The organism is Sphingopyxis sp. C-1 (assembly GCF_001047015.1).
In the GTDB taxonomy this organism is placed as follows: domain Bacteria; phylum Pseudomonadota; class Alphaproteobacteria; order Sphingomonadales; family Sphingomonadaceae; genus Sphingopyxis.
The window spans coordinates 1,391,130-1,448,330 of sequence record NZ_BBRO01000001.1 but is presented as its reverse complement, the minus strand read 5'-3'; the positions used below and the strand labels follow the sequence as shown (position 1 = coordinate 1,448,330).

Here is a 57,201-nt window from a genome sequence, read left to right as displayed (position 1 = left end):
GACATGGCAGGTAGACCCGCGAGGCTCGCGGGCACGGCGAACACGTCGTTCAGATACATCGCCAGCGGATCGGCCATCTTTTCGCCCAACCCGAACGCCGCCGACGGCGCGGTCGGCGCCAGGATCACGTCGCACACGCCGAACGCCTGTTCGAAATCGCGTGCGATCAGCGTCCTAACCTTCTGTGCCTGCGTGTAATATGCATCGTAGAAGCCGGCCGACAGCACATAGGTGCCGATCATGATACGGCGCTTGACCTCGGGCCCGAAACCGTCGGCACGCGTCGCGGCGTACATATCCTGCAATCCCGCCCCTTCGGGCAAGTCACGCAGGCCATAACGCACGCCGTCATAGCGCGCGAGGTTCGACGACGCTTCGGCGGGCGCGATGATATAATAGGCCGGCAGCGCATATTTGGTGTGCGGCAGGCTGATCTCGACCACCTCGGCGCCCGCATCCTTCAGCATTGCGATGCCCGCGTCCCACATCGCGTCGATGTCGGGATCGATGCCTTCCAAACGATATTCCTTGGGAATACCGACCTTCTTGCCCTTGAGATCGCTCGACAAAGCCGCTTCCCAATTGGGCACAGCCAGGTTCAGGCTTGTCGCATCCTTGGGATCGAAGCCCGCCATATTCTCGAGCATGATCGCGCAATCCTTGACGTCGCGCGCCATCGGCCCTGCCTGATCGAGAGAGCTGGCGAACGCCACAATGCCCCAGCGCGAGCAGCGGCCATAGGTTGGCTTGATCCCCGAAATGCCGACAAAGGCCGCCGGCTGGCGGATCGAGCCGCCAGTGTCGGTGCCCGTCGCCGCGGGGCACAGCCGCGCCGCGATCGCGGTCGACGAACCGCCCGACGATCCGCCCGGTGCGAGCGCGGCATTGCCGCCGTCCTTGCGCCGCCACGGCGAAATCACATTGCCGAAATAGCTCGTCTCGTTCGACGACCCCATCGCGAACTGGTCGAGGTTCAGCTTGCCCAGCATCCCCGCGCCCGCGTCCCACAGCTTCGCCGACACCGTCGATTCATAACGCGGAACAAAGCCTTCGAGCATGTGGCTCGCCGCCGTCGTCTGGACGCCATTCGTCGCGAACAGGTCCTTCATCCCGATGGGAACGCCCGACAGGGGTTTCAGCGTGCCCGCGGCGCGATCGGCGTCGGCCTGTTTCGCCGCGCTCAGTGCATGTTCGGGCGTCTCGACGATGAAGGCGTTGAGCGCCTTTGCTCCAGCAACATTGGCGTTGAACGCCTCGGCAACCTCGACGGCGCTGAAATCGCCCGCGCGGTGACCGTCGCGGATCTCGGCGACGGTCAGATTGGTAAACTCGGTCATTATTCGATCACCTTGGGAACGCCGAAAAAGCCATGCTGCGGCGCAGGGGCGTTCGCGAGAATATCGTCGCGGCGGTTGCCGCCGGTCAGCGGGTCGGCGTCGATCACGTCGTCGCGCAGCCGCAGCACATTCGGGATCACCGCCGTCATCGGCTCGACCCCGGTCACATCGACCTCGCCGAGTTGCTCGACCCAGCCCAATATGCCGTTCAATTCGCCTTCCATCGCGGCGGCTTCGGCATCGCTGATGGCGATGCGCGCCAGCGACGCGATTTTCCTTACTGTTGCCTGATCGATTGCCATGATCGCCCTAACTTTAACGAAGCCGCGCCGCTAGCATCCCGCCCCGCGCGCTTCAAGGTGCGGCTAGTAGAACTGCCCCAAAAACCTTCGTCATTGCCGCGAAAGCGGGAACCCAGAGCGTGGCAAACTGGGTTCCCGCTTTCGCGGCAATGACGAGGTGAAGAATTGCTCGCGCGGGCTAACTATTCAAAAGCCCCCGATTCCGGCACCCCATCTACCAATATGCGACGTTGCGACACCGTTTCGACCTCGATGCGCGCCTTCGACAGGTCGACCGGCGACTTTTTAGCGGGCGCCGCCTTCGCCCAATCGCCCTGCACCCATTGGCCAGCGTCATTCTGCGTGACAAAATCGAAATTGAGCGACTCGCCCGGCTCATCCTGCCCCAGCACCCCGATGCGTTTGTCATCGAGCCAGATCGCGATGCAGGCCTTTGCGCGGCTGCACATATAACTTCCCGCGATCCGGTCGAGCGCCGCCGCAGGCAAGGCACGTCCCTCGGGAAGCACACGCAGCCGCTCGGCCAGCGGGCGCAACAGCAGCACGCCGCGCGGCCCGTTCAAATCCCAGCGATTCTTCGCCGCCAGCGCCGACTTGGCCGCATCGGCGCGCGCCTTTTGCGGCGAACGCTCCATTTCCTTGAGTGCCGCCCGCCCGCTCGGCCCGAAATCGAACGCCATCGCCGCCCAATCGAACTTCTCCACCGGCGTCGTCCCCGATTTCAGCCGCGCCACCTGGTCGCGCGTCGAAATCGCCCCGAAATCGAGGATCGGCAGCGCCAGCAACAGCGCGAGCAACGCCAGCCCGATCGCGAGCTTCTGTTGCAGCGGCCGCAGCCAATCGTCGAAATCGCGCCGCCCCTTCACGACGGCCCACACGCCCGCGATGCCATAGGCCAGCGCGATCATCGCCGCGATCACGCCCCAGATGCGCTCCGGCGTCCAACCGTACTGGATCACGCGCAAATGCATCGAGTAGAAAGCGATCCCCGCCAGCGGCAGCACCGCGACGACCAGCGCCGGCGCCGCCCAGCGCAGCATCGGACTCGTCGCGCGATCGTCGCTGCCGTTGCCGATCACCGCGTTGGCGAGCAGCACCGCGAACGCCGCAACCGCCATCATCACCGCCGCGGTGGAAAAGCCCGAATCCCAAAGCTTCTGCAGCCCCGTCCCCGCCAGCGACAGCAGGAACAGTATCAATGCGACCGCCAGCACGGGCGCCAGCACCGCGAGCACCATCATCACCAGCCGCTGCAGGGTCGCGACCAGCTTGTCGCGCTCACGCAGCAGGCCCACCGCGCCGCCAAATGCCGCGCCCGCGAGCATCCAGCCGAACCATTCGTCGTTCAGCAGGTCGAAGATCAGGTTGATCCCGATCAGCTTGAACATCTGCCCGATCAGCACGGTGAGCAGGAAGGTGATCCCGACAAAGGCCAGCGCCGCCGCCCCGATCACCGCATCGGTCCACGCGTGGCTGTGAAGCCGCGCGTACGGCATCTGCCACAGTTTCCAGAACCGCCAGTCGGGCGCGACATCGCGCCGCGTCTGGAACAGCGGCGTCGCGACCAGCACCGCCAGTATCCCCGACCAGAACGGCCATTCGACCGGATTGCCCTGAATATTATACGCCGCGGTTTGCCACGCGATCAGCCCGAGGATCACGCCCCAGCCGAGCGCGAACCCCAGCGCCCAATACCAGCGCCGCAATTCGACCCCCAGCACGAACACCACCGCCGACGCCGCGACGCCGGTCGCCAGCGCGCTGCGCCAATCGGCCAGGGCATCGTCATAATGATGGTCGATCAACAGGTGAAAGACGAGCCCGGCGACGGCGCAGATCGCCGCCATGATCCACGGCCGCAGCGGCCAGGGCGGATCATTGTCGTCGAGGCGCGCCGAAACATGGAGCGGACGAAGGGGCGAATCGGGGGCGGCGGGTGCGCTCGTGTCGGTCATGATCGCAATCTGGGCTTGTTTCGCGGGCGCGGGCAAGCCAAAGCTGCGCGCGATTTACTGGAACCAACCCCCGGTGCCGTTCGTGTCGAGCGAAGTCGAGACACCCATCGGGACAACCAAGGCCGGCGGGCATCTCGACTTCGCTCGATGCGAACGGGTAAAGATGCCCAAACGACCTCCCCCTCCCATGGAGCCCCCATTTGGCCCGCAAATTTCTCTACATCATCGCTGCCATCATCCTGCTGATCGTCGCCGCCGGGGTCGTGTACCAACTATTCCCGGGCTGGATCGCACGCACCGCCTTCGTCCCGAGCACCGAATTCAAGCCGCAGGCCGCCGTCGCGCCGAACGCCTATGACGATCCGAAAATGTGGTTTGCGCGCCCCGGAATGGCAAAGGACCCATCCGCCTGGCGCCCGGCCGCCGATGGCAGCGAAACGCCGGGGACGGAGAATGCCCCGACCGGCGACCAGCTCATTCCGCCCGCCAATGCCGCAACGCCCGCGACGCCAAAGGGCGACGCCGCGGTCTTCTTCGTCCACCCGACCAGCTATTACAGCCGGTCGAGCTGGAACGCCCCGCTAGAGGATCGCGATTCCGACCACCGCGCCAACCTGTTCGTTCAGGGCATGGCCAGCGCCTTTGCCGATGCGGGCGAAATCTGGGCGCCGCGCTACCGCCAGGCGACGCTCGGCGCTTTCCTGGCCGAAGATCGCGTCACCGCGGGCAAGGCGATCGATTCCGCCTATCGCGACGTCGAGGAAGCCTTTGACGCCTTCCTTGCCGCGCAGCCCAAGAACAAGCCGATCATCCTCGCGGGCCACAGCCAGGGCGCGCTCCACCTCACCACCCTGCTCAAGACCCGGATCGCGGGCACCCCGCTCGCGAAGCGCATTGTCGCGGCCTATGTGATCGGCTGGCCGATCAGCCTCGACACCGACATCGCCGGGCTCGGCCTGCCCGCGTGCCAGACGCCCGAGCAAAAGGGCTGCATCCTCGGCTGGGCGAGTTTCGCCGATCCCGCCGATCCGATCATGGTCACCGACGCCTATGACGGCACGATCGGTTTCGACGGCCGCCCGCGCGCGGGCACGCGGATGCTCTGCACGAACCCGCTGACCGGCATTCCCGACACCGAAGCCGCGCCCGCCGCCAATATCGGCACGCTGAAGCCGACCGAAGGGTTCAAATCGGGCTCGCTGATCGCCGGGAAGATCGGCGCCAAATGCGACGATACGCGCGGTTTCCTGATGATCGGCGATGCCGAGATCGCGAAAAATTACGTCGTCGCGGGCTATGTCCTGCCGGGCAACAATTATCACGTTTACGACATCACCCTCTTCTGGGCCAACGTCCGCGCCGATGCGCTCCGCCGCCTCGCGACGTACGAAGGCAAGCCCTCGCCGGTGCCGCCGCCCACGGCGCCGACGCCTCCTCCGGCCGCCCCCGCCGCCCCGCCTTCGTCACCCCGGACTTGATCCGGGGTCCCGCTCGATGATCACCACCGCCGTCCCCGACTTCGCCGCCAATTTCCCCAACGGCGGCCGCCTCGTTGGCCTCGACGTCGGGACCAAGACGATCGGCGTCGCCTTCTGCGACGTGAACTGGAGCTTCGCGACCCCCGACAAGACGATCATCCGCAAGAAATTCTCGGTCGATCTCGAAACGCTGAAGGCCCTGATCGCGCAGCATGATGTCGTCGGTCTCGTCGTCGGCTTGCCCCTCAACATGGACGGTACCGACAGCCCGCGCACGCAAAGCACCCGCGCCTTCGCGCGCAACCTCGCGCCGCTGGGACTTCCCCTGTTGCTTTGGGACGAACGCTGGTCGACAGCAGCGGTCGAACGCGCGATGATCGCCGCCGACGTCAGCCGCGCCAAACGTGCCGAGCGCGTCGACAGCGCCGCCGCGGCGTTCATCCTGCAGGGCGCGATCGACGCGATGACGCGCGGTTGAACGAATATATCCTGATCTGGCTGGGCGTTGCGAACGGCATCGCTTTCGGCCTGATGGTCGCCGACAAGCGCCGCGCCGAGGCGGGCACGCGCCGCATATCCGAAGGCACTTTGCTCGGCTGGGCGTGGCTCGGCGGCGCCATCGGCACCTATGCGGCCTCGCGCCTCGTCAGGCACAAAACGCGCAAACAGCCCTTTGCAGCAAAAATGGTCATGCTCTGCGCCGCCGAAATCGTCCTGCTCGGGCTTTGGGCGCTCGATTTGCTCGATCCGATCGTCGCCGCGGCACTTGCTTATTTACCCCCGTCTGCGTAGACGCTCGGCTTTAATGACAAGCTCCACACTCCGACCCGCCAGCGACTATCCGCCCGGCGGCGATGCCTTTCGCCATCGCCACCTGATCGGCATCGCCCAGCTCACTCCATGGGAGATCAGCTACGTTCTCGACGCGGCCGAAGAGTGGGTTGACCTCAACCGCTCGGGCGCTGCCAAGCATGACGACCGGCTCGCGGGCCTCACGATCATCAACGCCTTTTTCGAAAATTCGACGCGCACCCTGCTGTCTTTCGAAATCGCCGGAAAACGCCTTGGCGCCGATGTCGTCAACATGCACGCGGCGCAATCGAGCGTGAAGAAGGGCGAGACGCTGATCGACACCGCGATGACGCTGAACGCGATGCGCGCCGACGCGATGGTGATACGTCACGGCAGCTCGGGCGCGGTCCAACTCATCGCCGACAAGGTCGACTGCCCCGTTCTCAACGCCGGCGACGGCCGCCACGAACATCCGACGCAGGCCTTGCTCGACGCACTCACCATCCGCCGCCGCCTCGGCCGCGTCGAGGGTCTGACCATTGCGATCTGTGGCGACGTCCTCCACAGCCGCGTGGCGCGCTCGAACATTCTCGCGCTCACCCTGCTCGGCAACGAGGTCCGCATCGTCGCCCCGCCGACGCTCACCCCGCCCGCGATGGAGCGGATGCATGTGACGACCTTCACCGACATGGACGAAGGCATCAAGGACGCCGACGTCGTGATGATGCTGCGCCTCCAGAACGAGCGTATGGACGGCGCCTATCTGCCGTCGGCACGCGAATATCACGCCCTCTACGGCCTCACCCCCAAGCGCCTTGAAAAGGCGAAGCCCGACGCGATCGTCATGCACCCCGGTCCGATGAACCGCGGGGTCGAGATCGACAGCAGCGTCGCCGACGATCCGCTGCGCTCGACGATCACCGAACAGGTCGAAATGGGGGTCGCCGTGCGCATGGCGTGCCTCGACATCCTGACGCGCCGCAAGCGGGGAGTCGCCGGATGGAACTGAAGCCGCTCCATATCACGAACGCGCAGTTGATCGACGGCGACGCGCCGCGCGGGGGCAGCCTGCTCGTGGTCGATGGCCGCATCGCCGCAATCGACCCGACCGAAATCCCGGGCGGCACCGAAACGATCGACGCCAAAGGCCAGTGGCTCGCCCCCGGCATCATCGACCTCGGCGTCTTCGCGACCGACAAGCCCGCCTTTCACTTCGGCGGAATCACGCGCGCCGCACTGATGCCCGACAACGGCCCGCTCGACGGCGCCGGGCTGGTCGAACGCGCGGCGAAGGGCGGCAAACCCGACCTCTGGGTCCATCCGCTTGCCGCCGCGACAAAAGGCCTGGCGGGCGCAGAACTCGCCGAAATCGGCCTGATGAAACAGGCGGGCGCGCGCGCCATCGCGACCGGCCGCAGCCGCATCACCGACAGCGGCGTCATGCGCCGCGTTCTCGCCTACGCCGCTTCGCTCGGGCTCGTCACGATCATCCATGCCGAGGACGAGGGGCTCACCGCCGGCGCGGTCGCGACCGACGGCGAGATGGCAACGCGCCTCGGCCTCGCCTCCGCACCCGCGATTGCCGAGGCGATGGCGATCGCGCGCGACCTCGCGCTTGTCGAGGAAACCGGCGCACCCGTCCATTTCCGGCAAGTCACGACCGCGCGCGGGTTCGATCTGATCCGCGCCGCAAAGGCGAAGGGGCTGCCCGTCCTCTGCGGCATCACCCCCGCGCATCTTTTGCTCTCCGACACCGCGATCGGCGATTTCCGCACTTTCGCCCGCCTGTCGCCGCCGCTGCGCTCGGAGGATGACCGGCACGCGTGCCTGGCCGCGATCGCCGACGGCACGATCGACATCCTCGCCTCAGGCCACGACCCGCGCGGTCCCGAGGACAAACGCCTGCCCTTTGCCGAAGCGTTGCCCGGCATGGCGGGCGCCGAAACGCTGCTCGCGCTCGGGCTTAATCTCGTGCGCGACGGCCACATCTCCCCCGGCCGCCTGTTCGAACTGCTCGCAGGCACCCCCGCCTGCCTGCTCGGCGTCGACGCCGGAAAACTCGCGGTGGGCAAGGAAGCCGACCTCATCCTCGTCGATGCGGATACGCCTTGGCAGGTCGATGCAAAGAAAATGGCGGCTTGGGCGGGCAACACTCCCTTCGACGGCATGCCCGTACAGGGCCGCGCCACGGCCATGTGGAAGGGCGGCCAGCGGATTCGCTGAAACGGGCTTTATCTCGCTGATTTAATTCGATAGCCTTCATGCGGGGGTCGATAAACAGCGAGGTTGACCCGATGCGCCGTCTTGCCCTTCCCGCTTTCGTTACTGCCGCCCTGCTTGCTCCCGCGACCGCGGCGCAGATGGCGCCGGTGCAGGGCATCCCCTGCGCGCAGGGCCTCCCCTGTAACGCTCCGCCGCCGCAGGTCCTGCAACAGATGTACGGCGGCGGCGACGTCGCCCCGCCGGGACAGGTCATCCCGTTCGCCCAGGAAAAACAGGATTATGTCGGCGGCTATATGGTCAATAGCTTCGCCGCGATCGCCTTCTGGCGCTCGGCGTCGGGCCAGCCCGGCTACTCCTATGGCGCGCTGCGCGGTGATAACCGCGAACAGGCCGAAAACCATGCAATGACGGCGTGCCGCGAAGCAGGCGGGCGCGATTGCGTCGTCGGCCTGTGGGGCGCGAACGGCCATTTCGCGATCGCGCGCGACACGGAGGGGCAATATTATGCCGGCTTCGCGGGCACGCCCGGCGGAGCGAAACGATCGGTGATGGGCAGTTGCAAGAGCGCGGGCGCCAAATGCAAGATCGTCGAGACGCTCGAAAGCATGCCCTACTTCTTCCGCTTTTGATCGTCGCGCGCGCACCCCGCACAAACAAATGAAGTCCGCCGGCAAGCCGACGGACTTCAAGAGAGCAAGATGGCCTTGGTTCCACCTTCCTCGGGTCGCATCCAATTAGTGGCCGATTCGGATGATTCGTTCGCTACCCACATGGGTAGGAGACAGAATATTTTCGTTTTATCGCATTGCGCTTGCCTTCGCGCCTTTGCTCCTATCAAATGACGTTGCTGCGGGTCTTCTGGGGGGAAGTGCATGCAGAACGATCAGGGACCGACCTTTCCGTCCGACCATAATGCGCCGGCCGAATGGGAAGTGCTGAACGCGCTGATTGGCGAAATCTACGATTCGGTGCTGCATCCCGAAAGCTGGAACGAAACCCTCGCACGCATCACCGGCACGCTCTGCCCGCTCAGCTGGGAAGCCGCCTTCATCCTCTGGGAATCGACTAGCCCGCCGAGCGCTCGCTTCGTCGCCGCGACCGGCCTCGCTGCGGGGGTTCAGGAAATCTACACCGCCGTATATGCCGGCAACCATCCCTGGTCGCGCAAGCTGATGCGTTACGGCAACGGCAGCGTTGTCGACAGCAACGACATCATGACGCGCGAGGAATTTCTCGAAACCGAATTCTTCCGCAACTTCCTCGCGCCCTGGGGGATCGATCGGATGATCGCCGTCCTCCTCGACCAGCGTGGCAGCGAACGGCTCGGGCTGATGCTCCCCGGCCCCGGCGACCGCGATGTCGAGCGGTTGAAGCGCGGCCTGCGGGTTCTCGCCCCGCATATGCAGCGCGCGATGCGGATCAGCGACCGCATCGCGACGCTAGACCTCGCCGCGGGCGCCGCGCGCGCCGCGACCGACGCCGCGCCCTTCGCGATCTTCAGCCTCGACGACCAGCTCAATATCCTCGCCGCGAACAGCCGGGCCGCGCGCTACGAAAGGGCGGGTTTCATCCGCACTGCGCAGGATCGCTTTGCCTTCACGCATCCGCCCAGCCAGAAAATATTGCTCGATCTGGTCAAGAGCGAGGCGCCGACGGGCGTCGCTTTCCAGGCACTCAACCCATCGGGCACCGAATGCCCCGTGCTCGTCGCGCGCGTCACGCGTCAGTCGGCGCAGCAGCTTGGCGGGGTCCGGCTCGGCGCCTCGCTGATCGTCACTCTCGGCAGTTCGCCGGGCGAAACCCCTGTGGTCGAAATCGATCGCGTTGCGCAATGGTTCGGGCTGACCCCGGCCGAAGCCCGCCTCGCGGTCGCGCTTGCCGCAGGCGACACGCTTCAGGATTATGCCGCGCTGCGCGCCGTCAGCGTGAACGCGGTACGCTTTCTCCTGAAGGGCATCTTCCGCAAGACCGGCGCCGCCACGCAGGCGCAGCTCGTCGCGCAGCTTGCCCGGCTGCCAGCTCCCGCAAGCGAAGGCTAGGCCGCGGCGCGGATCATATTTGTCCGCGATGCCAGGCGGAACAGCGGCACCGTCAACGTCGTCGAAACCAGCGCCAGCGTCACCAGGACGGCGAATACGGTCGGCGTGATCAGTCCCGCCTGCACCAGGATCGTTGCCGCGACGATTTCCATCAACCCCTTGCACTGGAGCAGCAGCCCCAGACGCGTGCGTTCCGCGGCCGGCATGTCGGGATCGGGTGGCGCCAGATGCACGGCCGCCAGCTTCGACACGCTCGCCAGCAGCAACAGCGCCAGCGCCGCGCCCACCGCCCCCGCGGTCACCACAGCCCCGTCGATACTCAACCCGCGATGCGCAAAGAACAGCGGTGACAGGCCGAATAGCGCCACTTTTCCCAGCGTCTCGGGCCGCAGACGCTCGGCGAGCGGTTGCGGCGCCAGCACTCCGGCGAAATAGGCGCCGAGCAATTCGTGGAGGCCCAGCATGCTCGTCGCCCACGCCCCTGCCGCCAGATAGGCGATGCCAAGCAACACGCTGACGGCGATATGATCGGGAAGGCGCCGAACCAGCCCGCCCCGCGCGGCGATCATCGTCGCAAGCACGGCAATTGCACCAATTTGCGCCAGCCCACCCGCCAACAGCGCCCCGGTCTCGCCCTTGTGGAGGAACAACAGCAGCGCGAGCCCGATCCACAGGATCGCGTCGTCCAGCGCGGCGATGCGCAGCGACAAATTGCCCAGCGGCCGGTCGCTCATCGGCAACTCGCGCACGATACCGACGAGCACCGGCAATGCGCTCACCGCCAGACACAGCCCGATCGCGCCCGCCGACAGCAGCGGCGACACCCCGGCTGGCCGTGCCAGAACTACATCCAGCGCGCCCGACAGTGCGACGGCGAAACCCACTGCGAACGGCACTGCCAGTGCGATCAGCGCAGTCCGGACCACGCGTCCGCCGATCCTTGGCGCCTGCTTGGTGGTGACCCGCGTCTCAAGCCCCGCGCTGAACGCCAGCACGAGCACGCCCAGCCACCCGATCGTCTCGCCCCATTCGGAGGGACCGAGGACCGATTTGTCGAAGCCGAAGCGATCGGCTGCAATCGCAAAGGCCATCCCCGCCAATATCGGCAACACCGCCATCGGCACCGCTCCGCGCACCAGCCGCCAGCATAGGACGGGCACGATAAGGAAGCAGACAAGATCGATCAGGAACGCCACGGGACCGAAGCTATCCCGCCGGAAGGGTACGGGCAAGCGCTATTGTGAACGTTCCCTCATCCCGAAGCGGATGGGATATTGGGCGAGTTTGGGGCGGGGACCAGTCGTTGCCCTCTTTGGGCATCGCCCGCTGAATCCGGGATCGGGTCAGCGCAAGGGCCGCGCAATATTCCAAAGTTCAGTAAAGTTCAGCCCTATGAGCGCGCCGATTTGCAAGTCGCGGCGTGCTGGATGTGCGCGGCACGTCCGATCATGGTCGCACCCGCAAGCCAGGCAGCCACCGCCTTTTTGTTCACCGAGTGAAAGAGCCGGATGAAGGCTGGCATAGCCGGATAATGTAGGAAAGACCTATTTGAAGGCGATGTTTGTTTTGGGGTGGGGAGCGGACATCCCGTCCCCCACGTCCGTCATCCCGGGCTTGACCCGGGATCCCGCTTTTTGACGCACTCACTGGCTTCGACCTCAAGCGGGACCCCGGGTCAAGCCCGGGGTGACGAGGAGAGAATCTGTCTGCAATTGGTCGTCAGCGCCCCCAGCCTATTTCTTCGCCATCAGCTTCATCGTCATCGCCGTCAGCGCCTCGGTCGCCGTCGAAATCACCGCGGGCGCGTCGGGCGCCCAGAAGGGCGAATGGAGACTGGGCAGCGTTCGCCCGTCCTTTTTCGCCGCATCATATTCGGCCTGCGGCACCCCGCCGACCCAGACGATCAGGCTCTTGATGCTCTTGTCCTCGCGCCAGAAGCGGCTGAAGTCCTCGCCGCCCATGACCGGCGGCATCTGCACGACGCGGTCGTCGCCAAAGCTCGTTTTCAGATATGCCGCCATTTCCTCGGTGAATTCCGGGGTATTGAAGGTCGCGGGGGTATATTCGTCCTTTTGCACCGTCACGACGGGCATCTTGTCGTCAGGCATTCCTGCGGCGATCGCCTCGCCCTTCGCGATGCGCGCGATGCCGTCGAGCAGATGATCGCGCACTTCGTCGCTATAGCTGCGCACGGTAAGCTGCAGCTTCGCTTCATCCGAAATGATATTGTGCTTCGCCCCGGCATGGAAGCTGCCGACGGTCACCACCGCGCTGTCGAGCGGGCTGATCTCGCGCGAGACAAGCGTCTGGAGCGCCCCGACGATCCGGCTCGCGAGCACGATCGGATCCTTGGTCGTCTGCGGATAGGCGCCGTGGCCGCCGACACCCTTCACACTGATGTCGACGCTGTCGACATTGGCGAGCGCATAGCCCGGCGTATAGCCGATCTTCCCTGCCGGAAACTGCGCCGCATCATGAAAGGCGAGCGCATATTGCGGCTTGGGAAAGCGCGTGTAGAGGCCGTCGGCGAGCATCATCCGTGCGCCAGCCCCGCGTTCCTCGGCCGGCTGGCCGATCATCACCAACGTGCCCGACCACTTCGCCTTGTTGGCGGCCATCAGCCGTGCGACGCCGATCCATGCCGTCATATGCGTGTCATGGCCGCATGCATGCATCACGCCGGTTTCGACGCCTTCCTTGGTGGTCACGCGTATTTTCGATGCTCCGGGAAGCCCTGTCTGTTCGGTTACCGGCAGCCCGTCCATGTCGGCACGCACCATGACGACCGGTCCGGGCCCGTTCTCCATCACCGCAACGACGCCGGTGCCCCCGACCTTTTCGGTCACTTTGAACCCCAGCTTGCGCGCCTCCGCCGCAAGAATGCCGGCCGAGCGAACTTCCATGAAACTGAGTTCGGGATTGGCGTGCAGATCCTTGTAGATCGCCATCAGCGACGGCATCTGCTTTTCAACCTCGCCGCCCAGCGTTTGCGCTGCTGCGGGCGCAGCCAGAGCCAGCGCCGCAGCGCTCATCCACAAAATTCGCATGCTGTTATCCCCTGTTGTTCTCTTCAGCTCGCCGGGACCAGTTCGATCACGTCGAGCAAGGATTCATAAGCCGGTGCGGGCAGCACCAACCGCCAGCGATTGTCGCCGATGCGTTCGACCAGCCCCGCCATGTCACGCATCCGATCGCTGCCGTAATTGACCGCCATCTTTTCATCGCCGAGTTCTAGCGTGCCGAGGAAAATCTGGCGCTTCAGATTATCGGGAAAGATCAGGCCGACGGGGCGCTGCGACCCCGAAATCTTGGTCAGGCTCGACAGTCCCTGTTCAGGCGCGCCGCGGCACCGGAACCAGCCATAAGCGACATAGGACAGGCTGCTGCGCCCCTGCGCGCCGATCTTGATCGTCCGGCACCGGTAATCGCCAGCGGGCAAATGCGGATTGGGAAGCGCCGCCGCCGGTTGCAGGAGCAAGCCCTCGCGATCGATATCGGCGCCAAAGCCCTTCGCCCGGGCGTCGGCCAGCGCCGCCTGCCAACCGCTGTACCAGCCGCGCACTCGCTCTTTGTCGGCGTCGGTCGCCGTCGCGCGCCAGGTGCCCGTCGCATCGGTCGGAACGTCGGCCGACGAAGGCGGCACCGGCGGCACGGTACGACAAGCACTCAAGGTGACGCCGAGCGCCACCGCCAAAACCCATATGGTGCGACCCATGATTCTCCGTCTCTTCCCCGGCCCTATTCTTGGTTAACCTTAGGAGGGCAAAGGGGATTGCTCAAGAGCGCAGCGGTATCAGGCGGCCGTCCAGCCACCATCGACACTGAGATTGGCACCGGTGATGTTCGCAGCTTCGTCGCGCGTCAGGAAAGATGCGATTGCCGCAACCTGCTCGACGGTAACGAACTGCTTGGTCGGCTGGCCCGCGAGCAGGACGTCATTGATCACCTGCTCGCGCGTCATGTTCCGCGCCTTCATCGTGTCGGGGATCTGATTTTCGACGAGCGGCGTCCAGACATAGCCGGGGCTGATGCAGTTCACCGTGATCCCGGCGTCCGCGACTTCGAGCGCGACGGTCTTGGTCAGGCCGGCAAGCCCGTGTTTGGCGGTAACATAGGCCGATTTGAACGGCGAGGCGACGAGCGAGTGCGCCGATGCGGTCGCGATGATGCGTCCCCATTTCTTCTTGCGCATCACCGGTACCGCGTGGCGGATCGTGTGGAAAGCGGCGGTCAGGTTGAGCGCGATGATCATGTCCCATTTCTCGACCGGGAAATCCTCGACCGGCGAAACGAACTGCATGCCGGCGTTGTTGACGAGAATATCGACCCCGCCGAAATCCGTTTCGGCGCGCTTGAACATGTCCTCGATCTGTTCGGGCTTCGTCAGGTCCGCGCCGTCATAGGCGGCCTTCCCGCCGCTGATCGCTTCCAGTCCCTTGCGTTCGGTTTCGATCGCGTCGGCGTCGCCGAACCCGTTGATGATGATCGACGCGCCTTCGGCGGCAAACGCCTTGGCGATGCCAAGTCCGATGCCCGAGGTCGATCCGGTGACGAGGGCGGTCTTTCCTTTGAGGCGCATGGGTAATCCTTTCCGTGGGGGAGAATGTAAAGATGAAGGGCGGGGCCGGCCGCTTCAACCATCCTTTGGTCTGTGGCCGCCCGATTGCACCGCAAAACTGTCCGAGCGTCCTTCAGCGATACTCTCGGCGAGCAGATGGCCGACCTTCATCGCCGCTTCGACCGCATCGCGGCCGAGCGCCCAGTTGACTTCCATCGTCGAGCGCGAAAATTCGAAGTCGCGCGCGCCCGTCTGCCAGGCTGGCGGCTGGTGGATCAACTGCACGACGTTCAGCGCCCTGCAATCGACCATCCGGCGAACCGCTTTCACTTCGGCGAGGTCGGCAAAATCCTCGGGCAGCTTCGCCAGCATCCGGTCGATGAGCCGATGTTCCTTGCGCCGCCGAACCAGCCCGTCCGAGATCCGGCGCGTGCGGCTCGAATAGCGAATATCCTTCTCGCGCGACCAAGCTTCTTCCAGATCGTGCGGCCGTTCGCCCCGCGCGGGAAAAAGATCGACCTGAAACACCAGCATATCATCGTGCGCCGCCGCAACGACATGCTCGAGCGGCGTGTTGGAGACGAGCCCGCCGTCCCAATACCATGTGCCGTCGATCTCGACGGGCGGCAGGCCCGGCGGCAATGCTCCCGATGCGAGGATGTGGCGTGCGTCGATCGTGTCGCATTCAGTGTCGAAATAGCGGAAATTGCCGGTCTCGACGGCGACCGCGCCGACTGACAGCCGCACCTTGCCGTGGTTGACCCGGTCCCAATCGACAAGCCGGTCGAGTGTCGCAAGGAGCGGGCTCGTATCGTAAAAGCTGATCGCCTCGGGCGTTTGCCGCGCCGCGAACGCGGGCGGCGGAAAGCGCGGAATGAAAAAGCCCGGAACACCGAAAGCCATCACCTGCCCCGCCGCCGCCATATGCGTCCATTCGCGCGCCCAGTCATTGTCGACCACGGGCAGCGAAGGGAGCGCCGACGACACGCCTTCCCAGAATTCGCGCATCTTGCCGACCGCCTGATCGCGCTCGTTCCCGGCGATGATCGCCGCATTGACCGCACCGATCGAAATCCCGGCCACCCAGTCGAGCTCGATGCCGAGTTCGATCAGCGCCTCATAAACCCCCGCCTGAAACGCGCCCAGCGCGCCACCGCCCTGCAGGACGAGTACGACGAGATCGGGGAGCGGTAGGGCGGCGCGGACGGCTCTGCGGGGCATGGACTCAAAAATCCCTGATGGATTACGCGCGTTTTGTGCACCGCAACACAGCCTATTGCAATGGCTCGATTATATGCGAACCCCCTTCCAATTGCCCGAGGCTGCTGTAACTATCGGGCGAAAGAAACGCTTTACCGCTGGAGAACTCCCATGCGCCTCGACGACGATTCCGGCCTCGGAGACGATATTCGCGACCTCGGACGCGGCGGCGGCGGGTTTGGCGGCGGCGGTGGCGGCGGCCTCGGCGGTCTACTCTTTGCGTTCCTTCCGATGCTACTCGGCCGCAAGATGGGCTGCGGGACGATCCTAATTCTCGGCGCGGCCGCCTTTTTCCTTCTCGGCCCCGGCGCCAACATGCTGAGTAGCGGCGGCGGAACCGCCGATCCGGCGGTCGATAGCCGCGGCGGCCCTGCGGTCGCCTGCGACACGGATGCCGAACGCTTTGCGTGCAACGCTTTCCGTTCGACGCACAAAGTATGGGGCGAGTTAATCAGCGGCTATCAAAAACCGACACTCAATTTCTTCGAAGGCAGGAATGAATCAAAGTGCGGCCCTGCCCAGTCGGCGATGGGTCCCTTCTATTGCCCCGCTGACCAAGGCGTTTACCTCGACACCGATTTTTTCCGGGAGCTTGATCAGAAGTTCGGTGCCGCAGGCGATGCCGCGCAGGCCTATGTGATCGCTCACGAGGTCGGCCACCATATCCAGACGGTCAGCGGCATTTCGGATCAAGTCCGCCGTGCGCAGCAGCGCGCCTCGCAGGCCGAGGGCAATGCGCTGCAGGTCCGCATGGAGTTGCAGGCCGATTGCTATGCGGGCGTATGGGCCGCTCGCGCCAGGAACAGCGCGGGCCAGCCCGTGATGGAAACCGGCGACATGGAAGAGGCGATGCGCGCCGCCAACGCAATCGGCGACGACACGCTGATGCGCTCGGCCGGGCAGCGCCCCGTTCCCGAAAGCTTCACGCACGGGACGAGTGAACAACGCATGACATGGCTGCGCCGCGGCCTGCAAACGGGGGACCCGCGCCAGTGCGATACATTCGATACCGCCATCTGATCGCGACACTCGCGGCAAGTCTATTGGCGGCATCGCCGGCGTCTGCCGAAACGCTTTATATCAAGGCGGGACGGCTGATCGACGGCGTGTCGAACGAGGTCCGGACCGGCCAGTGCATTACGGTCGAGGCCGAACACATCAAGTCGGTCGGACCATGCGGCAAGGCGCCCGATGGTGCCACCCTGGTCGACTGGTCGGCGTTCAACGTGCTCCCGGGTCTGATCGACCTCCACACCCATCTCGCCGATCTCGGTCAAAGCGCCGACCTCGCCGCGCCGATAAAGGCTTCGCCCGCCGAAACGGCGCTCGTTGGCGCGCGCAACGCGCGCGTCACGCTCGACGCCGGTTTTACGAGCGTGCGCGATGTCGGCACCTATCGCGGGCTCACCGATGTGACGCTGCGCAACGCGATCGATCGCGGCGACGTGCCGGGCCCGCGCATGTGGGTCGCGGGCGCCTATCTCACGATTCCGAAAGGCGGCGGCGAACTCAACGGCGTCGTCCCGAACGAAGAGCTGCCGCCCGACATGCGCCTCGGCGTCGCCGCGACGCCCGAGGAGGCGGCCGCGAAGACGACGTACCTGCTCGATCATGGCGCTGATTTCATCAAGACGATCGCCACCGGCGCGGTCCTCGCAATGGGCACCGAACCCGGCGCTCCGGAACTGACGGTCGAACAGCTCCGTGCGATCGTGAAGGTCGCGCATGCCCGCGGCAAGAAGGTTACGGCGCACGCGCATGGCGCAATCGGCATCCAGAACGCGATCAACGCGGGTGTCGACAGCATCGAACATGCAAGCCTTGCCGACGAAGCCACGTTGCAGCTCGCAAAAAAGCACGGCACCTGGCTGGCGATGGATATCTATAACGGGACCTATATCGACGAGGTCGGCACGAAAGAGGGCTGGCCCGAGGAATATCTTCGCAAGAACCGCGAGACGACCGACGCACAGCGCGCCGCTTTCAAGCGCGCGGTCGAACTGGGGGTCAATATCGGCTATGCGACCGACGCTGGCGTCTATCCGCACGGGCTTAATGCGCGCCAGTTCCGCAACATGGTCAAATATGGAATGACGCCGATGCAGGCTATCCAGTCGGCGACCGGCCGCGCTTCGCAGGAAATGGGACGCGGTGACGTGGGTGCGATCGTTCCTGGACGCTACGCCGATTTTGTCGCGGTAAAGGCCGACCCGCTTGCCGACATCACCGTCCTCGAAAAAATCGACCATGTGATGAAGGGCGGTACGCTCATCCGCTGACCGCTTTAGCGTCAGCCCACACCCCCGCCCGTCATTGCGGGCGTAGCGAAGCAATCCAGTGCGGCTTGTCACGCTCTGGATTGCTTCGCTGCGCTCGCAATGACGAAGGTATTTTAGCGTCCGCCGCGCTCCGCCGCATGTACCTCGGCGCGTTCGAGCAACAGTGCCAGATCCTCTCGGCTGATGTCGAACGTCTCGCCAAGATCGTCGAGTGCCATGTCGATATCCCCCATCAGCAGCCCCGAAGCCGACGCAGGCGGCAGCGCCCTGCCTTCGACCGGCTTGGCCCGATGCGGATAGCTGTGCCCCGAAAAACGGTGGAACAGCCATCCGATGCCCACCATCAACGCCGAATTGACCAACACAACGACCAGGAAGTCGGCGACATGCGCCGAAAACAGTGCATATCCGCCGAGCACCGCGCTCAGCGCCGCCGCGCCGCCCGGCGGATGAAGGCAGCGGAGCAACGACATCGTCAGGATCGCGAGCGAAACCGCGAGCGCAGCAGCCATTGCCGGATCGGGAACTATCCAAGCGACGATCGCACCGACAATCGCCGAAACGACATTGCCACCGCCGATCGACCAGGGCTGTGCGAGCGGGCTCGCGGGCACGGCGAACAGCAGCACCGCCGACGCCCCCATCGGCGCGACGATCCACGGCATCGATGACGGGAACAGCACAGTGCAGGTCAGTCCGACGAAACCGATCCCGATCAGCGCGCCGATGCTGGCGATTACGCGGTCGCGCAGACTCGCGCCCGCCAGCAGCGGCACGAACAAACGGCCTGTATTCATTATGGCGCGGACCATCATCATCCTTCCGGCTTCGCGAGCGGCGCGATGCAATCTTTCGAACCGGGCGGCCAGAGAGGTTTATTTGCGCGTCCGCAAGCCAGAATATTGCCGGGCGTCCGTGCGGCGCGGTTCGTCCTTGAACGCCAGCGTCGTATCGCTAAACCGCGTCCATGCGTAACATGCTCCTCACCAGCGCGATCGCGCTCTCCGCCGCCCTTTCCTCTCCCGCCATGGCCCGTCCGATGACCGAGGTTGACCTTGCGACGCTGAAACGTGTCGCTGCACCAACCGCATCCCCCGACGGCCGCTGGGTCGTTTTCCAGATGACCGAGACCGAGAGCGAGACCTACAAGCGCTCGACAGGCCTCTGGCTGGTGGACCGCAATGCAAAGGGCGCAAAGCCGACGCCGATCGCCGATACGGCGGGCAAGAACGAAACCTCGCCGACTTTCGACAAGGACGGCATCCTCTATTTCCTCTCGAATGCGTCGGGCAAGGATCAGGTGTGGCGCATCGATCCAAAGGCTGGCGGCGCCGCGACGCAGGTCACCGATACGAAGGCCGATGTTTCGGGCTTCAAGATTTCGCCCGACGCGACGAAGCTGCTCGCCTGGGGCGACATCCCCAGGGAATGCACCGATTTCGGCTGCGATGCGAAGGACAAGGGCGCGCTGACCGGTCCCGGCAGCGGCCGGCTCTATAAGGACGGCGCGGGCTTCGTTCGCCATTGGGACCAGTGGGAGACGCCCGGCACCTATAGCCGCCCCTTCATCTTCAACCTTGCGGACGGCAAGGCGAGCGCCGCGCGCCCGGTCGACGCAGGCCTGACCGGCGACAGCCCGTCGAAACCCTTCGGCGGCGGCGAGGAACTGGCGTGGGGCGCCGACAGCCGCACCATTTTCTTCACGCTGCGCAAGGCCGACCGTAACGAGCCCACCTCGACCAACCTCGATATTTATAGCTGGCTCGTCGACAGCCGGATGATGCCGGCCAACCTGACTGAAGACAATCAGGCGACCGACACCCTTCCCACCCCCTCGCCCGACGGCAAATGGCTTGCCTATGCCGCGATGGCGCGCCCCGGCTATGAGGCCGACCGGCAGGTGCTGATGCTCCGCAACCTCGAAAGCGGCGAAACGAAGAAGCTCACCGACGCGTGGGACCGCTCGGTCGCCTCGATCGCCTGGGCTCCCGACGGCAAATCGCTTTATGTCACCGCGCAGGACACGCTCGAACATCCGGTGTTCCGCGTCGATGTGGCAACGGGCAAGGTGGAGAAGCTGAAGGCGACGACCGAAGCCTTTGAGGGCAACATCGGCGACGTCGCGCCGCTTCCCGGCGGCGCACTGCTCTATTCGCGCAACAGCGCGCTGCTACCGACCGACCTGTTCGTTCGCGATGCGAAAGGCAAGGTCAGCCAGCTCACCAATGTCAACGCGGCGACGCTCGCCCAATTCGATCCGGTCGAACTCGACCGTGTCCAATTTGCGGGCGCAAACGGCGACAAGGTGTGGGGCATGATCGTGAAGCCCGTCAGCCCCGTGCAAAAGCTGCCCGTCGCCTTCATCGTCCATGGCGGGCCGCAGGGCAGCTTTGGCAACAGCTGGTCGACGCGCTGGAACCCGCGCGTCTTCGCGCAGCAGGGTTACGGCGTCGTCACCGTCGATTTCCACGGATCGACGGGTTACGGACAGGCCTTCACGGACAGCATCAACAAGGATTGGGGCGGCAAGCCGCTCGCGGATCTGAAGCTCGGCCTCGCCGCGGCGGGCAAGCAGGATGCGCAGCTCGACCTCAGCAACGCCTGCGCGCTCGGTGCTTCCTATGGCGGCTACATGATGAACTGGATCGCGGGCCAGTGGACCGACGGCTTCAAATGCCTTGTCCAGCACGACGGCGTCTTCGACCTGCGCGCCATGGCGTTCGAGACCGAGGAATTGTGGTTCGACGAATGGGATCATGGCGGACCCTGGTGGGAGCGCACCGACCCCGAAAAGTGGAATCCGGTGAATCATGTCACCAAGTGGAAGACCCCGATGCTGGTGATCACCAGCGAAAAAGATTTCCGGATTCCCTACAGCCAGGGCCTCGCCGCCTTTACCGCGCTCCAGCGCCGCAACATCCCGTCGGAACTGCTCGTCTTTCCCGATGAGAACCATTGGGTGCTGAAGGGTGCGAACAGCGTCCAGTGGCACCAGACGGTGTTCAATTGGCTCGGTAGTCACCTCAAGAAATAACGGTGACTTCTCTCTTCTCGTCACCCCGGACTTGATCCGGGGTCCCACTTCTTTATTTCGATGTTGAACGCGGGGTGCCGGATCAAGTCCGGCATGACGAAGAGATAGCGTTGTTCGAACGATCAGCCCGTTGCCGCTTCGCCGCCCACCTTTCCATAGAATATGCGCCACAGCGCCAGATCGTCGCTGAAATCGGCGTAATGATGCTCGACCCCGGCCGCGACGAACAGCAGGTCGCCCGCAGCGAACGGCGTGCGCTCGCTGCCATGGATCAGCACGCCATCACCGCGAATTACCACGTAAAGCTCGTCCTGTTCATGCGGCGTCTGGCGGTTCGGCGGAACGGGAACCGACAGGCGGACGTCCAGCGTCCCGCGTTTGAGCGCAAGCACCGATCGTTCGCCCTCAGGCGTCGGTACTTTTGCCGCATAGTCGGCCAAGCGGATGACACCGCTGCGCATCGCATAGTCCATGGCCCTGCTCCTGCAAGTCGGCGCCATCCTAAACTCTGCCGATCCGGCTTGCCAGCCCGCACCCCGGCTGGCAAAGGCGCCCGGCTATGCCGATGGAAAAAACGTTCGATCCCGCCGCTATCGAAGCGAAATGGGCCCATGAATGGGAAAGCCGCGGGCTGTTTCGCCCCGCGCGTCCCGACGCGACACCCTTCACGATCGTCAATCCGCCGCCGAATGTCACCGGCGCGCTGCACATCGGCCATGCGCTCGACAATACGTTGCAGGACGTCCTCGTCCGCTACGAACGTCTGCGCGGCAAGGATGCCTTGTGGGTCGTCGGCATGGACCATGCCGGCATCGCGACGCAGATGGTCGTCGAGCGCCAGCTCAACGAACGTCAGCAGAAACGCACCGATTTCACGCGCGAGGAATTCGTCGACAAGGTTTGGGAATGGAAGGGCGAAAGCGGCGGTCAGATCACGCGCCAGCTCCGCCGTCTCGGCTGTTCGATGGACTGGAGCCGCGAGCAGTTCACCATGGACCCGCATTTCACCAAGGCAGTGGTCAAGGTGTTCGTCGACCTGCACAAAAAGGGCCTGATCTACCGCGACAAAAGGCTCGTGAACTGGGATCCCGCGCTCAAGACCGCGATCTCTGACCTCGAAGTCGAATCGCACGAAGTACCGGGCCATATGTGGCACTTCAAATATCCGCTCGCGGGCGGCGAGACCTACACCTATGTCGAGCGCGACGCCGACGGCAATGTCGTGCTTCAGGAAGAGCGCGACTATATTTCGATCGCGACGACGCGCCCCGAAACGATGCTGGGCGACGGAGCGGTCGCGGTGCATCCCGATGACGAGCGCTATCGGCCCATCGTCGGCAAATATTGCGAGATCCCCGTCGGCCCGAAGGAACATCGGCGCCTGATCCCGATCATCACCGACGAATATCCCGATCCCCATTTCGGATCGGGCGCGGTCAAGATCACCGGCGCGCATGACGAAAACGACTATGGCGTCGCGCAGCGCAATGGCATTCCGATGTACCGGCTGATGGACGAGGTCGCGGCGATGCGCGTCGATGGTGTGCCCTATGCCGAAGCTGCCGCGCGCGCGGTCGAGATCGCCAAGGGCGCGAGCGCGACCCCGGCCGAAATCGATGCACTCAACCTTGTGCCCGAGGAATATCGCGGTCTCGATCGCTATGAAGCGCGTAAGCGCGTCGTGGCGGACATCGATGCCGAGGGCTTGATGGTCAAGGTCGAGGACAAGCTGATCATGCAGCCGTTCGGCGACCGCGGCGGCGTGGTCATCGAACCGATGCTCACCGACCAATGGTATGTCGACGCCGCCACGCTGGCGCAGCCGCCGATGGCCGCGGTGCGCGACGGGCGCATCAACATCGTGCCCAAGACGTGGGAAAAGACCTTCTTCAACTGGATGGAGAATATCCAGCCCTGGTGCGTCTCGCGCCAGCTCTGGTGGGGCCACCGGATTCCGGCCTGGTATGCCGAAGATGGCCGCATCTTCGTCGCCGAAACCGAAGAGGAAGCACAAGCCGAAGCGGGTGCAGGCGTTGCGCTTACGCGCGACGAGGACGTGCTCGACACCTGGTTCTCTTCCGCGCTATGGCCTTTCGCTACGCTCGGCTGGCCCGAAAACACCGACCTTTTGAAGCGCCACTACCCCAATGACGTGCTCATCTCCGGCTTCGACATCCTCTTCTTCTGGGATGCGCGCATGGCGATGCAGGGCATGGAATTCATGGGCGACGTGCCGTGGAAGACGCTTTACCTGCACGGCCTCGTCCGCGCGCCAGATGGCGCGAAAATGTCGAAGTCGAAGGGCAATGTCGTAGATCCGCTCGGGTTGATCGACCAATATGGCGCGGACGCGCTGCGCTTCTTCATGTCGGCGATGGAAAGCCAGGGGCGCGACATCAAGATGGATGACGCACGCCTCGCGGGCTATCGCAATTTCGCGACCAAGCTCTGGAATGCGGCGCGCTTCTGCGAAGCCAATGGCATTTCGGCGTCGACCAGCTTCGACGCGCCCTCCGCGACCTCGCCGGTCAACCGCTGGATCATCGGCGAAGTCGCCGCGACCGTCGCCGCGATGGAAACGGCGTTCGCTGCCTATCGCTTCGACGAGGCCGCAAATGCGATCTACAGCTTTGCGTGGGATCGCTTCTGCGACTGGTATCTCGAACTGATCAAGGGCGCGATCGACGACGAGACAAAGGCCGTTGCCGGTTGGGTGCTCGACCAGATCCTTGTCATGCTCCACCCCTTCATGCCCTTCATCACCGAAGAGCTGTGGACGGGGCTCGGCGACCGCGCAGATTATCCGCTGATCACGGCAAAATGGCCTGCGCCTGCCGCAGCGCGCGACGCCGATGCCAGCGCCGATATCGACTGGCTGATCAAGCTCGTCAGCGAACTTCGCACCGCCAAAGCCGAACTCGGCCTGCCCCCAGGTGCCCGCCTGACCGCGCATTTCCCGGCGTCGCTCAAGAGCCGCTCAGAAAAGCTGGCCGCACAACTCGACCGCCTTGCGCGTCTTGAGAGCGTAAGTTTCGACCCCGCACCCGGCGGCGCGTCAGCCCAGCTCGTCGTCGAGGGCGAGACGATTACCGTTCCCCTTGAAGGCGTGATCGACATCGCCGCCGAACGCGACCGCCTGACCAAGGCGCTCGCCGCCGCCGCCAAAGAACGCGACGGCCTTGCCGGACGCCTGAACAACCCGTCGTTCGTCGAACGCGCCAAACCGGAAGCGGTCGAGAAGGCCCGCGCCGATCACGCCGCCAAGGAGGCCGAGGCCGATCGCCTGACCGCCGCACTGGCGCGACTGGGGTGATGCGCGGGTTGCAGCTTCTGGCAGTGACAGTGGGGTTGTTTCTGACCGCCCCGCTTGCTGCCGGACAGGTGACCCCGCACACACCGTCGGTCGGTAGCGCCGAACGCACCGCGATCCTGACGGCGCTGCGCACGCATCCCGACATGCGCTTCACCTTTCGCCATCTGCGCGTCTGGAACGATGGCAGCCGCGCGATCGCTTACGCCGAAGGCGACAATGGCATCATCGGCGGCTTCAAGATCATCCTGACCCGCGACGGCGCCGCAGCATGGACCGTCATCTGGGGCGAAGGCGACGGCGGCAGCAACAGCTGCATCGCCGGCGCGCGCCACTATCGCTGGGCACTCGATCTGATCGCATCCCATCACGCGCAGCCCGATGCGCTTTTCCCCGGCATCAGCGCACAGACGCGCGAACTCGAACAGATGGCAAAGGACGATCCCGACTCCGATTGTGTCGGCGATCTCGAAGGCGGCCCTGCGTGACCGAAGAAATCCCCATCACTCCCACCCCTGTCGCAGCCGCCGCGGACCCCGCTGCCAGCCCGGTCCCGCCGCGCCAGACCGCGCGCGGCGGCGGACGGATGGACCTGACCAGCGGGCCGATCACCAAGACGCTGATCCTCTTCGCGCTGCCCACGCTCGCCTCCAACATTCTCCAGACGCTGTCGGGATCGGTGAACTCGATCTGGGTCGGACAATTTCTAGGCAATAGCGCGCTCGCGGCGACCGCGAACGCGAACATCATCATGTTCCTGATGTTCGGCGCCTTTTTCGGTTTCGGCATGGCGGCGACGGTGCTGATCGGCCAATCGATGGGCCGCGGCGATATCGATGCCGCGCGCCGTGCAACCGGCGGCGTGATCGGTCTTGCCCTGATCTTTTCGGTCGTCATCGCGATCCTTGGCTGGTTCGCATCCGACCGCATCCTGCGCTGGCTCGAAACCCCGCCCGAGGCCTTTGCGATGGCGCACGACTATCTGCGCGTCACCTTCCTCGCAGTACCCGCGTCGATGCTCTCGGTCACGCTGATGATGGCATCGCGCGGCGCGGGCGATGCCGTGACGCCGCTGCGGTTCATGATCCTCGCGGTGGTGCTCGACATTCTGTTCAACCCCGTGTTGATCCTCGGCCTCGGCCCCTTCCCGCGGCTCGGGATTGCGGGCAGCGCGCTCGCGACCGCCGTCGCGGGGACGATCAGCCTAGCGGGTATGATCGGCTGGTTCTACGCGAAGAACCATGTCCTCCGCCTGCGCGGGCACGAACTCTCCTATCTCATTCCCAAATGGTCGGAGCTTCGCTTCATCATCGGTCGCGGCCTGCCGATGGGCGCGCAGATGCTCGTCATTTCGGGCGCCGGGCTCGTCATGGTCGGTCTCGTCAATCGCGAGGGACTCGTTACCGCCGCCGCCTATGGCGCGACATTGCAACTCTGGAACTATATCCAGATGCCGGCGCTCGCGGTCGGCGCGGCGGTCAGTTCGATGGCGGCGCAAAATATCGGCGCCGGGCGCTGGGACCGCGTATCGTCGGTGACGAACAGCGGCATCGCGATCAACCTGGCGATGACCGGGGTATTGATCATCCTCCTCCTGATCTTCGACCGCACCGCGCTCGCGCTCTTCCTCGGCAGCGAAAGCCCGGCGATCGACGTCGCACGCAATATTCAGCTTATCGCGACCTGGACTTTCCTGCCCTTTGGCACGACCATCGTCCTTATCAGCACGCTGCGCGCCAACGGCTCGGTCGTGCCGCCGCTCGTCATCCTGTTTCTGTCGATGTTCCCGATCCGCCTCGGCATATATTATTTCGGCTACGCGCCCGTCGGCAGCGACATTCTCTGGTGGAGCTTCCCGCTCTCGTCGCTCGCGTCGCTGGCGATGGCATGGGCGATCTATCGGCGCGGAAACTGGCGCCGGACGTTGCCCCAACCAAGCTCCTGAGGCGCGTTCCGCTTTCGACCAAGACGCGCGCAGCTTCGACTGGCGTCCCGGCGCCCGCTAGCCATCGACCGGTATTTGCCGCTAAAGCATCGTCAATGAACATGACAAACCGCAAGGACGCGCTGCGTGACCAGCGCGCGAAAATGCTGGCGACGGACCCCGACTGGCGCGCCTCGGACGCTCGCGTCAACCCGCGCGTCGCGATCGGTTCGATCATTGCGATGTGGGTGATCTATTTCCTGATCACCACTGTCCTCGCGATGCTGACAGGCGCGCCCGAGCAGTGGACGTCGGCAGGGCGGCGCGCCGTCGTGGTGATCGCGGGCATTCTGTGTACCTTCGTCCTTTACCAGCTACTCCAGCGGGCCCAGCCGCAAAGCTTCGGTGCCCGCCTTGCCGCGGCCATGGGGGCGGCCGTTCCGCTCGTCATCATCTATGCGACGATCAATCTGCTCGTCTTCTATTACTGGTTTCCCGTGGCTGACAGCGCCAAGCTGATCGAGGAGATGCAGGGCAAGTACCCGGGCGCATGGGAAATGATGCTGATCCTCGACAGCTCGATCCGCTGGTATTTCTTCTTTGCCGTTTGGGCGGCGCTCTATGTCGCGTTCGGCTATGCCAACGAAATGCGCGCGGTCGAACGGCGCGCAAACCATTTCCGGATCGAGGCGCAAACTGCGCAGCTGCGCGCGCTCCATTATCAGGTCAATCCGCATTTCCTGTTCAACACGCTCAATTCGCTGTCGACGCTCGTTCTCAAAGGATCGAAAAGCGAGGCGGAGACGATGATCATGAATCTGGCTTCCTTCCTGCGATCAAGCCTTGCCGTGGATCCCGAACAACTGGTCAGCCTCGACGAGGAAATCGCGCTCCAGCGGCTCTATCTCGATATCGAGCAGACGCGCTTCCCTGACCGCCTGCAGGTCGAGGTCGCAATGCCGAAGGAACTGGAAAACGCCTGCGTTCCCGTCCTGATCCTGCAACCGATCATCGAAAATGCGATCAAATATGGCGTGGCACCCAGCAAGGGGAAGATCGCGATCCGCCTGCAAGCCAGCGCCGAATATGGCCTGCTGATTGTGCGCGTCGAAAATGACATCGACCCAAAGGCGCCAACCCCCGCTTCAGGTACCGGCCTTGGCCTCGGCAATGTTCGCGAACGCCTGCTTACGCGCTATGGTCCCACCGCCGGATGCGAATGGGGGCCTTCGGATAACGGCGGATTTGTCGTATCGCTCTGGCTGCCATTGGCACGGGAGGCCTGCTGACTCATGATCCAAACGCTCCGGACCCTGATCGTCGATGACGAGCCGCTTGCTATCGAACGGCTGCAAATCCTTACCGGCCAACAGGACGGCATTTCGCTCGTCGGGACCGCCAGTGACGGTGCCTCGGCGCTTCGCATGGTCGACGCACTCGCGCCCGATCTGGTGCTCTGCGATATCGCGATGCCCGATCTCAACGGGCTGGAGGTTGCCGCCGCAATCGAAGGATTGAACAATCCGCCCGCTGTCGTCTTCGTCACCGCCTTTGATCGTTATGCCGTTGCCGCCTTCGATGTCGCGGCGGTCGACTATCTGCTCAAGCCGGTGTCCCCCGATCGCCTGGCGCGCGCGCTGTCGCGCGTGCGCGAATGGCGCGCGACCGAACGGTCACCAGCGCAAAAAAGCAAATGGATCAACGAGTTCTGGGTTCAGAACCGGGGCGAGATGCTGCGCATCGACGCGGGCCAGGTCGACCTGATCGAGGCGGAGCGCGATTATATGCGCCTCCACGTCGGCGGGCGAAGCTGGCTGATCCACCAGACGATCAAATCATTGGAAGCCCGCATGAACCCCGACCAATTCATGCGCATTCATCGATCAAAAATGATCCGCCGAGAAGGAATCATCGGATTGAAGCATCATGGCGATGGCGCATGGAGCGTCGATCTCGGCGAAGGCGGCGTGCATCGCATCGGCCGCACCTATCTCCACGATGTAAAGGCGATCATGCACGCCTGAAAAAAGGGCGGCCATGCCACCGGGGCATGACCGCCTTTCAGGGTCGCAAACTGGCGGGCCCTTCAGGGCGCGGCGACGACAAGAGCGCCGCGATCAGCCAAAAGTGCTTTTTGCCCGCTGAACAGCTCAGCAAGCTGGGTGTCGGCTCCGCGGCTGGCGGCGACTTCGCAACTGCGTACATCGGCGCGCTCGGCCAGCGTTCTGCGGCTGTTCGAACTGCAGACCTGACGGATCGCCATTTTGACGCGACCCGTCAGCCGGTCGCGGCCCTTTTCGCTGGACAGGTTGAGATCATCGTAACGAACGGTGACACTCTGCTGATCCTTGTCCGAAGGCGATGCCGCGGAAGGTGCGATGAGCCCGGCCGCGACCAACGGCGTCGCGAGCAGGATGAAAGAAAATTTCGCCATGGGGGAGTCCTCTCGTCAAAAGGATGCGGAATACCGGTTGGCGGACCGGGGAGACCGTTGCCCGATATCCCGCAAAGGGGTGATACTCCCTAGACGTCACGAGAATCGCGTTTGGATCGATCGGGGCGAACCACCGCTCGATTTGCAGACGAAGGACGTTAATCCGTCGACGAACGGCCGACCGGGGGACAACATCATAACGATGGGTTTGCGCCGGATGTACGATCAGGGTGATATTTCCGGATAACAACGAAACTATATTGCGCTATAAGCAGCCTTATGCAGGTTCGATTGTTCCGCTGGTCGATACTGGTGCTTGCCGGCCTCGCCGGCGGCATGGCGCTGGGCGAGATGGCAGCGGGATCGCGGGCGGGCATCGACAGCCACGAGCCAGCATCTTATTCGCACCTCAGCGCCAATCCGGATGCATTGATGCCTCAGGCTGATGGCGCTGCGCCGTGCCTTGACTGCGCGGACAGCTATGGTGTCGCAGTAAAGCTGCGCGCAAATCGCGATCGCAGGATGAGCGACGAGTTTCGTGAACTAGGAGCTGTGGACGTCGATCCGCCGGCAAGTGCGTATCCGGACGACGGCTATCGCTTTGGCGGACGCTTTCCCGACGCACCGCATGAGGTGGTCGTGGACCAGCATCCCGCTCCGGGCACCCTGGCTCCTCCCCCCTCGCCCGCCGACAGCTTGGTCCAGACGGCGGCGAAGGATTGAGGCGTCAGCGCGGCGGCGTTGCCGGCGCGGCGCAACGGGTGGTGTCGCCGGCCTTGCACGCCGCGACGTCGGCTTCCCACTTCATCCGTTCTTCGGCCGACATGGCGGCGACACGCGCCTTCTCGGCCTCATAGACCGCCGTTTCCTCGCTGAAGACCTGCTGGTCGTGCGCGACCTGCTGCTGCGCCGCCGACACTTCCTGTTGATAGGTCGTATTGTCCGACTTGGCACGCGACGCCTGTTCGGCATTGAGCCGGGCAGTGTTCGCGCGTTCTTCCGGGGTGGTGCCATCCTTGGCGGGTTTTTCCGGTGCCGCCGCGTCGGGCGTCGCCTGGAAAGCTGCGGCCTGACCGGAGGCGAGCAACGCGAACGCGGCGGTGGCCGCCCAAATCTTCATGGTCATTGACGCATCTCCTTCAATCGATAGGTCTGCCGCTCAAACGCTTTGGCCTGTGGCGCGTTCCCGCTGGCGAATTGACCTCGTCACGGGCAATCGCCATGCTGGACATTCCCTTCATGTCCGATCGGCCGATCATTTGCCAGCGTCACCGAAGCATCCCCTCAATCGCCCGGTATTTTTCACGCCGCTCGCGGTGCTTCTCGCCGCCGTCATCCTCAGCCTGTGGCAAGGTGCAGCCGTGGTTTCGGCCGAAACGGCGATCAACGATTGGATATTGCTGAATTTTTCGCCGCTTTTCGCCTGGGCGGGGATCTGCTTTCTGGCGCTCCTCGCCGGCATCGCGCTGTCCCCGCTGGGCGGACGGGTCATCGGCGGGCCGGGCGCGAAACCCATATTGACGCGCTGGCGCTGGTTCGCCGTCACGCTTTGCACGACGATCGCTACCGGCATCCTCTTCTGGGGCGCGGCCGAGCCGCTGTTCCATCTCAACGATCCGCCTGCGATGCTCGGGCTACAGCCCGGCAGCGACGCCGCCGCGACCTTCGCCATGTCGACGATGTTCCTCCATTGGACGCTGACGCCCTACGCAATCTACACGGTCGCTGGGCTTGCCTTCGCGCTCGTCTATTACAACCGCCGCGATCCGTTCAGCCTGTCATCGCTTTTCGTTCCCCTGCTCGGCCAACGCGCCCACGGCCCGGTCGGAACGGGGATCGACATCATCTGCCTCTATGCGCTGGTCGCCGGGATGGCGGCATCACTGGGCGCCGGACTGCTCGCGATTGCGGGCGGGATCGAGGGGATCGGCGGCTTTGACGGCGGAACGGCCCTCCGCTGGGGTATCGCAGCGGCGATCGTCGGCAGCTTCCTGCTCTCCGCCGCGACCGGACTGCAAAAGGGCATCGCCGGCCTTTCGGTGCTAAATACTTGGATTTTCTTCCTAATTATTGCCTTCGTCCTGCTCGCAGGTCCCACGGCCGATATGTTCGACCTCTCGCTACGCGGCACTTTCGACTACTTCCAGACCTTCGTCCCGCGTAACCTCGGCCTCGATGTCGATACCGGCTGGCACCGGCAATGGACGATCTTCAACTGGGCGAACTGGTTTGCTTGGGCGCCAGTGACCGCACTGTTCCTCGGCCGCCTTGCGGTCGGATACAGCGTGCGCGCCTTCATCCTCTATAATCTGATCCTGCCGTCGCTGTTCGGCGCAGTGTGGATGACCGCCATCGCCGGAGCGACGATCGCGTTCGACCAACAAAGCGGCGCCAGCCTATACGCCATCCTGACCGCGCAAGGCCCCGACCCGGTGCTGTTCCGGCTGTTCAGCGCGCTCGGCGGCGGTCCGGTGGTTGCCGGGATCGTGCTGTTCGCGATCTTTCTGTCCTATGTCGCCGGCGCCGACGCCAATGTGTCGGCGATGAGCGCGCTGTCGACACGCGGCATTACGCCCGACGCGCCCGAAGCGCCGCTTTGGGTTCAGGCAGTGTGGGGCATCACGGTCGGGCTCGTCGCAATCGTGCTGGTTGCCGGCGGAGGCATCGACGGCATCCGCATGATGTCGGTTCTCGGCGGCTTTCCCGCGCTGTTCGTCATTATCGGTGCCGCGATGTCGCTGGCGGTGATGGCGGTACGGGGACGGCGCGAAGCCGCCCCCGCCCAGTCCTGAGAAAGGGGTCTCAGGACTACCAGATCCGTGTGCGTTCCTCGGGCTTCAGATAATATTTGGCGCCCGCGGCGACGCTGAATGCCTTGTACCACGCATCGACGTTGCGCAACGGCCCGATAATGCGCCAGCGTGCGGGGCTGTGCGGATCGCTCGCGACCTGTTGCTTGATCGCATCCTCCCGCTGCTTCGTCCGCCATGCCTGCGCAAAGGCTAGGAAAAAGCGCTGGTCGCCGGTCAGGCCGTCAATCACGGGCGCGGGCTTGCCCCCGAGCGAACGACGATAGGCGTCATAGGAGACCTCCAGCCCCGCCAGGTCGGCGATATTCTCGCCCATCGTCAGGTCCGGATTGATGAACGAGCCCGGGGCGGCTTCATAGGTCGCATATTGCGCGCCGAACGCCTTGGCCTGCGCATCAAATCGCGCTGCGTCCTCCGGCGTCCACCAATCGCGCACCGCGCCCTCGGCGTCGATCTTGCGCCCCTGATCGTCAAAGCCGTGGGTGATCTCATGACCGATCACTGCGCCGATCGCGCCATAATTGACCGCATCGTCGACGCTTTCGCTGAAATAGGGCGCCTGCAGGATGCCGGCCGGGAACACGATCTTATTCTCGAGGCCGCCGTTATAGGCGTTCACTTCCTGGGGGTTCATCGACCATTTCTTGCGGTCCACGGGTTTGTTCAGGTCCGACAGTGCATAGGCATATTCGAATGCCGCGCTGCGCTTCACATTGCCGTAAAGATCGGCGGGATCGATCTTCAGCTCTGAATAGTCGCGCCATTTGTCGGGATAACCGACCATCACGTCCATCTTCGCGAGCTTCGCCAGCGCCGCTTCCTTCGTCGCAGGTGCCATCCAGCTATTGTTCCGGATGCGGTCGCCCATCGCGAGCTTCAGGTTGGTGACCAGCACCTCCATCTTCGCCTTGGCGCTCGCGGGGAAATATTGCTTGGAATAGGTTTCGCCGACCAGTTCTCCAAGGCTGCCGTCGACAAGCGTCAGGCCGCGCTTCCAGCGCGGACGCAGTTCGCCGACCCCGCTCAGTGCCTTGGTATATTCAAACCGGCTGTCGACGAAGGCCTTCGACAGATAAGGCGCGGCATTGTCGGCGACGTGGAATTGCTGCCACAGCTTGATCGTGTCGAGCGGCGTCTTGGCATAGAGCGCGGCAATGTCCCGGATCGCGGTGTTTTCGTTGACGATGATGCGCTTTTGCGGCGCGATGCCGGATCCTTCGAACCAGGCCTTCCAGTCGAGCCCTGGCGCATATGCGGCAAGCTCGTCCGACGACATGGGGTTGTTGATCTTGCCGATGTCGCGGCGATCGGCGATTGCCCAGCTCACCTTGGCAATCTCGGTCTCGAACGCCATGATGTTGTCGGCGGCCTTTTCGGCGTCAGCATTGCCCGCCATCTTCATCGTCCGCGCGATATAGGCGCGGTACGCATCACGCTGCGCCTTGAAGCTATCGTTCAGATAATAGTCCCGCTCGGGAAGTCCCAGGCCACCCTGCCCCAGCCAGAGCACGTTGACGGTAGGATCAGCGGTGTCGGCATAGGGACCGCCGCCGACGATCGTCGCGCCGAATGTCCCCTGAGTGCCGCCCATGAAGCGCGCCATTTCGCTCTTGTCCTTGATCGCGGCAACTGCAGCGATATCGGCCAACAATGGCTTGGCGCCGAGCGCATCAACTCGCGCCTCGTCGAGGAAGCTCTGGTACAGCCCGCCGACCTGGCTTGTCGCGGGCGCGCCCGACACGACGGCGCGCAGTTGGCGCTGGGTCAGGTTGTACACGTCATAATCGACACCGGCGGAAGCCTGGTCGGACGGGATTTCGGTACGCGCGAACCAGCCGCCGTTGGCGTAGCGATCAAAATCGTCGCCGGGCTTCACCGACGGATCGCGCGCGTCCAGGTCGACGCCCCATTTGCCAAAGGTCAGCGCCTTGAGCGAGCCTTCGCCGGCGCCTGCCCCTTCGTCGGCCATAGCGACCAGCGATACGGGACGCTTCGCATCATGCGCGACCGTTGGGGTTGCCAGGCCGGCCGCAATCGCCAGCGTGGCGCCCCCCAATAACATCTTCTTCATTCTACGTCTCCTTGCTCCCCATCTCTGAACGTCAGAGACGCCCGCAGAGCAAATGGGTCAAGCGAGTGCATGACGTTTGGTCGAACTCTTTGGCATGTTGGTGGAAAGAGTACTGGCCGCGTCCCGCATTGCAGCGCGGCGCGGCGCACCCTATTTATGGATCAACCGCGCAAAACCGCACTTGCGCCCCTAGAACAAATCTGGAACATACCTCTCCCATGAGTCTCACCCACATTAAAGTGCGCGGCGCGCGCGAGCATAATCTCAAGGGCGTCGACGTCGACCTGCCGCGCGATGCGCTGGTCGTCATCACCGGCCTGTCGGGCAGCGGAAAATCGTCGCTCGCGTTCGACACCATCTATGCCGAGGGTCAACGGCGCTACGTCGAGAGCCTGTCGGCTTACGCCCGCCAGTTTCTTGAAATGATGCAAAAGCCCGACGTCGAACATATCGACGGCTTGTCGCCGGCCATCAGCATCGAGCAGAAGACGACGAGCCGGAACCCGCGTTCGACCGTCGCGACGGTCACCGAGATATACGACTATATGCGCCTCTTGTGGGCGCGCGTCGGCATTCCCTATTCGCCCGCGACGGGCGAGCCGATTTCGGCACAAACGGTCAGCCAGATGGTCGATCGCGTGATGGAATTGCCCGAGGGGACGCGCGCCTATTTGCTCGCGCCCGTCGTGCGCGGCCGCAAGGGCGAGTATAAGAAGGAACTCGCGCAGTGGCAGAAGGACGGCTTCACGCGCGTTCGGATCGATGGCGAGTTTTACGAGATCGGCGAGGCGCCGGCGCTCGACAAGAAGTACAAGCATGACATTGAAGTCGTCGTCGACCGGGTCGCCGTGCGCGAGGGTCTTGGCACGCGGCTCGCCGACAGCTTCGAGACTGCACTGAAGCTCGCGGAAGGGCTCGCCTATGTCGACCTTGCCGACGGCCCGGTCCCGGGGCGCGAGGAAGAGGATACCGGCGGCGCTATGAAGGGCGCAGGCATCCCGGCGAACCGGCTGATCTTCTCCGAGAAATTTGCCTGCCCAGTCTCGGGCTTTACGATCGCAGAGATCGAGCCACGGCTGTTCAGCTTCAACGCGCCGCAAGGCGCCTGCCCCGCATGCGACGGCCTTGGCGAGCGTCAGGAATTCGATCCCGACCTCGTCGTCCCGAACCATGCGCTGTCGCTGAAAAAGGGCGCAATCGTACCGTGGGCGAAATCGAACCCGCCCTCGCCCTATTATATGCAGGTGCTCGAAAGCCTGGGCAAAGCTTATGGTTTCGACCTCACGACGCCGTGGCAGGATCTGCCGGGCGAAGTGCAGCTCATCATCCTCTATGGCAGCGGGGGCAAACCCGTCGAGCTGACCTTTAAGGACGGCAAGCGCACTTATACGACGCACAAGGCGTTCGAGGGCGTTATCGGAAACCTGAACCGCCGCCTGCTCCAGACCGAAAGCGCGTGGATGCGCGAGGAGCTGAGCAAATATCAGGCGCCGCATCCGTGCGAGACATGCAATGGCGCGCGCCTCCGCCCCGAACCGCTCGCCGTGAAGATCGCGGGCGAGAATATCAGTATGTCGGCGCAACGCTCGGTCGCCGACGCGCTCGGCTGGTTCAGCACGCTCGACGAAAAGCTGAACGACACGCAGCGGCAGATCGCCAAGGCGATCCTTAAAGAGATCAACGAGCGGCTTGGTTTCCTCAACAATGTCGGGCTCGACTATCTCAATCTCAACCGCACATCGGGCACGCTGTCAGGCGGCGAAAGTCAGCGCATCCGCCTCGCCTCACAAATCGGCAGCGGACTGTCGGGCGTGCTCTACGTGCTCGACGAACCAAGCATCGGCCTCCATCAGCGCGACAACGACCGGCTGCTCGCGACGCTGAAGCGCCTCCGCGACCTCGGCAACACCGTCATCGTGGTCGAGCATGATGAGGACGCGATCCGCCATGCCGATTATGTCGTCGACATGGGCCCAGGCGCGGGACTTCACGGCGGCGAAATTGTCGCCGAGGGGACGCTCGAAGAGGTGCTCGCGAACACGAAGAGCCTGACCGCGGCTTACCTCACGGGCGCGAAGAAAATCGAAGTGCCGAAGCATCGCCGCAAGGGCAACGGCTTCGACCTCGTGCTCAAGGGGGCGCGCGCGAACAATCTTCAGAATGTCACCGCCAAGATCCCGCTCGGCACCTTCACCTGCGTCACCGGCCTGTCGGGCAGCGGCAAGTCGAGCCTGATCATCGACACGCTTTACGCCAGCGCGGCGCGCGTCCTCAACGGTGCGCGCATGGTCGCGGGGCCGCATGACAGCCTGAAGGGGCTGGAACATTGCGACAAGGTGATCGACATCGACCAGTCGCCGATCGGCCGCACTCCCCGCTCGAACCCCGCGACATACACGGGCGCCTTCACGATCATCCGCGACTGGTTCGCGGGACTGCCCGAAAGCCAGGCGCGCGGTTACAAGCCCGGGCGCTTCAGCTTCAACGTCAAGGGCGGGCGCTGCGAGACCTGCACCGGCGACGGGCTGATCAAGATCGAGATGCACTTCCTGCCCGATGTTTATGTGACGTGCGAGACGTGCCACGGCAAACGCTACAACCGCGAAACGCTGGAAGTGAAGTTCAAGGGTCACAGCATCGCCGACGTGCTAGACATGACGGTCGAAGATGCCGCCGAATTCTTCAAGGCGGTGCCCTCGATCCGCGAAAAGATGGCGATGCTCGTCCGCGTGGGCCTCGGCTATATCAAGGTCGGGCAACAGGCGACGACGCTGTCGGGCGGCGAAGCGCAGCGGGTGAAGCTGGCGAAGGAATTGTCGCGCCGCTCAACCGGACAGACGCTCTACATCCTCGACGAACCGACCACGGGCCTGCATTTCGAGGATGTCCGCAAGCTGCTCGAGGTGCTGCAGGCGCTCGTCGATCAGGGCAATAGCGTCGTGGTGATCGAGCATAATCTCGATGTCATCAAGACTGCCGACTATATCCTCGACCTCGGCCCCGAAGGCGGGGTCAAGGGTGGCGAAATCGTCGCTGCTGGAACGCCCGAGCAGGTGGTGAAGGAAAAGCGCAGCTTTACCGGGCAGTATCTGGCGCCGCTGCTGGAGAAATAGGTGGGGAAGAGCTAAAAGCGCGCATGGTTTGCAGCGGGAGTTTCATGCGATGCCCCTCGATCTTGTACGCTATGCCCTTCCCTGCATCGCCGCGCTGTTGGCGACTCCCGCAACCGCTGCAGTTCCGCCCTCGCCCGAAAGGGCGCTCGAAGCTTATGTAGATGGATTGCGAACCGGTCGGGTCGAGCGATTGCAGGAGCTGTTCCTGCCCGACGGGCAATTCTGCACGCTGGCCGAAGGCAACGCATCGCCGGTCGATTGCAAGCGCTTCGCCGAGGTACTCGCGAGCTGGGCGGCGCGGCCCGATCCGTCCGCAACCGGGCGCGTTCTCGGTCGCTACGATGCGACGCCCTCGATGAGCGCGATCACCTATGAACTGCATTTCGGCGGTGACCGTTACCTTGACCAGCTCCTGCTCTATCGCACCGAAGCCGGGTGGCGCGTCGTCGCCAAGACCACTGCGGTCCGGTGACTCAGCCAGATCCGGCAGGCGCATATGATGCGTCGGTCTTGGCCAGAGCGAGTAGAGCCTTGGAATAGAAACCCCAGGTGATCACGGCGTTGCGCGGGTCAACGTGGGATTTCGCGAGGCGCGGGAGAGATGATGATAGAGAAGAATCGTTGCGCACGACGGAAGGAATGATAACGTTCCCATAGTTGAGATATGGGGTGAGGCCATGAAACTCCGTGCATTCGCATTGACCCTTGCAGCGTTGCTGTCGCCCACCGTTGCGCGTGCCGAGGGCTTTCTGAAGGTCGATGGCACAGAGATCGTCGACGGATCGGGCAAGCCCGTGATCCTGCGCGGCATGGGCCTCGGCGGCTGGATGCTGCAGGAAGGCTATATGTTGAAGCTCGGCGAGGTCGGGCAGCAGCACAAGATCCGCGCCAAGCTGGTCGAACTGGTTGGTGAGGCGCGCACTGCGGCCTTCTATCGGGCCTGGCTCGACAATCACACGACCGAGGCCGACATCGCCGCGATGGCGAAATGGGGATATAATTCGGTGCGCCTGCCGATCCATTTCGACCAGCTGACCCTCCCCGCCGACAAGGAACCGAAGGCCGGTCGGGACACGTGGCATGAAGAAGGTTTCCAGCGCATCGACCGCCTGCTCGCATGGAGCAAGGCGAACCGCATCTATCTGATCCTCGACCTTCACGCCGCGCCCGGCGGTCAGGGCAATGATCTTGCGATCTCCGACCGCGATCCGGAGAAGCCGTCGCTTTGGCAAAGCGCGGAGAACCAGCGCAAGACGATAGCGCTCTGGACCAAGCTTGCGGCGCGCTACAAGGACGAGCCCTGGATCGGCGCCTACGACCTCATCAACGAGCCCAACTGGAGCTTCGCGACCCCCGGCAAGGGCAATGGCTGCGATGATACCGAAAACAAGGCGGTCTGGGACTTGCAGAAGCGCATCACTGCGGCGATCCGCACCGTCGACAAGCGGCATATCGTGATCATCGAGGGCAATTGCTGGGGCAATAATTACAAGGGGCTGCCAGTCGCGTGGGATACGAACCTGGTTCTGAGCTTCCACAAATATTGGAACCGCAATGACGAGGCGAGCATCGCCGAAATCACGGCGCTGCGCACCAGCTATGACCGTCCGATCTGGCTCGGCGAGTCGGGCGAGAACAGCAACGGCTGGTATCGCGACGCGATTGCGCTGGTCGAGGGCGGCGGGATCGGTTGGAATTTCTGGCCGCTCAAGAAAATCGGCTTCAACCAACCGCTAGAGATCGTCGCCGGCGACGGCTGGATGAAGATTGTGGCTTGGATGACGGGCAAGGGTGCAAAGCCCGCGCCCGACGAGGCATATGCCGCGATGATGCAGCTCGCCGAAAACACGCGCTTCGATCGGAACATCCCGAAACCCGACGTCATCGACGCAATGTTTCGCCAGCCGCGTGACGCGAGCTACCGCCCCTTCGTCGCCCGCACGTTGGATAGCAAACCGCTGACCATTGCCGCCGCCGACTATGATCTCGGCCCCCCAGGGGTCGCCTATCACGACATCGTCGACGCCAATTATCATGTCGCGACCGGCGGCGAGCGGACACCGTGGAATAATGGCACGACCTATCGCAATGATGGCGTCGACATAGCGCGCGAGGCGAACGGAACGCCCTATGTCAGCGATTTCGTCACCGGCGAGTTTATGCGTTACAGCGCCAATGTCGCAAAGGCTGGCCGCTGGACCGTCACCGCGCGCATTCGCTCGGCGAAGGGCGGGCGCATCGGCATCGACGAGAGCGGCGTCGCCGTCCCCGCGGGAACCGTGTGGCAGATCGTGAAGCTTGCCGACGTCGACCTGCCCGCTGGCCCAGGCGCAGCGACGCTCCGCGCGATCGATTGCAGCGACTGCGAGGTCGCCGAGCTGATCTTCACGCCGCGCTGACCGGCGGAACCCGATCCCCTCTCCGCGCGTCCTGTCTGCACAAGCGGACGGGGCCCGTTTTGGAGGATGCGATCCATGTCCATGCTTGCCGTTTTTATCGGACGACTCTTCATCGCTCTGATTTTCATCGTGTCGGGGATCAACAAGCTGATCCATGTGTCGGATACCAGCGCGATGATTTCCGCCGCCGGCCTGCCTGGCGGGCTCGCTGTCCCGACGGGCCTGTTCGAACTCGTCGCGGGCATTTGCATCGCGCTTGGAATTGCAGTTCGGCTCTGGTCGACCCTGCTCGCCGGCTTTGTGCTGGCCACGATCATCTTTTTCCACCGCGAATTCACCGATCCTGTGCAGGCGATGGCCGCGATGAAGAATCTGGCGATCGCCGGCGGTTTGCTTTGCCTCTTCGGCTATGGCCACACGCGCTGGAGCTATGATGCGCTGCGGGCGAAGCGGCGCGCGGAAGTTGCCGAAAGTGCCGCGCAGCGTCATGCGGCCGAGGCGGAACTTCGAGCGGCGCGCGCCGAAGGGCGCGCCGAAGCGGTGGGAGCGCCGGTAGTCGTCGAAAAGCGGCCCTTCTGGCGCCGCTAGACGTTCGCACTTGGCATCGTGCCCGCGCTGCGCTAGCCTTCACTTAACGTTTACGTAAAGGGAGGGTTTGCCATGGCGTCCCGTGATCTCGACATTGTCGTCTACGGCGCAACCGGCTTCACCGGCCGCCTCGTCGCCGAATATCTCGCGCACCATTATAAGGACCGCAAGGATGCGCCGAAATGGGCGATGGCGGGGCGCAGCCTCGACAAGCTTGCCGAAGTGCGCGACCTGATCGGCGCCAGCGAAGAAACGCCGCTGATCGTCGCCGACGCGAGCGATCCGGCGAGCCTCGACAAGATGGCCGAAAGCACGAAGGTCGTGCTGACGACCGTGGGCCCGTACCAGCTTTACGGCAATGAACTTGTCGCCGCCTGCGTCCGCGCCGGCACCGCCTATGCCGATCTTTGCGGCGAACCCGGCTGGATGCGCGACATGATCGACGCGCACGAAGGAGCGGCCAAGGCATCGGGCGCGCGCATTACGTTTAGCTGCGGTTTCGACTCGATCCCCTTCGACCTCGGCGTCGCCTTCCTGCAGGCAGAGGCGGTGAAGCGCCACGGCAAGCCCGCGCCGCGCGTCAAGGGTCGCGTGCGCAAGATGGCGGGCGGCGCGTCGGGCGGCACGATCGCGAGCCTGACCGAAACGCTGAAGGCTATCGCGAAGAAACCTTCGCTTGCGCTGCTGCTCAAGTCCTCCTTTGCGCTGACGCCGGGCTTTGAGGGGCCTTCGCAGCCCACGGGTCTGATCCCCGAATATGACGGCGCAACGGGCACCTGGACCGCGCCGTTCGTGATGGCACCCATCAATACCAAGAATGTCCACCGCACCAACTTCCTGCTCGGCCATCCGTGGGGCGAGGATTTGGTGTATGACGAGATGGTGATGACGACGATCGGCGACGCGGGGAAAGCGATGGCCGAAGCGATGGCGAAGGCAAACCCGTTCGACCCGAGCATCAAGCCCGGCGAAGGGCCAAGCAAGGAAGAGCGCGAGAACGGCTTTTACGACATCCTCTTCATCGGCGAATATCCCGACGGCACCACAGTCCGCGCGTCGGTTCAGGGCGACCGCGACCCCGGCTATGGTTCGACGTCGAAGATGCTGGCCGAAACGGGCATCGCCCTGCTCGCGAACAAGGGCAAAGGCGGCGTCTGGACGCCCGGCGCGCTGCTGGGCGACGCGCTGATCGAGCGGCTGACCGCGAACGCCGGATTGACGTTCCAGATCGAGGACTAAAAATAAGATGACGACCTCTCCCAGCGCGCTCGACGCGCTGCTCTCCACGCTGCGCACCGAAGAGGGCGTGGCCAAGGCACATATCGACGAAGGCTGGATGCAGGGCCGCACCGCCTATGGCGGCATCAGTTCGGCGGTGGCGCTTGCGGGGACGATGGCGCTTCACCCGACCGAGACCCCGCTGCGCTATGCGCAGATCAGCTTCGTGGGTCCCGTCGGCGGCGATTGCACCATCGAAACGCGCGTGCTGCGCCAGTCGAAATCGAGCCTGTTCATCGACGCCGGCGTGTCGAGCGATCAGGGTTTCGGTACCGCCGCGGTCTTCGCCTTTTCGGGCGACCGTAACAGCCATCTCGACCACGACCGGTTGGCGATTCCAGATGCCCCCGATCCCGAAACACTGGCACCGGTGCCCGAGCATCATGCGCGACCGCCCTTCACGCGCCATTTCGACATGCGGCCGACCACTGGCCCGCGTTTCGGTTGGAAAAGTGACGTTGGCGAATATCTGACGTGGGTCCGCTTCGTCGAGGAACCGGCGTGCCACCCCGCGGTCGCGCTGCTGGCGATGGGTGACGCGCTGCCCCCCGCCGCAATGGCTCTATTCAGCCAGTTCGGGCCGATCAGCTCGATGAACTGGACGGTCAATATGCTCACCGGCACGCCGGCAACCGACGACGGCTGGTGGCTGCTTTCGGCGAAGACCGGCTATGCGCGCCACGGCCTGTCGGTACAGGACATGATGCTGTGGAACCGCGCCGGCGAGCCAGTGCTGAGCGGTAGCCAGGCGATCGCGATTTACGCCTGATATTGGGCGAAAGCTTGCCTTTATACTTCTTCGTCACCCCGGACTTGATCCGGGGTCCCGCTTGATGTCCAAGTCAGCCGATGTCTTCAAAAAGCGGGATTCCGGATCAAGTCCGGGATGACGGAAGTGGAGTGACGGAACATCCGCTTCCCCAACCCGCAGCGGATCTACGCTTGAACCGGCAGGTCGATGATCGCGTCGAGACCGCGGCCCACCCGGTTGCGGAGCGTCAGTCCGCCGCCCTCGCCTTCCGCGATATCGCGCGCGATCGAAAGGCCGAGCCCGGCGCCGCCGGTCGCGCGGTTGCGTGACTGTTCGCCGCGCGCGAAAGGTTCGACCAATGTCCGGATCTGTTCCTCGGTGAGGCCGGGGCCGTCGTCGGAGATGACGATCTGCGCGCGGCCGGTCTGGTTGCGCACCGAAAGCCGCGCGCGGATGCCATAGGCAACGGCATTGTCGGTCAGGTTGCGCAGCGCGCGCTTGAGCAGCATCGGCCGCGCCAGAACATTGGCGTCGGCGATGTCGTCCATCGCGACATCCTTGCCGCGTTCCTGGTAATCGGCCACCAGTTCGCCGACGAGTTCACGCAAGGGTATGCGTTCCTGCGCTTCGGTGCCCGCACCCGATCGCGCGAGCGCCAATATGTCGCTCAGCATAGCGGTCATTTCCTCGATGCTCGCGATCATCTTGTCGCGCAGCGCATCGTCGTCGACCTGTTCAACACGCACGCGCAAACTGGCAAGCGGCGTGCGCAAATCGTGGCCGACGGCACCGAGCATCCTGTCCTTGTCCGACAGCATCGTCGTGATCCGGCCGCGATAGGCGTTAAACGCGCCGATCAGGTCGCGGACGTCCGATGGCCCCTCTTCTTCGAGGGGCTCGGCATCGCGCAGCGCCGGGTTGGCCCGCGCCGCGCGCGTCAGGTCGCGCAGCGGGCGGGCGGCCCGCCAGGCGATAAACATGATCGGGACGAGCAGCAGCAGATAAAGCGATAACGTCTGCCAGACGAGGAAGCCCTGCAACCGGTTCCCGCCCGCAGCAATACGCGAGCGGACGGCGAAATAGCGGCCATCGACCTTTGCGACGACAATGACGGCACGATCGGGAAATTCGGGTCGCCGAAGCCGCTGGCGTTCGCGCGGCGGAAGCGCCCAAGCGTCCACCGATTCAACCTGAATATTCGTCTCGTCCAAAAGCCCGCTGACATATTTTGCAAGGTCGGGCAGCCGGACCGCACCGACAGGCACCGGCGGAGCTGTATCCGAAATTACGAGTTTTTGTGCGCGCTCGCGCGCTTCCGCATCATTCTGCGGGCGCCTGAAATCGCCGCGTCTGTCACGCTCGATCGCGTCGATCACGCGCGCGACCGCCATGCCACCGCCATGCGCCAGCGCCTGTTGCTTCATCCCGCGCGACAACAGGACGAAATTGATCGCCTGCGCGACGAACAGCATCACCGCGACGGCAAAGACAAGCTGGCCGATCAGGCTTTTGGGCCACAGGCGCAATTTCATGTCGTGGGCCCCATGCGCTTCACTTCGCACGCGAGCGTATAGCCCCCGCCCCACACTGTCTTGACGAGCTGGGGATGCGCAGGGTCGACCTCGATCTTTTTGCGCAGGCGGCTGACGAGATTGTCGATCGCGCGGTCGAAGATATCGGCCTCGCGCCCGCGCACCATGTCGAGCAGCCGGTCGCGGCTCATCACCTGTCGCGGATGGCGCACCAGCGCGTGAAGCAGATGATATTCGCCCGACGACAGCGCAACCTCATTGCCTTCGCCGTCGACCAGCACGCGCTCGACTTCGCGCAGCACCCAGTCGCCAAAGGCATAATAGGTACCGCCAGGATCGAGCGCACGGCCACCCTGCTGCGTGCGGCGCAGCACGGTGCGGATGCGGGCGACAAGTTCGCGCGGGTTGAAGGGTTTGACGACATAGTCGTCGGCGCCGATCTCCAGCCCGATAATACGCTCGGTATCCTCGGCGCGCGCCGTGAGCAGGATGACGGGAATGCTGCTCGTCTCGCGCAAATGGCGCGTCAGCGACAGGCCGTCTTCGCCCGGCATCATGATATCGCTGACGACCAGATCGATGCCTTGCGCACGCAGTACCGAGCGCGCCTCGGCGGCGCTCGCCGCGTCGGTCACGGCAAAGCCCTGCGCGGTCAGATATTCGCCCAGCGGTTCGCGGATCGAAGGCTCGTCGTCGATCAGCAGGATGCGGGGCGTGTCGCTGTCGGTCATCGGGTTTCCGTTAAAAAGATGCCAGTTCGAGAGATGCTAGTTCGCCCACCGGCCGCGGGGACCGATGGGCGATAGCTGGCAGGGACCGGCAACAAAGGCAATGCCGGGAGGGGAGGAAGGCCTGCGTCTTGCCGCGCAGCCCCTGCCAAATGGCTTATGGGTTGACGGGAGCAGCCGGAGCCGCGCCGCCGCGCTTGGCACGCCATGCACCGCGCTGGGCCTTGCGTTCCTCGGGCGTGACCTGACCGTCCTTGTTCGCATCGGCCGCGTCGAAGCGCGCGAGCGCCGCGGTCTGGAACTCGGCCTGGCTGATCGCCTTGTCGCCGTCGCTATCCGCCTTGCCCATCATCATGCCGTGGTGGCCGCCGCGTTTGCCATGATGGCCGCGCATACCACCGCGCTTGCCCTCGCCGCCCTCGGCGCGCTTGTCGCCGCGCTCGGCGCGTTTTGCCGCACGGTCGGCGCCATGCTGGTCCCACTCGGCCTTGCTGATGCTGCCGTTGCCGTCGGCATCGAGGCTGGCGAAACGCTTCGCCTGCATTTCGGCATGCCGTGCGGCGCGGTCGGCGGCGTCAAGCTTGCCGTCTTTGTTGACGTCCATCTTGGCGAACATCTCCGCTGCCCGGGTTTGCACATCGGCCCGGGTTTGGACGGCATCGCGGTCACCGTCGCCGGGCGCCGCAAGAACGGGCACGGCGACCAGCGCGGCACCCAGCGTCAAAAGAGAGAATTTCTTGATCACGTAACGAACTCCTTCGAGGGAGCGCCAAGGAGAGGTCGGCGTCCCGATGAAAGCGTTCTAGGCACGATTTGTCCCAGCCTGTTGCCGGATAGGCGAAAAATTGTCGCAAATTGTCGCAGAAACGATGCTCGGTTCATTTCGCAGCAAGCGGCGCAGGCAACAAATAGGTCAGGCCCTTGGTAAAACCCCGCGGCGCCACCGATACATGGTCCTCATCATTCAGTACGTCAGCCCGGATCTGCAGTCCCGGATAGCCGCGCCGTTTCAGCGTTGCGACCAGCGCCTCGCTATCGCCGACCATATCCATCGTCTTGTTGAAGCGGGGATCGCCTTCTCGAACCGCCTCATATTCGCCGGTATAGATATAGACCTTCGCCGCAAGGTCGCGATGCGCCACCGCATAGGCCGTCTCGGCCGCAAACATGTGCCGTTTGTCGTACCATAGCGAGGGGCTTCCGAGGATGTAGCCGTCGAACATCGCGGGATCGGTGAACAATATCTGCGTCCCGAGCAAGGCGCCGTAGGAATGGCCGAGGAACAGCTTTTGCCGGGGATCCGTCCGATAGCGACCGGCGATGAAGGGAAGGACATGATCGCGCAAATAGCGCTGATAGGCGCCGCCTCCGCCATGCACCGTATCGGCGGGAGCGTCGCTCGGCCCGCGGGCAGTCGGTGTATAGTCGCGCCGCCGACTTTGAACCGGATCGTCGCCCTTGGCATAGGACAGGCCGACGAGGATGAAATCCTGCACTTTCGGCCCTTCGACGTTCAACCGCCGCGCAATCTGCCGCACCACCGGAAAGGCATAGTCGGCGTCGGTGACATAGAGCACCGGATAGATGCGCTGAGGTTCCTTGGCGTAAGAAGGCGGCACGCTGACAAAGACCTGATAGTCGCGGCCCGATGCCGGATCGGGCACGTCCCAAACCTCGCTGCCCAGCAGGGCGTAGGGCTTTCCATGCCCTTCCTGAGCGGCCTGCGCCGCGATTGCCGAACCATTGTCATGTCCCGGCGCCGCGCCGCTACATCCCAAAAGCAGCGCCACGCCAAAGGCGCCCGCTGCTCGATATCCCTTTGCCATTGTTTCCGAATCTCCCCCGTCTGTCCCTTGGCCGTGCCAATCCGCAATCGCATAACGGCTGGCAATGGAGCGGTGCGGACGACCGGCCCAGCCGTTCATACGCCGGGGCGGAGCGATGGAGAGCAGCGAGAAGAGAACCCGGCGCATTTTAGAAGCGCGGCGTCCGCGCCGCCTGTCCGGCCCGGAAACAGGTAAGCCCCGTCGCATTTCTGCGGCGGGGCTCCCTAGACTTCGTCCGAAGACAGAAGTCAAATTCTACTCTTTCTTTCGATCAAGCAGATAGATGAAACGCGGCAGGTCCCGGAAGGTTCCCGCCGCGCCGATATTTTTTAGGTTATCTTACGCGCGGCAGCCGACCCAAGGATCAGGAACAGCACGACGAGAGCCAGGCCGACGAAAAACAGGATTTTCGCAATGCCGGCGGCCGCGCCAGCAACGCCGCCAAAGCCGAGCACCGCGGCAAGCAGCGCGATCACGGCGAAAATCAAAGCCCATTTGAACATCTGACGTCTCCTTGCATTTGCGCACGACACCAGCTTCGAAAGCGCGTCACTTTCGAGGGGGAAACGGCCGGTCGCCGCGCCGCAAATCTCCGATTGTTGATACGAAGGCATAACGACGCCAGCGCATGAAAGTTCCTGTGTCCCGGCAGATAGCCCCTTGCCTATCCTGCCGACCACGCGTTTATGCGCGCATCGATCTGGGGAGGTTTCATGCGCATTTCATCGCTCAACCGGGTGCTCGCCGCTGCAGCACTGACGCTTTGCATTCCGGCTTTGGCCGGTGCCCAGCAAGGCGACGCGGCGCCGACGCAAGGTGTGGCATATCTGAACAAACAAATGACCGCGCTCGCCGAGCGGAACGGCGCCGATGGCTGGCGCGTCACACCAAGCGGGCTGCGCTGGCGCCGCATCGCGGGCGACGGCAGCGGCGCGCGCCCCGGCCCGACCGATCAAGTCACCGTCCATTATGTCGGCACATTCGCCGATGGCCGCGAATTCGACAGTTCGGTGCGCCGCGGCGAGCCGACGACCTTTCCGCTGAACCGCGTAATCGACGGCTGGCAGGAAGGCGTCGCGCTGATGGGAGTCGGCGACAAGGTGGAACTCGCGATCCCGTGGCAGCTCGCTTATGGCCCCGTCGGCAAGGGGCCGATCCCGGGCGGCGCCACCCTGCTGTTCACGGTCGAATTGCTCGGCATCGAGCCTGCCCGCTGACATCGGCGGGAGACCGGCGGAGCGCGACGGGACCTGACCGGAATTTTCCGGTCGCGCCCGTCATTGTGACTTGGATGTCGACATGAACACTTCGCCGGTGGCCGGGTCCACCGAAAGTTTCGGCGAGCTTTTGCAGGGGTAGGACGCGTTCATCGCGATCAGAAACAGCATGTGCGTGGACACTTGCCGGATTTGCGGATGCTCGCGAAGATATTTGTGGAACACGTCCCTGTTCTGTTCATAGGTCGCGCCCGGCGGCAGGCAATAGACCGCCTGTTCGGCGGACTTGTCTGCGTTCATCACAGGCGCATCGGCCATGCCCATGAAATATCCGATGCAGGCGCTATAGTCCTTCGCGCTTGCTACACACTGATTATAATAGGAATTCCCGCCCGCGAGGCTTTCGCGCGGTTGAAAGGCCGCGCCGTCGGCCGGAGTCAGCGCCGCCAGCAGCGCCAGAGCAACCAATTGCTTCATTCGCCCTCCCCGGGTCTGTCCTGTGGCATATTCTATACCCTAAGTACCCGACGGCCTAATGATATGCGACAGGCTGCATCGAGCGGGATATCGCCTGAACGCGAACGCCGGACGAAGGCGCAGGGCCGACTATATGAGATTTCGGAAGTTGGAGCGGGTAGCGGGAATCGAACCCGCCTAGCTAGCTTGGAAGGCTAGAGCATTACCACTATGCTATACCCGCATCTCCAAGGTCGGCGGCGATTGCCATTTTGACCGCCCGCAGTCAAGCGCATCATTGAGAACATCTTGGCAACATGCTAAAGATGCGCCGTGCAGGACGGCGAAGACCATGACACCGACGATGCCGCGGAGGCCCCGGTCCGCAAGATCATCCATGTCGACATGGATGCTTTCTACGCATCGGTCGAACAGCGTGACGATCCCGCGTTGCGTGGCAAACCGGTTGCAGTAGGCGGATCGTCGCGACGCGGCGTCGTCGCGGCCGCAAGTTACGAAGCGCGCAAGTTCGGCGTTCGCTCGGCGATGCCGAGCATCACCGCCAAGCGTCAATGCCCTGACCTGATTTTCGTCCCGCCGCGTTTCGAAGTGTATCGCGACATTTCGCATCAGATCCGCGCCATTTTCCGCGACTATGCCGACGAGGTCGAACCGCTGTCGCTTGACGAGGCCTATCTGGACGTCAGCGCCGACAAGGCTGACCTCGGTAGCGCGACCGCGGCGGCGAAGCTGATCCGCCAACGCATCCGCGCCGAAACCGGCCTCACCGCCTCCGCCGGCGTCTCGTACAATAAATTCATCGCCAAACTCGCGTCGGACCAGAACAAGCCCGATGGCCTGACCGTCATTCCGCCGGGCCGCGGCGCGGCCTTTGTCCAGACATTGTCGATCCGCCGTTTTCACGGCATCGGGCCGGTCACCGCGGCCAAAATGGAAGGGCTTGGCATCTTCTCGGGCGCAGACCTTGCGGCGAAAGACCCGATGTGGCTCGCCGAGAATTTCGGCAACAGCGCCGAATGGCTCTGGAATCTCGCGCGCGGGATCGACCATCGCCGCGTCAAGTCGAACCGGCCGCTGAAGTCGTTGGGCGGCGAGCGCACCTTTTTCAACGACCTGATTACCGACACCGAAATCCGCGAGGCGCTCGCGCATGTCTGTACCGTCGTGTGGGACCGCGTGGCGAAGAAGGGCGCGCGCGGTCGCACCGTGACGCTCAAGCTGCGCTACGCCGATTTCAGGACGATCACGCGCGCCAAATCGGTCGCCATGCCCATCCTCGACGGCAGTTCGCTGCTTGCTGCGGGTGAAGCCATCCTCGCGCCATTACTCCCGACCGAACAGGGCATCCGCCTGCTGGGCGTGACCCTGAGCAAATTCGAGGGCGAAGAGGATGATGGGGAAGTCGTGGCCGCCCCCGCCGACCTGCTCAGCCTTATCTAGCTACCAGGGCAGGCGTGAAACGCCGCATTGCTGCCTGCATCTTGGGCGACAGCGAAGCGAAGTTGCAGCGTATCAGCGTCTCGTCCATCACCTGGATACCCTCGGGCCCCGGAGCGCCGGTGCGCAGCATCATGCGGTCGGGCGACAACGACTTCACATGGAAATAGCCCACGCTCTCGGTCGGTCCCAATTGCATATGGGTAAAGCCGTTTTTCAGAGCGGTGGTGCGCCCGATCGCCTCCAACTCGGCGACCGGCCCCATGCTGGCTTTCGGTCCATAATAATAGACCGCGCCCCAGCGCTTGCCGTCATAGGCATAGCCGTTGGTCACCGACGCGCATTTGTCGGTCGCGCTGATCCAGAAGCCCCTGTCGATCGGCATCGCAATCGTCTGCGCCGCCGCCGGCACGCTGCACGCCATTGCGGCGAGCGCCAAAAACCATCTACGCATCGATACCCCACCTCCGCTGACAGTGACGTCATGGTGGCGGAATTAGGCGATCCGATCAACCCGCGTCGGCGAACACGCGTTCCTTGGTCGCCGTGAAGCGGATCGACGGATTGCGTTGGGTCACATAGCCGACTTCCCACGCGTCCTTCGCCATGAACACCGGCGCGCCGTCGCGGTCGGTCGCCGCGGCACCGCGATTGTCGGCCTGGAACGCCTTCAGCGCCGTCGCATCCTCGCTCGCAATCCAGCGCGCGGTATCCCACGGCGACTGCTCAAGCTTCGCCTCGACCTTATATTCGGCCTCTAGCCGGCTGATCAGTACGTCCAATTGAAGCTGCCCGACGACGCCGACGATCATGTTCGATCCGATCTCGGGATAGAAGACCTGGATGATCCCCTCCTCGGCCATGTCGTCGAGCGCTTTGCGAAGCTGCTTTGTCTTCGTGGGGTCGACCAGCGCGACGCGGCGCAGGATTTCGGGCGCGAAATTCGGCAGACCGGTGATCGTGATGTCGCTGCGTTCGGAAAGCGTGTCGCCGACGCGCAGCGTGCCATGGTTCGGAATGCCGATGATGTCGCCCGGGAACGCCTCTTCGGCCATTTCGCGGTCCTGCGCGAGAAAGAGCATCGGGCGGCTGATCGCGATCGCCTTGCCCGTCCCGCCCTGCATCAGCCGCATACCGCGTTCGAACTTGCCCGAGCAGAGGCGCATGAAGGCAATGCGGTCGCGGTGCGCCGGGTTCATATTCGCCTGTACCTTGAATACAAAGCCGGTGACGGCATCGTCGTCGGGCTGTACCGGCGCGGGCTCGGCGGGCTGCGGCTGCGGCCCCGGCGCATGGTTCGCCAGCCCCGCGAGCAGGTCGACGACGCCGAATTCCTTGAGCGCCGAGCCGAAGAACACCGGCGTCAGATCGCCGTTACGATAGGCGGCCGCATCGAACGGCGCGTAGCAGGCCGACGCCAGCTCGGTCTCTTCCCTGAGCAATGCCATCGCATCGGCGCTGAGCTTCGCCGCAAGGCGCGGATCGTCGAGGCCCTCGACCGCGATCCGATCGCCCTCATACATACGCGAAGCTTCGCCGCCCGGCACCATCAGCGCAGGATCGACGAGGTCGTAAATCCCCTCAAACTGTCCGCCCATGCCTACGGGCCAGTTCATCGGGCAGACGTCGAGCGCCAGCCGGTCGGCAACCTCGTCGAGCAGTTCGAACGGCGTCTGGCCTTCGCGGTCGACCTTGTTGATGAAGGTAATGATCGGGACGGAGCGCAGGCGGCACACCTCGAACAGCTTGAGCGTTTGCGGTTCGATACCCTTGGCGGCGTCGATCACCATCACCGCGCTATCGACGGCGGTCAGCGTGCGGTAGGTATCCTCACTGAAATCCTCGTGCCCCGGCGTGTCGAGCAGGTTGAAGATCAGCCCGGCATGTTCGAAGGTCATCACCGACGAGGTCACCGAAATCCCGCGCTGCTGTTCGATCTTCATCCAGTCGGAACGTGCGCGCCGCGCAGCACCGCGCGCCTTGACCTCGCCCGCGATATGGATCGCGCCGCCCGCGACGAGCAATTTCTCGGTCAGCGTCGTCTTGCCCGCGTCGGGGTGCGAGATGATGGCGAAGGTACGGCGGTCTGGGTGCGGAGCTATCATGGCGCGGGCGCCTAGCAGGTGGGGCGAGATGTGGAAAGGGGCTGGCGTCGTCGCCCCAGCGGCCGCATGATCGACCTCATGCGCAACCTGCTCCTCGCCGCCGCCCTGATCGCTGCTCCTGCTGCGGCGCAGGATTCTCCCTTTGTCGGCGAATATCGCCTTGCGGAAGGGCCCGACGTCGGCGGCGGGCTGCTGATCCGCAACGACGGCCGCTTCCAATATATGCTCGCTGCGGGCGCCCTCGACGAGCAGGCCGAGGGCCGCTGGGAAATGCGCGGCGACACGATCTGCCTCACCACCGATCCGAAGCCGGTGCCTCCCGCGATGGAGAAAGGCGCGTTGATCGAGGTCGAGGGCGCTGTCCCCACGCTGCTCGTCACCTGGCCCAACGGCAAGGGGGTCGCAGGGGTCGATTTCATCATCGGCTTCGACAGCGGCGATCCTATGGAAGACTATACCCAGACCTATGGCTGGACGATGCCCGAGGACGACAAGCGGGTGCCGCGCTGGATCAAAGTTCGCGAGCCCATCTATGGCGTCACCGCGCCACGCTATGAATTGACCGAGACCGACGGCGGCAAGCTGCGCGTTACCATCGTCCCCAACGATATGGGCGTCGTGAATTTCGAGGGTGCGTGCGCGGAGAAGAGCGAAGGCGGACTGACGCTGCACCGCGCCGAGGGCGATATGCGGTTTCGGCGGCTGGGCGCCCCTTAAAGCCGCAAAAGCCCCGCATGCGCGCCCCGAATTTATGTCCTTTGTGGCTTTAAGCCGACAAAAGATACGCATGCACACGCCAAAACTGTCTCCTTTGTCGCGTTAGGCGAACGAATGGATATCGACGAGATCAAAAATCCAGGCCCGAGGCTGGCACAGAGGAATAATGTAGGAAAACCGCATTTTGCGGGTGAAGGGAGGCCGTTTTGGGGTGGTGAGCTGACGTTGCCCTCTTTGGACATCGCCCGGCTGGATCCAGATCGGGTCGGCGCAAGGGCCGCGCAATATTCCAAAGTTCAGGAAAGTTCAGCCCTATGAGCGCCCCGATTTGCCCGTCGCGGCGTGTTGGATGTGCGCCGCACGTCCGATCATGGTCGTACCCGCAAGCCGGGCAGCGACCACCTTTTTGTTCACCGAGTGAAAGAGCCGGATGAAGGCTGGCACGGCCGAATAATGTAGGAAAGACCTAATTGAAGGCGGTGTTTGTTTTATATTGGGGAGCGGACACCCCGTCCCCCACTTCCGTCATCCCGGGCTTGACCCGCGATCCCGCTTTTTGGTGCATTCACTGGCTTCGGCCTCAAGCGGGACCCCGGATCAAGTCCGGGGTGACGAGGATGGCAGGGTCCGCAATCGGTCGAAACCAGCCAGGACCCAGCCGCGGGCCGGATGACGCGCCCCCCCACCAATCGAAACCCGCCGCCCAAAAACAGAGAGGCGCAGCCTTTCGGCCACGCCCCTCCCCCCGTTTTCTTGAAACTTATATCAGCGCGAGGCGAGCCTCATCGCGCCGGCTTTTGCCGCCCACTGGATCGCCTCGCCGCCGCCCATGGCGCGGACGAAGCAGGTCTGACCCTGCGCCTTCAACTGGTTGCAAAGGCTCGTCGCATCGGCGCGCGTCGCAAGCCCGTTCACCGTCAGGCGATAGAAATTGCGGCCGTTCACCGTCGCGGCGTGGCTCGATGCCGGGAAATTCGCGAGAACGCCGTTGCGCTTTTTCAGCGTGCCCCATTTTTCCCGCGCGATGCCGAGGCTGTCATAGGCGCCAAGTTGTACTGCCCAGCCGGTCGGCTTCTTCGCATCGAAGCCCATCGCCTTCGGGATCAGCACCGTCGCCAGTTCGATCGCCTGTTTCTGTGCCGGGCGAATCCGTCCTTCGTCCTGGGCGTGCGGCGCGGCGCGGTACGGCGCGGCGTCCGCCATGATCACTTCGCCCGCCGGCTTCGGCTGCGGCAATTCGGTCACCGGCACGACGCCATCGGCATTGCGCTCGGGCATCGGCAGTTCGACGCTGCGGATCGCGCTGCTCGCATCGGCCAGAACCGGCGGCGGCGGCGCATAGTCCGCGACCGGCGCCGGATCGGCGCTGGCGAGTTGCACCGCGGGCCCCGCCGCGGCCATCTGCGTGTCGCCGAAATTGCTCAGCGCGAGGCGGACCGGCATGCCCGCATCCTCCCGCGCAGTGGTGCCCATCAGGCTAGCGATGCGAACCTGCGCATTCGGCTGTTCGGCCAGCTTCGACCATTCCGCCATCCGCCCTTCGAGCTTTGCGAGCGACAGATCCTGCGACGCGATCATGCGCGCTTGCGCCCAGCGGCCCGACAATGCGAGCGCCAGCGCAAAATTCTGCCGCGTCCGCGCATCGGCATCCTTTTCGCGCGACGCTTCGTTCAGCACGTAAAGCGAGCCTTCGGCATCGCCGGCAAGCGCGAGCGCGAGCCCGAGATCCGACGCCGGCACGGTGTCGCGATGCTGGGTCAGCAGAGCGACCGCCTGTTGATTCTTGTTCTGTGCGATCTGCGCCAGCGCGAGCGAGAGGACCGTATTGCTGTCGGTCGCGCCGAGTTCCATCGCCTCGGTCAGCGCCGCGGTCGCCGATGCGAACCGGCCATTACCCAGATAGGCCTGACCCAGCAGCGCGCGATAGCCCGCGTCACGCGGGCTGCCCGCCACCGCCGCTTCGGCGAGGCTGACGGCCTTGCTCGGCTTGCCGGCTTCAAGCGCGACGCGCGCCTGATCGGCCGACTTCGCGGCCACGATGGGCGTCCCGGCGGCGCGCGAAGGCGCGTCGGCCATCTTGCCCATGCCGCTGCACCCCGTGGCCACGCCAAGGACGAAACCGGAAACGGCCAGATTCTTCAGCATCTTGCGGTTCATGACAGATCCCCCAAAAGTCTTCAGCGTTGTCCGCGCACCGGACGCGCGGCGGGCAAACGGCTCGCCATCGCGTCGATTTCGGGCAGCGACGACAGATATTCGTCCAGCAGGTCGGTCAGGATCACCTGCGACGACCGGTTCGTCACCGCGCTTGCCAGGCGCAGGCGCAGGTGTCGCTCGGCGTCGAGGCGCAGCGTGAACGCCGCCTTTTCCCGGGCCCGCAATGCGCGCGGTGCCTTTTCCTTCTTCGGAGCCGGCGCGGGACGCGCTTCGACCTTGCGCGCCACCGCGGCGACGCGCTCGATCAGCGATTCCTGCTGGCGGACGACTTCCGGAACTTCGGGTGCTTCGGCCTCGAACGGCTCGGCGTCGAAGCTGCCCGCCATCCCGGCAAGCTGGCCGGTCAAATCGCCGGTAAACTCGGGCGCCAGAACATGGCCAGCGCTGTCGTCGACCGCATGTTCGGCTTCGACATTATGCGCAAGCACCGATCCGGTGAGCAGCGGCTTCAGGTCGACAAGGCGCGCGGGTTCGGCCGACTGGTCGGGGTCGACATCATATCCCATGTCGTTCCAGCCAAGGTCGTCATAGCCCATGCTGTTCAGCGGTGCGGGGCCGCTGCCGAGCGGCTGGCGGCGCATGGCGGGACGCGCTCCGCCCTTGCGGGCCAGAAGTCCGGCGCTCAGCGATGCGAGGGGTTTGGGTTCGCCCATGGTTTCCGTGCTCCCCGTCACTGACCGGCGACGCGGCGGCCGAAGCCACCACCCATCGGGCGAACCGCGCCATAATTGCCCTGTGTCGGGGCGGGCGCGGCAAATACGGTACGACGGAAATTCTTTTCGAGGCGGTCGTTCATATAAGTCCAGAGCTGGCGGATTTCCTCGGCCGAGCGGCCATTCGGATCGACTTCCATCACCGTGCGGCCGTCGATCATCGACGCGGCATAATCGGTACGGTGGTGCAGCGTGACCGGTGCGACCGTGCCATGCTGCGACAGCGCGACCGCGGCCTCGCTGGTGATTTTCGCTTTCGGGGTCGCCGCGTTGACGACGAAGACCAGCGGCTTGCCGGCGCGTTCGCAAAGGTCGACGGTGGCGCCGACGGCGCGAAGGTCGTGCGGGCTCGGCCGCGTTGGAACGACGATCAGTTCGGCGACCGAAATCACGCTCTGGATCGCCATGGTGATCGCCGGCGGGGTGTCGATAACCGCGAGCTTGAAGCCCTGCTGGCGCAGGATTTCAAGGTCGGATGCCAGCCGTGCGACGGTGGTCTGGGCGAACGCCGGAAGGTCGGTTTCGCGCTCGTTCCACCAGTCGGCGAGCGAGCCCTGCGGATCGATGTCGATCAGAACGACGGGGCCAGCGCCCGCAAGCTGCGCCTGCACCGCGAGGTGCCCCGACAGCGTGGTCTTGCCCGACCCGCCCTTCTGTGAAGCCAATGCCAATACGCGCACTGCGTTACCCCCTCGGAAAATCCAATATTCGGCGGAAGGGATGCCATGCGGGGCGCTAAAATTGGGTTAACGATGACAAAAAGAGGGTGAACGACTTGCTCGCGGATATGGTAAACCCGACCCTAATGCCGACCTGTCCCGGAACGGGTCAGATTCGGCCGGCCCGCTTTTGTCGCTAACACCGTGTTAGCCAATTGACGTTATAAGGTATTCGGGGATTGCAGCCGGGGTCATACGGCGCAAGTCATTGGAGAATAAGATGCGTTCATTCCGCACCGCCATTTCACTGGCCCTGCCGCTGATCGCGGCATCGATGCTGGCGACAACGGCCCGTGCCGACGTCAAGGATGGCGTCGATGCCTGGCAGGCGGGTAATTACCAGGCGGCAGTCGCCGAATGGCGGCCGCTTGCGATTTCGGGCGACGCCGATGCGCAGTTCAACCTTGGCCAGGCCTATAAGCTTGGCCGCGGCGTCCCTGCCGATCTCGTACAGGCAGAGGCATGGTATCGCCGCGCCGCAAAGCAGGGGCATTTGCAGGCGGAGGATAATCTCGGCCTCGTCCTCTTCACCGCGAACCGCAGGACAGAGGCGATGCCCTTTATCATCGCCTCGGCCGCGCGCGGCGAACCGCGCGCGCAATATGTCCTCGGCACCGCCCACTTCAACGGCGACCTCGCAAAGCAGGACTGGCCGCGCGCCTACGCACTCACCAAGCGCGCAAGCGACGCCGGCCTCGACATTGCCTCGGCGCGGCTTGCCCAACTCGACAATCTGATCCCGCTCGATCAGCGTCAGCGCGGCCTCGCGATGCTGCCCGAAATCGAGCGCGGCGAACAGCAAGCCCGCCTCGCCGCGGTGGGTGCAGCCGCGCCGCCGGCTCCGAAACCCGTACCCGCCGCCTCGCCGGTGAAGGTCGCCAGCCTGCCCGCATCGACTCCCGGCACCAGCTACACGCCGCCGCCGGTGATCGACACGTCGCGGGCCGCCCCCGCCGCCAAGCCTGCACCCGAACCGATCCGCAGCGTTGCGGTGCCGGCATCGCCCGCCGCAAGTGCCGCCGCAGCGGCCGCCGCCGAAGCGACAGCCAGCGCCGTCGCCGCGACGGGCCGCCCGGGTACGACCTATGCCGCACCACCCGAAAGCGGCAAGCTCCCGCCCAAAGCCGAACCGGTCAAGGCCCCGTCAAAACCCGCCGCGCCGAAACCCACCGAGCCCAAAGCCGTGCCAGTCAAGCCGGCACCCGTCGCGACCGCAGCCGCTCCGGCGCCCGCCCGCGTCCACAGCGGCGCGGCCGCCAGCCCCTGGCGCGCGCAGCTCGGCGCCTTCGGCGTCGAAGCGAACGCCCGCAACCTCTGGGCTTCGCTCGAAAAGAAAAACCCCGCCTTCGCCGACCGCACGCCCTTCCTCGTCAAGAACGGCAAGCTGACGCGCCTCCTCGCCGGCGGCTTTGCGAACAAGGGCGAAGCCGAAAGCTTCTGCGCCTCGGTGCGCAAGGGCGATCAGGCCTGCCTGGTGGTCGATAAATAGAAAGGCTCCTGATCGGGCAGCGGCCCGACGCGAGAGCTCGCAAGATCGATAAGAACGGGTTTGAACGCTATTTCACACCCGCCTTTTCA

At 64.2% G+C, this 57,201-nt stretch carries 53 protein-coding genes and 1 tRNA gene (2 of these 54 running past the window's edge); 28 read left to right on the top strand and 26 right to left on the bottom strand.

The genetic code is table 11. From position 1 onward, the window contains the following. The 3 genes from gatA to SC1_RS06610 all read right to left on the bottom strand — a co-directional run. On the bottom strand, positions 1-1,337 hold the 5' portion of the coding sequence (gatA, locus tag SC1_RS06620) for an Asp-tRNA(Asn)/Glu-tRNA(Gln) amidotransferase subunit GatA (RefSeq protein WP_062179199.1). The gene continues 145 nt to the left of window position 1, outside the view; the window shows 1,337 of its 1,482 coding nt (coding positions 1-1,337); the start codon lies at positions 1,335-1,337; the stop codon falls past the left edge of the window. Continuing rightward, on the bottom strand, positions 1,337-1,639 hold the full coding sequence (gatC, locus tag SC1_RS06615) for an Asp-tRNA(Asn)/Glu-tRNA(Gln) amidotransferase subunit GatC (protein WP_062179196.1): 303 nt from the start codon (positions 1,637-1,639) through the stop codon (positions 1,337-1,339). Before gatC ends, gatA begins: the two co-directional genes overlap by 1 nt. A 182-nt stretch (positions 1,640-1,821) precedes the next feature. Next, positions 1,822-3,594, bottom strand: a complete 1,773-nt coding sequence (locus SC1_RS06610; protein WP_062183713.1) for a DUF4153 domain-containing protein — start codon at positions 3,592-3,594, stop codon at positions 1,822-1,824. Between the two features lie 200 nt (positions 3,595-3,794). On the opposite strand from SC1_RS06610, the gene SC1_RS06605 reads away from it, so the two are divergent. The 7 genes from SC1_RS06605 to SC1_RS06575 all read left to right on the top strand — a co-directional run bounded on the left by SC1_RS06605 (position 3,795) and on the right by SC1_RS06575 (position 10,126). Next, positions 3,795-5,072, top strand: coding sequence for a DUF3089 domain-containing protein (locus SC1_RS06605; RefSeq protein ID WP_062179194.1), 1,278 nt, complete (start codon positions 3,795-3,797; stop codon positions 5,070-5,072). Between the two features lie 16 nt (positions 5,073-5,088). After that, positions 5,089-5,550, top strand: a complete 462-nt coding sequence (ruvX, locus tag SC1_RS06600) for a Holliday junction resolvase RuvX (RefSeq protein ID WP_062179191.1) — start codon at positions 5,089-5,091, stop codon at positions 5,548-5,550. Then, entirely contained in the window at positions 5,547-5,864 is a 318-nt protein-coding gene (locus SC1_RS06595; RefSeq protein WP_238586597.1) for a DUF1294 domain-containing protein, read from the top strand. Before ruvX ends, SC1_RS06595 begins: the two co-directional genes overlap by 4 nt. Positions 5,865-5,877: 13 nt before the next feature. Next, complete coding sequence (locus SC1_RS06590; protein ID WP_062179188.1) at positions 5,878-6,873, top strand: aspartate carbamoyltransferase catalytic subunit; 996 nt, start codon at positions 5,878-5,880, stop codon at positions 6,871-6,873. Then, positions 6,864-8,087 (top strand): dihydroorotase family protein, encoded by a 1,224-nt coding sequence (locus SC1_RS06585; RefSeq protein ID WP_062179185.1) that lies wholly within the window; start codon positions 6,864-6,866, stop codon positions 8,085-8,087. Before SC1_RS06590 ends, SC1_RS06585 begins: the two co-directional genes overlap by 10 nt. 38 nt (positions 8,088-8,125) lie before the next feature. After that, complete coding sequence (locus SC1_RS06580) at positions 8,126-8,716, top strand: DUF4189 domain-containing protein (RefSeq protein WP_062179182.1); 591 nt, start codon at positions 8,126-8,128, stop codon at positions 8,714-8,716. A 243-nt stretch (positions 8,717-8,959) separates the two neighbouring features. Next, positions 8,960-10,126, top strand: coding sequence for a helix-turn-helix transcriptional regulator (locus tag SC1_RS06575; protein ID WP_062179179.1), 1,167 nt, complete (start codon positions 8,960-8,962; stop codon positions 10,124-10,126). Here the strand turns inward: SC1_RS06575 and SC1_RS06570 are convergent. The 5 genes from SC1_RS06570 to SC1_RS06550 all read right to left on the bottom strand — a co-directional run bounded on the left by SC1_RS06570 (position 10,123) and on the right by SC1_RS06550 (position 15,905). After that, positions 10,123-11,322, bottom strand: a complete 1,200-nt coding sequence (locus tag SC1_RS06570) for a cation:proton antiporter (protein ID WP_193749119.1) — start codon at positions 11,320-11,322, stop codon at positions 10,123-10,125. The genes SC1_RS06575 and SC1_RS06570 overlap by 4 nt on opposite strands. A 537-nt stretch (positions 11,323-11,859) precedes the next feature. Beyond that, complete coding sequence (locus SC1_RS06565; RefSeq protein WP_062179173.1) at positions 11,860-13,173, bottom strand: amidohydrolase; 1,314 nt, start codon at positions 13,171-13,173, stop codon at positions 11,860-11,862. A 23-nt stretch (positions 13,174-13,196) separates the two neighbouring features. Then, complete coding sequence (locus SC1_RS06560) at positions 13,197-13,841, bottom strand: DUF4893 domain-containing protein (protein WP_062179170.1); 645 nt, start codon at positions 13,839-13,841, stop codon at positions 13,197-13,199. 78 nt (positions 13,842-13,919) lie between these two features. Next, on the bottom strand, positions 13,920-14,705 hold the full coding sequence (locus tag SC1_RS06555; RefSeq protein ID WP_062179166.1) for a 3-hydroxybutyrate dehydrogenase: 786 nt from the start codon (positions 14,703-14,705) through the stop codon (positions 13,920-13,922). Between the two features lie 54 nt (positions 14,706-14,759). Continuing rightward, positions 14,760-15,905 (bottom strand): patatin-like phospholipase family protein, encoded by a 1,146-nt coding sequence (locus SC1_RS06550; RefSeq protein WP_062179163.1) that lies wholly within the window; start codon positions 15,903-15,905, stop codon positions 14,760-14,762. Positions 15,906-16,055: 150 nt separating this feature from the next. Between SC1_RS06550 and SC1_RS06545 the strand changes: the two genes are divergently transcribed. Beyond that, on the top strand, positions 16,056-16,964 hold the full coding sequence (locus SC1_RS06545; RefSeq protein ID WP_062179160.1) for a neutral zinc metallopeptidase: 909 nt from the start codon (positions 16,056-16,058) through the stop codon (positions 16,962-16,964). Beyond that, positions 16,946-18,223 carry an amidohydrolase family protein gene (locus SC1_RS06540; protein ID WP_062183707.1) on the top strand — a complete coding sequence of 426 codons (1,278 nt, stop codon included), beginning with the start codon at positions 16,946-16,948 and terminating at the stop codon, positions 18,221-18,223. Before SC1_RS06545 ends, SC1_RS06540 begins: the two co-directional genes overlap by 19 nt. Positions 18,224-18,336: 113 nt before the next feature. Here the strand turns inward: SC1_RS06540 and SC1_RS06535 are convergent, their stop codons facing one another. Then, positions 18,337-19,020, bottom strand: coding sequence for an HPP family protein (locus SC1_RS06535; protein ID WP_062183706.1), 684 nt, complete (start codon positions 19,018-19,020; stop codon positions 18,337-18,339). Positions 19,021-19,190: 170 nt separating this feature from the next. On the opposite strand from SC1_RS06535, the gene SC1_RS06530 reads away from it, so the two are divergent. Then, complete coding sequence (locus SC1_RS06530) at positions 19,191-21,257, top strand: S9 family peptidase (protein ID WP_062179157.1); 2,067 nt, start codon at positions 19,191-19,193, stop codon at positions 21,255-21,257. Positions 21,258-21,379: 122 nt separating this feature from the next. Here SC1_RS06530 and SC1_RS06525 read toward each other — a convergent pair whose 3' ends face one another. After that, entirely contained in the window at positions 21,380-21,730 is a 351-nt protein-coding gene (locus tag SC1_RS06525; RefSeq protein WP_202966786.1) for a cupin domain-containing protein, read from the bottom strand. Positions 21,731-21,816: 86 nt separating this feature from the next. On the opposite strand from SC1_RS06525, the gene SC1_RS06520 reads away from it, so the two are divergent. From SC1_RS06520 to SC1_RS06500, 5 genes are all read left to right on the top strand, one after another. Beyond that, complete coding sequence (locus tag SC1_RS06520; RefSeq protein WP_062179154.1) at positions 21,817-24,570, top strand: valine--tRNA ligase; 2,754 nt, start codon at positions 21,817-21,819, stop codon at positions 24,568-24,570. Further along, positions 24,570-25,055 (top strand): hypothetical protein, encoded by a 486-nt coding sequence (locus SC1_RS06515; RefSeq protein WP_193749118.1) that lies wholly within the window; start codon positions 24,570-24,572, stop codon positions 25,053-25,055. Before SC1_RS06520 ends, SC1_RS06515 begins: the two co-directional genes overlap by 1 nt. After that, entirely contained in the window at positions 25,052-26,512 is a 1,461-nt protein-coding gene (locus tag SC1_RS06510) for an MATE family efflux transporter (protein WP_238586595.1), read from the top strand. Before SC1_RS06515 ends, SC1_RS06510 begins: the two co-directional genes overlap by 4 nt. 101 nt (positions 26,513-26,613) lie before the next feature. Continuing rightward, positions 26,614-27,780 carry a sensor histidine kinase gene (locus SC1_RS06505; RefSeq protein ID WP_238586594.1) on the top strand — a complete coding sequence of 389 codons (1,167 nt, stop codon included), beginning with the start codon at positions 26,614-26,616 and terminating at the stop codon, positions 27,778-27,780. Positions 27,781-27,783: 3 nt separating this feature from the next. Beyond that, positions 27,784-28,515, top strand: coding sequence for a LytTR family DNA-binding domain-containing protein (locus tag SC1_RS06500; protein ID WP_062179146.1), 732 nt, complete (start codon positions 27,784-27,786; stop codon positions 28,513-28,515). A 62-nt stretch (positions 28,516-28,577) separates the two neighbouring features. On the opposite strand, the gene SC1_RS06495 is transcribed toward SC1_RS06500, so the two are convergent. After that, entirely contained in the window at positions 28,578-28,925 is a 348-nt protein-coding gene (locus SC1_RS06495) for a UrcA family protein (RefSeq protein ID WP_062179143.1), read from the bottom strand. Positions 28,926-29,204: 279 nt separating this feature from the next. On the opposite strand from SC1_RS06495, the gene SC1_RS06490 reads away from it, so the two are divergent. Further along, positions 29,205-29,648 carry a hypothetical protein gene (locus SC1_RS06490; protein WP_062179140.1) on the top strand — a complete coding sequence of 148 codons (444 nt, stop codon included), beginning with the start codon at positions 29,205-29,207 and terminating at the stop codon, positions 29,646-29,648. Positions 29,649-29,652: 4 nt separating this feature from the next. Here the strand turns inward: SC1_RS06490 and SC1_RS06485 are convergent, their stop codons facing one another. Beyond that, on the bottom strand, positions 29,653-30,051 hold the full coding sequence (locus tag SC1_RS06485; protein WP_062179137.1) for a hypothetical protein: 399 nt from the start codon (positions 30,049-30,051) through the stop codon (positions 29,653-29,655). 133 nt (positions 30,052-30,184) lie between these two features. Between SC1_RS06485 and SC1_RS06480 the strand changes: the two genes are divergently transcribed. After that, positions 30,185-31,717: a BCCT family transporter gene (locus tag SC1_RS06480; RefSeq protein ID WP_062179136.1), complete on the top strand. Its 1,533-nt coding sequence runs from the start codon at positions 30,185-30,187 to the stop codon at positions 31,715-31,717. A 16-nt stretch (positions 31,718-31,733) separates the two neighbouring features. On the opposite strand, the gene SC1_RS06475 is transcribed toward SC1_RS06480, so the two are convergent. Then, positions 31,734-33,806: a M13 family metallopeptidase gene (locus SC1_RS06475; protein ID WP_062179131.1), complete on the bottom strand. Its 2,073-nt coding sequence runs from the start codon at positions 33,804-33,806 to the stop codon at positions 31,734-31,736. A gap of 218 nt (positions 33,807-34,024) precedes the next feature. On the opposite strand from SC1_RS06475, the gene uvrA reads away from it, so the two are divergent. The 6 genes from uvrA (at position 34,025) to SC1_RS06445 (ending at position 41,953) form a co-directional block, all read left to right on the top strand. After that, on the top strand, positions 34,025-36,919 hold the full coding sequence (gene uvrA / locus SC1_RS06470; protein ID WP_062179128.1) for an excinuclease ABC subunit UvrA: 2,895 nt from the start codon (positions 34,025-34,027) through the stop codon (positions 36,917-36,919). A gap of 49 nt (positions 36,920-36,968) precedes the next feature. Then, positions 36,969-37,391 (top strand): nuclear transport factor 2 family protein, encoded by a 423-nt coding sequence (locus SC1_RS06465; protein ID WP_152682313.1) that lies wholly within the window; start codon positions 36,969-36,971, stop codon positions 37,389-37,391. Positions 37,392-37,596: 205 nt separating this feature from the next. Beyond that, the gene (locus SC1_RS06460; protein ID WP_062179123.1) at positions 37,597-39,318 is read left to right on the top strand and encodes a cellulase family glycosylhydrolase; all 1,722 of its coding nucleotides are present in this window, start codon (positions 37,597-37,599) and stop codon (positions 39,316-39,318) included. A gap of 75 nt (positions 39,319-39,393) precedes the next feature. Next, complete coding sequence (locus SC1_RS06455; RefSeq protein ID WP_083435709.1) at positions 39,394-39,906, top strand: DoxX family protein; 513 nt, start codon at positions 39,394-39,396, stop codon at positions 39,904-39,906. A gap of 72 nt (positions 39,907-39,978) precedes the next feature. Continuing rightward, the gene (locus tag SC1_RS06450; protein WP_062179116.1) at positions 39,979-41,145 is read left to right on the top strand and encodes a trans-acting enoyl reductase family protein; all 1,167 of its coding nucleotides are present in this window, start codon (positions 39,979-39,981) and stop codon (positions 41,143-41,145) included. 7 nt (positions 41,146-41,152) lie between these two features. Then, positions 41,153-41,953 (top strand): acyl-CoA thioesterase II, encoded by an 801-nt coding sequence (locus SC1_RS06445; protein WP_062179112.1) that lies wholly within the window; start codon positions 41,153-41,155, stop codon positions 41,951-41,953. A 167-nt stretch (positions 41,954-42,120) separates the two neighbouring features. Here SC1_RS06445 and SC1_RS06440 read toward each other — a convergent pair whose 3' ends face one another. From SC1_RS06440 to SC1_RS21495, 5 genes are all read right to left on the bottom strand, one after another. Further along, positions 42,121-43,467, bottom strand: a complete 1,347-nt coding sequence (locus SC1_RS06440) for a HAMP domain-containing sensor histidine kinase (protein ID WP_062179109.1) — start codon at positions 43,465-43,467, stop codon at positions 42,121-42,123. Beyond that, positions 43,464-44,198: a response regulator gene (locus SC1_RS06435; RefSeq protein ID WP_062179106.1), complete on the bottom strand. Its 735-nt coding sequence runs from the start codon at positions 44,196-44,198 to the stop codon at positions 43,464-43,466. Before SC1_RS06435 ends, SC1_RS06440 begins: the two co-directional genes overlap by 4 nt. A gap of 154 nt (positions 44,199-44,352) precedes the next feature. Continuing rightward, the gene (locus tag SC1_RS06430; RefSeq protein ID WP_062179102.1) at positions 44,353-44,940 is read right to left on the bottom strand and encodes an EF-hand domain-containing protein; all 588 of its coding nucleotides are present in this window, start codon (positions 44,938-44,940) and stop codon (positions 44,353-44,355) included. Between the two features lie 133 nt (positions 44,941-45,073). Beyond that, positions 45,074-46,021 carry an alpha/beta hydrolase gene (locus tag SC1_RS06425; RefSeq protein ID WP_083435708.1) on the bottom strand — a complete coding sequence of 316 codons (948 nt, stop codon included), beginning with the start codon at positions 46,019-46,021 and terminating at the stop codon, positions 45,074-45,076. Positions 46,022-46,350: 329 nt separating this feature from the next. Continuing rightward, positions 46,351-46,524 (bottom strand): DUF1328 domain-containing protein, encoded by a 174-nt coding sequence (locus SC1_RS21495; RefSeq protein ID WP_083435707.1) that lies wholly within the window; start codon positions 46,522-46,524, stop codon positions 46,351-46,353. Positions 46,525-46,734: 210 nt separating this feature from the next. Here SC1_RS21495 and SC1_RS06420 point away from each other — a divergent pair, with 210 nt between their 5' ends. Next, positions 46,735-47,238 carry an FKBP-type peptidyl-prolyl cis-trans isomerase gene (locus SC1_RS06420; protein WP_062183702.1) on the top strand — a complete coding sequence of 168 codons (504 nt, stop codon included), beginning with the start codon at positions 46,735-46,737 and terminating at the stop codon, positions 47,236-47,238. 60 nt (positions 47,239-47,298) lie between these two features. Here SC1_RS06420 and SC1_RS06415 read toward each other — a convergent pair whose 3' ends face one another. After that, entirely contained in the window at positions 47,299-47,715 is a 417-nt protein-coding gene (locus tag SC1_RS06415) for a Rap1a/Tai family immunity protein (protein WP_062179098.1), read from the bottom strand. Positions 47,716-47,864: 149 nt separating this feature from the next. Beyond that, positions 47,865-47,938, bottom strand: a tRNA-Gly gene (locus SC1_RS06410). An 89-nt stretch (positions 47,939-48,027) separates the two neighbouring features. Between SC1_RS06410 and dinB the strand changes: the two genes are divergently transcribed. Continuing rightward, positions 48,028-49,155: a DNA polymerase IV gene (gene dinB, locus SC1_RS06405; RefSeq protein ID WP_062179095.1), complete on the top strand. Its 1,128-nt coding sequence runs from the start codon at positions 48,028-48,030 to the stop codon at positions 49,153-49,155. Here the strand turns inward: dinB and SC1_RS06400 are convergent. Both SC1_RS06400 and SC1_RS06395 read right to left on the bottom strand, forming a co-directional pair. Then, positions 49,148-49,606, bottom strand: coding sequence for a hypothetical protein (locus tag SC1_RS06400; protein WP_152682312.1), 459 nt, complete (start codon positions 49,604-49,606; stop codon positions 49,148-49,150). The two genes, dinB and SC1_RS06400, sit on opposite strands and share 8 nt — an antisense overlap. Before the next feature lie 55 nt (positions 49,607-49,661). After that, positions 49,662-51,257, bottom strand: coding sequence for a peptide chain release factor 3 (locus SC1_RS06395; protein WP_062179088.1), 1,596 nt, complete (start codon positions 51,255-51,257; stop codon positions 49,662-49,664). 66 nt (positions 51,258-51,323) lie between these two features. On the opposite strand from SC1_RS06395, the gene SC1_RS06390 reads away from it, so the two are divergent. Continuing rightward, positions 51,324-51,974 (top strand): hypothetical protein, encoded by a 651-nt coding sequence (locus SC1_RS06390; RefSeq protein WP_062179085.1) that lies wholly within the window; start codon positions 51,324-51,326, stop codon positions 51,972-51,974. Between the two features lie 114 nt (positions 51,975-52,088). Next, a complete protein-coding gene (locus tag SC1_RS21805) occupies positions 52,089-52,292 on the top strand; it encodes a hypothetical protein (RefSeq protein ID WP_152682311.1) in 204 nt (67 codons plus the stop codon). A 447-nt stretch (positions 52,293-52,739) separates the two neighbouring features. Here SC1_RS21805 and SC1_RS06385 read toward each other — a convergent pair whose 3' ends face one another. Genes SC1_RS06385 through SC1_RS06375 form a run of 3 tightly spaced genes read right to left on the bottom strand, consistent with a single transcriptional unit; the run spans position 52,740 to position 55,584 of the window. Further along, on the bottom strand, positions 52,740-54,131 hold the full coding sequence (locus SC1_RS06385; RefSeq protein WP_062179081.1) for an SPOR domain-containing protein: 1,392 nt from the start codon (positions 54,129-54,131) through the stop codon (positions 52,740-52,742). A gap of 20 nt (positions 54,132-54,151) precedes the next feature. Further along, positions 54,152-54,844: a hypothetical protein gene (locus SC1_RS06380; RefSeq protein WP_062179078.1), complete on the bottom strand. Its 693-nt coding sequence runs from the start codon at positions 54,842-54,844 to the stop codon at positions 54,152-54,154. 17 nt (positions 54,845-54,861) lie between these two features. Continuing rightward, the gene (locus tag SC1_RS06375) at positions 54,862-55,584 is read right to left on the bottom strand and encodes a ParA family protein (RefSeq protein WP_062179075.1); all 723 of its coding nucleotides are present in this window, start codon (positions 55,582-55,584) and stop codon (positions 54,862-54,864) included. Between the two features lie 259 nt (positions 55,585-55,843). On the opposite strand from SC1_RS06375, the gene SC1_RS06370 reads away from it, so the two are divergent. Then, entirely contained in the window at positions 55,844-57,112 is a 1,269-nt protein-coding gene (locus SC1_RS06370; RefSeq protein WP_062179072.1) for an SPOR domain-containing protein, read from the top strand. Between the two features lie 67 nt (positions 57,113-57,179). Here the strand turns inward: SC1_RS06370 and bla are convergent, their stop codons facing one another. Beyond that, positions 57,180-57,201: the 3' portion of a subclass B3 metallo-beta-lactamase gene (gene bla, locus SC1_RS06365; protein ID WP_062179070.1), read on the bottom strand. 896 nt of this gene lie beyond the right edge of the window; the window shows 22 of its 918 coding nt (coding positions 897-918); its start codon lies beyond the right edge, outside the window; it ends in the stop codon at positions 57,180-57,182.

Excerpts from the sequence above, each read along its gene's own strand:
- SC1_RS21495 (WP_083435707.1), bottom strand. The coding sequence starts at position 46,524 with ATGTTCAAATGGGCTTTGATTTTCGCCGTGATCGCGCTGCTTGCCGCG.
- SC1_RS06465 (WP_152682313.1), top strand. The coding sequence starts at position 36,969 with ATGCCCCTCGATCTTGTACGCTATGCCCTTCCCTGCATCGCCGCGCTG.
- SC1_RS06530 (WP_062179157.1), top strand. The coding sequence starts at position 19,191 with ATGCGTAACATGCTCCTCACCAGCGCGATCGCGCTCTCCGCCGCCCTT.
- SC1_RS06440 (WP_062179109.1), bottom strand. The coding sequence starts at position 43,467 with ATGAAATTGCGCCTGTGGCCCAAAAGCCTGATCGGCCAGCTTGTCTTT.
- SC1_RS06565 (WP_062179173.1), bottom strand. The coding sequence starts at position 13,173 with ATGCGAATTTTGTGGATGAGCGCTGCGGCGCTGGCTCTGGCTGCGCCC.
- SC1_RS06445 (WP_062179112.1), top strand. The coding sequence starts at position 41,153 with ATGACGACCTCTCCCAGCGCGCTCGACGCGCTGCTCTCCACGCTGCGC.
- SC1_RS06460 (WP_062179123.1), top strand. The coding sequence starts at position 37,597 with ATGAAACTCCGTGCATTCGCATTGACCCTTGCAGCGTTGCTGTCGCCC.
- SC1_RS06390 (WP_062179085.1), top strand. The coding sequence starts at position 51,324 with ATGATCGACCTCATGCGCAACCTGCTCCTCGCCGCCGCCCTGATCGCT.
- SC1_RS06610 (WP_062183713.1), bottom strand. The coding sequence starts at position 3,594 with ATGACCGACACGAGCGCACCCGCCGCCCCCGATTCGCCCCTTCGTCCG.
- SC1_RS06495 (WP_062179143.1), bottom strand. The coding sequence starts at position 28,925 with ATGGCGAAATTTTCTTTCATCCTGCTCGCGACGCCGTTGGTCGCGGCC.
- SC1_RS06395 (WP_062179088.1), bottom strand. The coding sequence starts at position 51,257 with ATGATAGCTCCGCACCCAGACCGCCGTACCTTCGCCATCATCTCGCAC.
- SC1_RS06585 (WP_062179185.1), top strand. The coding sequence starts at position 6,864 with ATGGAACTGAAGCCGCTCCATATCACGAACGCGCAGTTGATCGACGGC.
- SC1_RS06580 (WP_062179182.1), top strand. The coding sequence starts at position 8,126 with ATGCGGGGGTCGATAAACAGCGAGGTTGACCCGATGCGCCGTCTTGCC.
- SC1_RS06515 (WP_193749118.1), top strand. The coding sequence starts at position 24,570 with ATGCGCGGGTTGCAGCTTCTGGCAGTGACAGTGGGGTTGTTTCTGACC.
- SC1_RS06415 (WP_062179098.1), bottom strand. The coding sequence starts at position 47,715 with ATGAAGCAATTGGTTGCTCTGGCGCTGCTGGCGGCGCTGACTCCGGCC.
- SC1_RS06550 (WP_062179163.1), bottom strand. The coding sequence starts at position 15,905 with ATGCCCCGCAGAGCCGTCCGCGCCGCCCTACCGCTCCCCGATCTCGTC.
- SC1_RS06560 (WP_062179170.1), bottom strand. The coding sequence starts at position 13,841 with ATGGGTCGCACCATATGGGTTTTGGCGGTGGCGCTCGGCGTCACCTTG.
- SC1_RS06575 (WP_062179179.1), top strand. The coding sequence starts at position 8,960 with ATGCAGAACGATCAGGGACCGACCTTTCCGTCCGACCATAATGCGCCG.
- gatC (WP_062179196.1), bottom strand. The coding sequence starts at position 1,639 with ATGGCAATCGATCAGGCAACAGTAAGGAAAATCGCGTCGCTGGCGCGC.
- SC1_RS06545 (WP_062179160.1), top strand. The coding sequence starts at position 16,056 with ATGCGCCTCGACGACGATTCCGGCCTCGGAGACGATATTCGCGACCTC.
- SC1_RS06400 (WP_152682312.1), bottom strand. The coding sequence starts at position 49,606 with ATGCGTAGATGGTTTTTGGCGCTCGCCGCAATGGCGTGCAGCGTGCCG.
- SC1_RS06535 (WP_062183706.1), bottom strand. The coding sequence starts at position 19,020 with ATGAATACAGGCCGTTTGTTCGTGCCGCTGCTGGCGGGCGCGAGTCTG.
- SC1_RS06380 (WP_062179078.1), bottom strand. The coding sequence starts at position 54,844 with ATGGGCGAACCCAAACCCCTCGCATCGCTGAGCGCCGGACTTCTGGCC.
- uvrA (WP_062179128.1), top strand. The coding sequence starts at position 34,025 with ATGAGTCTCACCCACATTAAAGTGCGCGGCGCGCGCGAGCATAATCTC.
- SC1_RS06520 (WP_062179154.1), top strand. The coding sequence starts at position 21,817 with ATGCCGATGGAAAAAACGTTCGATCCCGCCGCTATCGAAGCGAAATGG.
- SC1_RS06485 (WP_062179137.1), bottom strand. The coding sequence starts at position 30,051 with ATGACCATGAAGATTTGGGCGGCCACCGCCGCGTTCGCGTTGCTCGCC.
- SC1_RS06475 (WP_062179131.1), bottom strand. The coding sequence starts at position 33,806 with ATGAAGAAGATGTTATTGGGGGGCGCCACGCTGGCGATTGCGGCCGGC.
- SC1_RS06370 (WP_062179072.1), top strand. The coding sequence starts at position 55,844 with ATGCGTTCATTCCGCACCGCCATTTCACTGGCCCTGCCGCTGATCGCG.
- SC1_RS06555 (WP_062179166.1), bottom strand. The coding sequence starts at position 14,705 with ATGCGCCTCAAAGGAAAGACCGCCCTCGTCACCGGATCGACCTCGGGC.
- SC1_RS06420 (WP_062183702.1), top strand. The coding sequence starts at position 46,735 with ATGCGCATTTCATCGCTCAACCGGGTGCTCGCCGCTGCAGCACTGACG.
- SC1_RS06500 (WP_062179146.1), top strand. The coding sequence starts at position 27,784 with ATGATCCAAACGCTCCGGACCCTGATCGTCGATGACGAGCCGCTTGCT.
- SC1_RS06425 (WP_083435708.1), bottom strand. The coding sequence starts at position 46,021 with ATGGCAAAGGGATATCGAGCAGCGGGCGCCTTTGGCGTGGCGCTGCTT.
- SC1_RS06385 (WP_062179081.1), bottom strand. The coding sequence starts at position 54,131 with ATGAACCGCAAGATGCTGAAGAATCTGGCCGTTTCCGGTTTCGTCCTT.
- SC1_RS21805 (WP_152682311.1), top strand. The coding sequence starts at position 52,089 with ATGGATATCGACGAGATCAAAAATCCAGGCCCGAGGCTGGCACAGAGG.
- SC1_RS06455 (WP_083435709.1), top strand. The coding sequence starts at position 39,394 with ATGTCCATGCTTGCCGTTTTTATCGGACGACTCTTCATCGCTCTGATT.
- SC1_RS06450 (WP_062179116.1), top strand. The coding sequence starts at position 39,979 with ATGGCGTCCCGTGATCTCGACATTGTCGTCTACGGCGCAACCGGCTTC.
- SC1_RS06525 (WP_202966786.1), bottom strand. The coding sequence starts at position 21,730 with ATGGACTATGCGATGCGCAGCGGTGTCATCCGCTTGGCCGACTATGCG.
- SC1_RS06590 (WP_062179188.1), top strand. The coding sequence starts at position 5,878 with ATGACAAGCTCCACACTCCGACCCGCCAGCGACTATCCGCCCGGCGGC.
- ruvX (WP_062179191.1), top strand. The coding sequence starts at position 5,089 with ATGATCACCACCGCCGTCCCCGACTTCGCCGCCAATTTCCCCAACGGC.
- SC1_RS06435 (WP_062179106.1), bottom strand. The coding sequence starts at position 44,198 with ATGACCGACAGCGACACGCCCCGCATCCTGCTGATCGACGACGAGCCT.
- SC1_RS06490 (WP_062179140.1), top strand. The coding sequence starts at position 29,205 with ATGCAGGTTCGATTGTTCCGCTGGTCGATACTGGTGCTTGCCGGCCTC.
- SC1_RS06505 (WP_238586594.1), top strand. The coding sequence starts at position 26,614 with ATGACAAACCGCAAGGACGCGCTGCGTGACCAGCGCGCGAAAATGCTG.